Source organism: uncultured Campylobacter sp. (assembly GCF_938030785.1).
Lineage (GTDB): Bacteria > Campylobacterota > Campylobacteria > Campylobacterales > Campylobacteraceae > Campylobacter_B.
Genome location: NZ_CALHIK010000148.1, coordinates 1 through 41,674, shown reverse-complemented (window position 1 = coordinate 41,674; position 41,674 = coordinate 1). Strand labels below are relative to the sequence as shown.

The following is a 41,674-nucleotide window of genomic DNA, read 5'->3' as shown; positions in this document are numbered from 1 at the left end:
AGCGGTGAAAAAGAAATGTGATTTTACAAAAATAATCTTAAAACGGCGTTAAAATTCTAACCGCAGAATTTTATGTAACTTAGACCCGCTCAAATCGTGGCTAAATTTCACACCAAAACGCGCAACTTTATCTGATTTCCGATCAGATCACTTTCGTGCGCACAAGGCGACGTAAATTTAAGACGAAATTTTATATAAAATTTCAGAGCTCTTAAATCCGCCGCGATAATCTAATCCACTCTTAAATCGTGCGGATCAATAGGTTTTCACTGGGATAGGCGCCGATAGCATCTTGGCGATACTTGAGTATTCGTATGCTCTTCGGCAGATATTATTTTCGGCATCGGGACCCTTTTCTACAGTGAAGGTTTTCTTTTTGGCATCTACGCTAATTACGAAGCATCTATCCCCTTTGTCGCTTTTAAGATACGCTGAATTTGCTCCGTTAGGCTCTAAGGGAACGTATGTCATAATTGAAAAATCTCCAAATTTACCACTGGTTGTATAGTAAGCGTTTATATCGGTTTCAATAGTACTTAAATTTGTCATCAACTTAGAGATCTCCGCATCATCTCTAGTAGCCGATAATCTCGGTAGCCCAATCAATACTACGAGCAAAATAACTACTACGATGCCTATGATAGGCACTACGGATAGCTTCTGAGGCGTTACGTCGTATTCGCAGTTTTGTAGCGACTCTGCGGCTGCACTTTGCTGCACTCCGCTTATCTCGTCCGCTTTAGCTGCAGCCACTCTACGTCTTAGTTCCTCGGCTAAATCGTGGCTGATGCAGACCTTATCTACGGGATTAAAGATAGTGCCTAATGACTTGGCAAGCACGATAGCGCACGGAATTCCGATGATGGTAATGAACTGACCTATAACCGTAAAAATTCCACCAATAAAAAGCCAAATACCAAAAACTATGATGTAAATGACTTTAACGATATTCGCGTAAGTTTGGTATGTCATATGTACCGCGTCGATTACCGATCCTTTCTTTTTACGCACCATATCGTGCGTAAAGGGTAAAAATAAGAATTTACCGTATTCCATAAGACCTAACCCCACGGGAGCGGTCACGACTAAAATGGTAAGGATCAAACCCGACAAATAGGTCAAGATAGCCAAGATCCAACCAGCCATAAAAAACCAAATAATGTTACCTAAGATACGCATATTTTACCTCTTTATAAATTATGCAAATCAAGCGAGCCGCCTACCTCGGACAGCTCGCACAGCCTCTCTCACCCGTTTTGTAGAGTATTTTCGTAACTCGTGCGGAAGGATGCGCCGAAATACTATGGCGCAGCAAAGCGCCAAGAGATGCTAAGGTGCACACTGCACGCGGCGCAACTGCACCTGCGGCTACGGCGTACAAAACGAGCCTTGTGCGTGCAAACCCCCGTATGCAAAACAACTGCGGAATGATAGGGGGGGGGGTTAACGATTGGTAACGAACGCTTTTCATCGATAAAATTTTAGTACGCAAATGACTGCGGCAAGGGTGTTTGCGAAATTTAAAATTTATTTTGAAAAAGTTAGGAATTTCAAAATTTTAACGCTAGGATTTTGAAAAATTTTATAAATTTTTATGAAATTTACAGATCAAAATTTTAAAATTTTTACGGTACGGCGAAGCGAATTCTTAAAATTTTGCTATGGCTTTTAGCGCAAAATCTTCCCGATAAGGACACAAAACAGAAATTCCAAATCAAATTTTCGCGACGTGAAGCGCTTCCTTAATTATGAATTTAAAATTTTACACGTGAAATTCCCACGCTACACAGTGCGGCGTATTTCTGCCAGTATAAAATTCGCAAGCAAAATTCCAACCTCGCAAACTCAAAAGCATACGGCAATTACTTCTTGAAATTCTAGCACACTTGCCTGCGGACAAATATCGCGTTACTTCACAAAATTTCAGCCTCACAACGCAAGCTCGCCTTGCGTTTTCGTTCAGACGGCGATCTGTCCGCGCGCCGCTACGTCGTCTCGTCGCCGTCTTGGTTTTGAAGCGCGTCCGCTTCGCTCTCCGCCGCTATCGCCTCGAGGCTTAAAATTTCATCGACATCCTCCAGCTGCGCTACGCCGCTTCCCGCAATGCTTCTAATGCTTGCGTGCATCGCGATCGCTCCGTCTCGCGCACGTGCGATCTGTTTTTCACGCTGTTTCCAGATGCGCTCCATCGCGTTGCGCTCCTTATTTAGGCTTTCTTGCATGCCGACGAATGCCGATACGATCGTCTTTATCTGGTTTGCGAACTCGGGCGAGGTCAGATAGTCGTAGAGCATTGCCGTTTTGCTATCTTGATTTTGCCCCGATCTTTTGGCAAACGCAAGCGCCACGACATGTTCGCGCAAGACGGCGCAAAGCCCCTTAAATTCCTCAAACGAACAGATCCAGATGCTAGCATCGCTCGGCGCTTGATGCAGCCTAGGGCTGTGAGGCGGCATCTGCTCGGTGACGATAACGCCGATCTGCGCGCCCTCGCCTATCATATCATCTTTGAGTTTGTCGATCCATTTGGGCTCGAAGCTTTTCGTGCGCTTGCTCTCGTATAAAATTTTACCGCAGCCCGCAAACTCCCTCGTATGCACCATTTGCACGCAGTCCGCGCCGCGCGCGCCCTTTTTGACCTCATCTATCTCGTCCAAAGGAAAGCTTAGCCGCAGATACTCCTGCAGCGCGAGCTCCTGTACCTCGCCCTGAAGCTGCTGCGAGCCCACCTCCGAGCGGCGCTTGAGCTCGTTTATTTGGCCGATTAGGCTTTGGATCTGCTCATCTTTTTGGCGGAATTTCAGCTCGTTTTCCTGCGAAATTTGTTTCGAAAGCCGCTCGCGCTCTTGGTTTACGCGATTAGTTAGCTCGATCTCGGATTTGGCTTTATTCTCGGCCTCAAGCTCGCTAAATTTACGCTTTTGCGCCTCCATTTCGGCCTTTATTAAATTTAGCTCAGAAATTCTTTGCGATTTTTCTTGCAGCTCCTTTTGTAAAATTTCAAATTTCGCCGCGGTTTCGCTCTCGATCTGCTGTTTCTCTTCCAATAATTTTTGAGAAGATTGTTCTATAATCATCTTGATCTGCTCATCTTTATCGCGAATCTTAAGTTGATTTTCTTCTAAAATTTCCTTTATTCTATTTGAAATTTCAAGCTCTGTCTTTGCTTTATACTCAGTCTCAAGCTCTAATTTCGCACGCTTTTCCTTATCTAACTCTGCCTTAATTAAATTTAACTCACTTACCTGTTTAGATTTTTTATCAAGTTCTTCGTTTAAAGCTTTTATCGTCGCTTGATTTTCTCTCGCAGCCCACTCTTTGCTCTCTTTAACTAATTTTTCGCGCTCTGCGCTAATACCCAAATTTATACCCGCTTGTATTTTCTCATTAACGGCATTTTCGCGTGCTTTCAAGGCATTGTCCGCCTTAATATATGCTAAGCGCTTTTCGTTTAACTCGGTTTCAAATGCTTGCCGATCGACTAACTTTTGTTTCTCGAATTCTTCTTTTTTGCGCTTATAATCCATCTCTAAACGGGCGCGTATTTCATGCTCCATAATATTGTCTATATCGATCTGAGAGCCGCAGTGCGGGCACTTTACGTTAGCCATTTTTGCTTCCCAAACTCTGCTCTTTCATCTTTTCAAATTCCTGCGAAATTTGCGCTGCATTGGGCTCATCCGCCATCTTATCGAGCACGGAGTTATAGCGATTTACGAGCAGTATCGCAAGCGCCGAAAAGCAAAAACCAGGCAGCAGCTCGTAAACGACCGCCGAAAGCCCCGATAAGATCCAGCAAATGACCGTGATACCGCCTACGAGCATGCCCACCAAAGCCGAGAGCGCGCTCATTTTTTTAGAATACAGGCTGAAAAGTAGCACCGCGCCAAAGCTCGCGCCAAATCCTGCCCAAGCGTTGCCCACGACGTTTAGCACCGTATCGTTTGAGCCAAACGCCAAGATCGCGGCGACTGCGGCGATGATCACGACGGCGATGCGGCTGCTTAGCGTCTGCGTACGCTCGCTCACCTCTTTTTTATAAAACGCGAAGATAAAATCCTTCGTAACCGCGCTCGCGCTTACCAAAAGCTGGCTTGAGATGGTGCTCATAATCGCCGCCAGCACCGCAGAGATTATAACGCCTAAGATAAATGGGTGAAAGAAAATTTTACCGAGCTCTAGAAAAATTTTTTCCGGATCGTCTATGCTAAGACCTTTTTGCGAAAAATACACAAAGCCTATCAGGCCGCTAAGCATCGCGCCTACTAACCCTAGTACCATCCACGAAATTCCGATGCGGCGCGCGCTATCAAGCTCGCGCGAGCTTCTAATCGCCATAAAGCGCACGATGATGTGCGGCTGCCCGAAGTATCCAAGCCCCCAGGCAAGCAGACCTAAAACACCCAATAAGCTTTGATTGTAAAATAGATCGAGATGGCTCGCGCCGTAGAGCCGCACCTGTGCGAAAAAGGAACTGTCTGCAGGGATCTGCAACGCGCGGTAAGAAAACAGAGGGATCAAAATAAGCACCGCAAACATCAGCGCGCCCTGAAACGCGTCGGTAATCGCGACGGCCTTAAATCCGCCGAAAAAGGTATAAAACACGACGATTAAGATCGTAGCGATCGCGCCGTAGGTGAAATTTAGCCCGAAAAAGCTCTCAAAGGTCTTGCCGCCGGCGATGATGCCGCTGCTAACATAGAGCGTAAAAAATATGATGATCAAAAGCCCCGAGATAATGCGAAGCGTCTTGGTATGGTCTTTGAAGCGGTTTTCTAAAAAATCGGGGATCGTGACGCTGTCGCTTGCTACCTCGGTGTAAATTCTAAGCCTTTTGGCAAGAAATTTATAGTTGCACCACGCGCCCACGCAAAGCCCTAGAGCTATCCAGATATTGCAAATCCCCGTCGCAAACATCGCCCCGGGCACTCCCAAAAGCATCCAGCCGCTCATATCGCTAGCGCCCGCGCTAAGTGCCGTCACGAATGGCCCTAGGCGGCGATTATCGAGCAGATACTCGCTTAAGCTCGCATTCTTGTCATAATAATACCTACCTATAAAAATAAGCGCGCCGAAATATATCGCGATTGCGCAATAGGTCCAAAAGCTCATCCTGTCATCCTTTTAAAAAAGGCTAATTCTACCCTACTTCAAATAAAATTTCGCTTTTGAAATTTAGCCAGATTTTAACGAAATTTTAGTATTCTTCTCTTTTAAATTTAACCAAAAGGCGTCTGTGTTGAACGAGAAAATTTTTAAAATCGCGTTTTTTTTGGTAGTAGTTTGCGCAGGGCTCTATTTCACCTACCCTGTCGAACTAACTCAGGCGCAAAAAATTTCATATCTCAGAAGCTACGGTATCACGCTCATCTTAACCTCCGGCGGTATCGCCATCGGTATAGTTTTGGGCTTTATTTTGGCGTTTTTGAGATTTTTGGATATTAAACCGATAAGGCTCATCATCGACGAGTACGTGGACATCATCCGCGGCACGCCGATCGTAATCCAGCTGATGGTGTTCGTATTTATAATATTTGCTACCTGGTCGAACAACATCCTCTCGGCGATCTTCGCGCTGGGGCTTAACAGCTCCGCCTACGTCGCAGAGATCGTGCGCAGCGGCATAAACAGCGTAGATCGCGGCCAGATGGAAGCCGCGCGCGCGATGGGGCTAGGCTACGGCACGGCGATGAAAGAGATCGTCTTTCCGCAGGCGATAAAAAACATCCTGCCCGCGCTTGCAAATGAGTTTATAAGCCTTTTTAAAGAAACCTCGGTCGTGGGCTTGGTGGCAATCACCGATCTTACGTTCTTTTCAAAAAGTATGCAGGCGGCGCTTTATACCGTCCAGCCGATACTTTTTGCGGCGGTGATCTACTATGCGAGCGTGAAATTTTTCTCGCTTCTGGCAAAAATGCTGGAGAGAAGGTTAAATAGAAATGATTGAGATCTCAAATTTAACGAAATACTACGGCGAGCTGCTCGTTTTAGACGGCATCAGCAAGACGATAAATAAAGGCGATATCGTAGCGATCATCGGCCCTAGCGGCGGAGGGAAATCGACATTTTTGCGCTGCTTAAATTTGCTCGAAACCCCGACTAGCGGCACGATCAAAATAGACGGCAAGGATATTACCGACAAAGGCACGAATATCAATGAGATTCGCCGCAAGGTAAGTATGGTGTTTCAGCATTTCAATCTTTTTGCGAATAAAAACGTATTGCAGAATTTAACCCTAGCGCCGATAAAGGCGGGGATCTATACCGAAAGCGAAGCGGTACAAAAAGCCGAGGAGCTGCTAGCTAAAGTAGGCCTTAGTGACAAAGCTTACGCCTATCCGCACAAGCTTAGCGGCGGGCAGAAACAGCGCATCGCGATCGCTAGAAGCCTGGCGATGAGCCCAGATGTTATTTTATTTGACGAGCCTACATCGGCGCTAGATCCCGAGATGATCGGCGAGGTTTTGAGCCTTATGAAAGAGGTCGCCAAAGAGGGGATCACGATGCTTGTGGTAACGCACGAAATGGGCTTTGCGCGCAACGTTGCAAATAGGATTTTTTTTATGGAGGGCGGCAAGATCGCCGTGGACGATACGCCTAAAAACGTATTTGAAAATCCGCAAAATCCGAGATTACAAGAGTTTTTGAATAAAATTTTAAACCATTAAGAGGGGGAAGAGATGAAAAAATTCATTAAATTTTTAGTTGCGGGCGCTTTGCTTTGCGGCTCGCTGGTCGCTAAGGACATCGCCAAAGATACGCTTATCGTAGGCACGAACGCCGAGTATCCGCCGTTTGAGTTCGTGGATGAAAACTCCAAGGTAACCGGCTTTGATATGGATCTGGTAGCCGAGCTTACAAAGCGCGCGGGCGTGAAATATGAAATTTTAAATATGAGCTTTGATGGGCTGATACCTGCGATTAAAAGCGGAAAGATCGATATGATCGCCTCGGGAATGAGCGCGACGCCTGCTCGCAAAAAGGCGATCGATTTCACAAATCCTTACTACAAGGTCGAAAATTTATACGTCAAACGCAAGGACGACAGCTCGTTAAATTCCAAAGCGGATCTAGAGGGTAAGCGTCTTGCCGCTCAGCTAGGCACCATTCAAGAGCTTGCGATCAGAGACATCAAAGGTGCCGAGGTTAGCGCTACGGAGAATGTCTTTGTAGCCGTTATGTCGCTTAAGAACAAAAAGATCGACGCGCTTTGCGTGGATTCGTCCGTGGGCTACGAGTATCTTAAGAAAAATGACGATCTCGTAGCGTTTTTTAAAGAATCTGACGGTAGCGAGGGCTTTTCGATCGCATTCGATAAGGGCAAGTATCCGGAGCTACTCGCTAAATTTAACGCGGCGCTTGAAGAGATGAAAAAGGACGGAAGCTACGAAAAGCTTTTGGAGAAGTATAATTTAAAATAGCTATTGGCAGAGGAGTGAAGCAAATTTAGATACCCAATTTATAAATTTGCTTCACGTAATTTTAATTTATAACGAGGTAGCTTATGAAAAAAATATGTTTTATCGTGCTAGCGTTAGTCTATTTTTGTGCTGCAAAATCTCAGGAACCCGTAACCAAGGTGGTTAAATTTACCCGCTTTATAGACGATAAGTTATTTGCGTTTCGCTGGAATGCGCTGAACGAATTTTCTTGCGAATTAAAAAATTTGAAAATTATCTCGCTTAGAGATGCGCCCGACTGCCTAAAAAAAAGCAAAGAGATTAAAAAATTTGAAAGCGCTCATAAAAAAGAGATTGAAAAAATTATCAAACCGGGCTTTAACTATTACGTTACAAACTATGGCCAATATAGAAATGGCTTTATATGCGATGTAAGCGACGACAAAGATAATTTTAGGCTTTTACTTGTAAAAAACGGTTATGCCATTCCATATGGGGATAGCGAGGTTCTTATCAAGGCTCATGAGGAGGCTAAAAAAGCTAAACGCGGAATGTATAGCGCAAAATTTTGGGACGTTACCAACTGCATCCTAAACGGCGTACCTATACCTAAAAAAGACGAGGATAGATGAGCGAAATTTATGCGCTTAGCGACGATGCCTTAACGCCGCCGCAAACTATCTTTTCGCAGATAGATGAAATTTTGCGCTGCGGCGTGAAGCTCGTGCAGTATCGCAGCAAGCTCGTCGTGAGAGATGAAGCTTTAATCCGCTCTCTCATCGGCCTTTGCGAAGATTACGGCGCCGAACTCATTATCAACGACGATGCGGCGCTTGCCAAAAGGCTCGGTGCGCACGGCGTGCATATCGGCAAGGGCGACGGCGAGACGGCGCAGGTGCGTGAGTTTTTAGGCGCGGATAAGATCGTCGGCGTTAGCTGCTACGCTGGTCTTGCTCGCGCGCAAAAGGCCGAGGCACAGGGCGCTAGCTACGTAGCCTTCGGCTCTCTAAGGCGCGGCAAAACAAAGCCTGATGCGCCGCTTTGCCCAGATCAGATCGTGCAAGAGGCTCGAAAATCTTTAAACCTCCCAATCGCCGTAATCGGCGGGATAAGCCTAGAAAATTTAGATGAAATTTTAGCCCTCAAGCCCGATTATATCGCGATGGTAGAGGCGATCTACAAACCTGCTTCAATTACGCAGAATTTAGCAAATTTAAAGGAAAAAATGGATGAATATATTTGACGCCGTGATTTTAGGTATCGTCGAGGGGCTGACTGAGTTTCTGCCCGTAAGCTCGACCGGGCATATGATCCTAGCCGCAAAACTAATGGGCTTGCAGCAGACCGACACGCTTAAATGCTTTGAGGTCGTTATTCAGCTAGGCTCGATCCTAGCGGTCGTCGCGATGTTTTACAAGCGGCTTTTGGTCGATTTTAAGCTCTGGTGCAAACTTATCGTGGGTTTCATCCCCACTGCAGCGATCGGCTTTTTGCTCTATAAAAGCATCAAATCGCTCTTCGCGCCGCAGACCGTCGCCTACGCGCTGATCGGCTGGGGCGTTATTTTTATCGCAGTCGAGCTCTTTCGCAAGGCGCGTCCTAGCGGCGGCGAGCTAGAACATCTGGAACAAATTTCATACGTTCAGGCCTTTATCATCGGGCTTTCGCAATGTTTTGCGATGGTGCCGGGTACTTCGCGCAGCGGCGCCACCATCATCGCAGGGCTTTTGTGCGGGCTAAGCAGAAACCTAGCCGCGCGCTTTAGCTTCCTGCTCGCGATCCCTACGATGTTTGCGGCGACTTTTTACGACACCTATAAGAATTTAGACACCTTCGCGCAAAACTCCGACAATATCACGACCTTTCTCGTAGGCGGCGTAGTGGCGTTCGTCGTGGCGCTTGCGGCGATCAAGCTATTTCTAAGCTTCGTCTCGAAGTTCGATTTCATCCCGTTTGGAATTTATAGAATTCTAATCGGCGCGCTATTTTTCGTCTTTGTTTTCTAAGATGCGCTCGCAAATAAAAATTTAAAATTTGGAGATTTTATGGACTCAAAACATGGCGCTCTTCGCGCCTTTTTAGCGGAAAAACTCAGCTTTTACGCCGTATTTGGGGGCAGAGCGCTAAACGCATTCCTGCTCATTTTGGCGCTAAATTTCGCCGTTTGGCTTCTAAAAAGTACTCATATCTCGGCCCGCCCGTTTTTTACGACGGATACACTGTTTTTCGCAGCCGCGCTGATCTGCAGCATAGGGATTTTATTTCTGATCCTTTACGCGCTGTCTTTCTACTGCCGCAAGCTCTATAAATTCCTCATCTTCGCGCTATTTGCTCTAAATTTAGCCCTGGCGCTCATGCAGATTTTTTTGATACTCGGCCTGGAGCTTACCTACTCGCACGGCGTGCTGGATGCGATGGTGCAAACGACGCCCAAGGAGGCCTTTGAGTTTGCGCACGCGTTTTTAAATTTAAAATTTATCCTCATCGCGGCGGCGGTTTGCGTGGTTTCGCTGATATTTTTAAAATTTCGCCTAGCGATCTGCGCCGAAATAAAGCTCATCCGCGCGGTAAAATACCTTTTTTGGCTCAGCCTATGTGTCTTCGCGGCGCACGCCGCATACGGCACATACGTCGCTAAAACCTCCAAAATGCGCGCCACGCTCATCATAGCGCTGAATGAAATTCCGCTTTATAATTTCGCTTTCGTCAGCAAAGATTATTTTCAAAAGGATTTCAAAAACGAACGCGAACTGGATGAAATTTACGAGCGCGCCTACGCCTCGCACTCGCACAAAACGGCGCCGAACCGCGTCTCAAACGTCGTTTTCATCATCGGAGAGAGCCTGCAGCGAAATTTTATGAGCCTATACGGCTACTATCTGCCCACTACACCGAACTTTCAAGCGCTTGAGCGAAGCGGAAATCTAATCGCCTTTAGCGACGTCGTCTCGCCGGGCGCCAAGACCAACGATGTGTTAAAATACTTGCTAAATTTCGGAAATTACGAAAGTGAAAAGCAGCGCCCGTGGAGCGCAAATCTCGATATAGTCGATTTTGCACGGCTCGCAAACTACGAGACCTTTTGGATTAGCAACCAGGAGCGCTACGGAAAATGGGCGGTCGCAAGCGGAGCGGCTGCAAATAGAGCTGATTTTACCGACTTTACAAACCAGATCCCGGTTTACAAATACGCCTATTCGCTCGACGAGGTCCTGCTTCCGAGTATAAAAAATTTCAAATCGGGCGCGAAAAGATCGCCTCTTGCGCGCAAGGACAAAAGCTCTGCCGCAGAGGTGGGCAGCGCGCAGATGAAGGATAAATTTTTCATCATTCATCTGATGGGTTCGCACCCGAGCTACGAGTTTCGCTATCCAAAAAGCTTTGCTAAATTTAGCGCCGCGGATATTTCGCGCGAGCCGCTTGATGAGGGGCAGAAAAAAGAGCTCGCACACTACCTAAACACCGTGGCTTACAACGATTTTATCGTGAGCGAAATTTATAAAATTTTTGCGAGCGACAACACGCTGATAGTCTATTTTAGCGACCACGCCCAGAGCCTCTATCAATACCGCGGCAAGCTGATCCACGGCGGCATCAACCGCTTCACGCTCGAAATCCCGCTGATTTTCATGGCGTCGGATAAATTTAAAGAGCAAAACGCTGATCTTTGGGCGCGCATCGCGGCAGCCAAAGACAGGCCGTTTTTAAACGACGATCTCATCCACGCGATTGCAGAAATTTTAGAGATGACCGACCTACCGGAGTACGATCCCGCTCGCTCGGTGATAAACGCGGATTTCAACGCCTCGCGTCCGCGCATCATCGAGGGGGTCGATTACGATAAGGTTTACAAGCTGCAGAAGGAATTCGGCGAGTAAATTTAATGAAATTTTACGCCTTTTAGCGGTGCAGATTTCGCTTCTTAAAATTTGCGCTCTTATTTACAAGCGCTCGCGCCCTAATTTAGCTTTCGCACGGGCGCGTCTGCATATTTTCGCAGCCGCAGGCTCTACGACAAATTTCTCGCCGCGGAAATTTGCCAGCAAAACTCGGCTTTGTAAAATTTCAAAATTTGCGGCTAAAATTTCACGGCGCAAAATTCCATAAAACAGAATTCTGCCGATAAATTCGGCTCGTAAATTTAAAATTTCAAAATTACGAGCCGCAAAATTTAAAAGCGGCTCTTGCTATAAAATTTCGCTAGCTCAATTTATGCTGCCGCAGCGGTATTTGCCCGCTACGAAGGTGATTTTATCGCGAATTTGAGCGATCTGTCTTAGCGCCTCCGCCAAGAAATCCACGTCGCTTTCGTCGTGGATGAACGAGAAGCTAGCCCGCACCCAAGCGGGTTTGCGCGACATTTCGGTATCGGGCTGTAAGCCGAGCAGCTCAAAGCCGTATGGCGCTGCGCAGTCGCATCCTGCGCGGGTCTGGATCTCAAATTTCTGCCCGAGCACCCCGGCTAGCGCGTCCGCGCCGAGTCCTTGCATATTAAAAGCAAAGATCGGCACGCGCGGCGCGGTGAGATTGCCGTAAATTTCAATCTCGGGGATTTTTGAAATTTCACTTATGAAGCGCCTGCAAATAGCCTCTTCGCGCGACTTGATCGCCTCTAGCCCCGCGCTTTTGCGAAGCTTTAGAGCGAGGTATGCCCGCACCAGCGCGATGATGCCCGGCGTGCCCGCTTCCTCCAAGCGCTCCTTGTCGATTATAAAGCGCTGCGTCAGGGCGTCCGCGTATTTGATCGTGCCGCCTCCCGCGAATGTCGGCTCCTCGCCGCGCAAAAACTCCTTTCGCACTGCTAAAATTCCGCTAGCGCCCACGCCGCCCAAAAGCTTGTGCGCGCCGAAAAACACGCCGTCGCAAAAGCCGAGATCTACGTTTTCGTGCGCGATGAGCGCGCTAGCGTCCACAAACAGCCGCCCGCCGTGCGCCTTAAGCATCAAATAAGCGCGTTTGTAATCTAGCTTAAGCCCCGTCACGTTCGATGCCGCGGTAAGCACGCCGTAAATTTCGCGCCCTTTGTTTGCGGATAAAATTTCGCCCAAGCGCGCAAAATCCATCAGCCCGCTTGGATCCAGCGGCACGCGCACGATCTCGCAAAGCCCCTGCCGTAGGCTGATCTCCACGGAATGATGCTCAAAAGGCGAGATGATGAAAAGCGGCAGCTCTTTTATGCTCTCGCGCCGCAAGCCGAACCTGTCTCGCGTAGCAGGCGGCAGGTAGATGCCTAGAATTTCCCAGAGCTTCTTTATCGCCGCAGTCGCGCCGAAACCGCAGGAGATCAGGTAGTAGCGCTCCTCGCAGCCCAGAAGCTCTTTGATTTTGGCTCTTGCATTTTCGTAGTAATCGCTTGTAATCTCGGCGTTGGCTCCGCCTGCGGAGTGGACGTTGGCATATGTTGCAAGCACGCGCTCGATCTCCGCTTCTATAGGACGATACGCAAGGCCCGAGGCGGCGCAATCGAAGTATTTGACCCCCTCTTTTAAGATAATATTTTCTTTGATCATTTCAAAATCCAAAGCGCGGCTCCAAAATTTTTGCAAATTATATCCAAACTCGCTAAAATTACGCCCGCAAGGAGGGTGAAATTTACGAGTTAAAAGACACGGCGCGAAATTTAGGCGATGTTGGTATCGACGCGATTTTGCAGTTTCATTTCGTATTTGACGAGATAGGTTGCATAAGCGGCTACGCGGACGTTTTCGAAGCGATCGAAAATGAAATTTTGCTCTGCTTCGAGCAACTCGGCGAGCGTTTTAAATTCGGCGGCGAGTGCGAAGAGCAGATCAAAAAAGCGCTGATGAAATTCGCTAGAAGCGACCGCAAAAAAATAGGAATTTCAAAAATCTTGCCGCGATTTACGGCGCAAAAAATCACTGCAGACCTCATAAACGCGAAGTTTTTAATCACCGAAAAATCAAGCGAGCAAAGGGCGCAAAAAGAGCGCAAAAACGACCGCCTCCCGCGCGCGCTGCGCCGCTACTATATCACGGACAAGGTCCATTTCAGCAGCAACTTTGCAAGGTTTTGGTTTAGATTTATCGAGCCAAACCTGCCCGCGCTACGCCGCGGCGAGATAGGGCGCGTGCTAAGCCTAATCAAAGCGGATTTCAACGCCTACGCGGGGCTCGGGTTTGAAATTTTAAGCAAGGAGCTACTCGCGAAGTATTTAAATTTAGAGATTTCGCAAATTTCAAGCTTCTGGAACAAAGAGGTCGAGATCGATATCTACGCGAAATTTGAGAGCTTTTGCGTCGCGGGCGAGTGCAAATACAAGGAGCGAAAAATTTCAAAAAACGTGCTAAACGAGCTCATACTCAAATGCGAAAAAGCGTGCCTCACGCCCGATCTGCTCGCGCTGTTTTCCAAAAGCGGCTTTAGCGGCGAGCTGCGAAGCCTAAAAAGCGATAAAATTTTACTCTTTTCGCTCGAGGATTTTAAAATTTTACTTTGAATGCGGACGTAAAATCAATGATCATAAGGGAATTACCATGAAAAATAGGATCTTGGCGATATCGCTAGGCGTACTTTTGAGCTTAAGCTTAGCAGGATGCGATAGGAGAGAAATAGAAGATATCCAAACGGAGGATTTTTATGCCGTCAATCCGGATAAAGCAAAAAGCGTCTCCGAGGCGTGCGCTCTAGCCGATCTATCCAAAGAATCGGCAGAGATTTACGACAACTGCGAACGAGCCGCCATGGCGTATTTTAAAATCTTCTATAAAAGTATGATGCAATCGGTATCAAGGCAAGAGGCAAAGGCGCAAGATGAAAAACAAAAAGCTATGTGCGAGCGCAAAGAGGTGCGAAATACGGAATTCGACGTGGAATGCTTTCTGTTTCTAGCCGCCACGGGTTTGCCGATAAACTCTACAGCGCCTAAAAATAGGCTGGCTTATCTACTGGAGGAATGTAGAGGCGATGCAGTTAGCCCAAAATGTAGGCTTTTAAGAAAGGAGATAAAGTTTCTCAAGGAAGACCTTAGAATGAGTAAAGAAGAGGTCTACGAGGCATTATCGAAAAAATTGCAAATCGTGATAAAAGACTATATTGATTTTTACGTCTCGCAAGGTAGATTCGACGAAAATCCAGACAAGATAACAAGCATGACGGTCAAGCAGATAGCTCCGAACTCGATTAGCTTAGGCACGACGAGCTATGTCAGCTGCTTTACTATAACCACAATCGATACGGGTAAAAACGCTAGTTTGGAGATACGAAAAGGCGCAAGCCAAAATGATGAATTATGCATGGAAACATATAAATTACCCGAAGTTGCAAAAATTCTAAATGAAAACGACGGCGTTATTAGGCTTAGATAGCAAAGTTTTATATTTTCAAATTCCATTACAAAGCCTTAAGGGCTTAATTTTAAAAATTGAAATTCCGCCGCTTTAAAATTTCAAGCGGCGGAATTTTGTGAAATTTCGGCTTGCGCGGGCGGCTGTGCTGCGTGCGACTTGCACTACCGCGAGCGAACTCGCGCTGTCCGCGCATAAACCTCGCGCCCTAAATTCCTCAAATTTAGACTATTTTTTCACCTTGATCACGTATGGCACCGATTTGATCACACCTTTGGAAAAGAGCGTCTTGGTGTCCGCATACACGGCGTCAAGCTCGGCTTTTGAGACGTCCGCATCGCTTACCTGCGCGTCTTTGTTATAGTATTTCTCGATCACGTCGATCGCGCCCTTTTGATCGCTCGGAGAGAGGGCTTTTAGATGCTTTAAAATCAGCGCCGATTTGATAAACGCGCTCTTACCGTGCACCGGCGCAAAGATCAATTTTACGTTGCTGTTGCGAAGATGCTTCGTAATCCTTTTCATCTCCTCGGCGCAATACGGGCACTCCGGATCGCCCACGATGTAGGTCATATAAGGGTTATTTTTATCAAACGACTCTATATAGGCAAATCTCGCAGGATCTATACTCTTTAGCAGCTCAAGCGCGGCGGCGTCCCTGGCGTCCTTTAAAATTTGAGTTCTCATTTTAAATAGCGCCGCATCGGCTCCGTCCGCAAGCTTAGGCTCCTCCGTTACTGCCACTAGGCTTTTGCCGTCGTCGCTAGCCAAAAACGCCTCTTTTTTGTCGCCCGAGCGAACGATCAGCAAATTTAGCCCGTTTAGCGAGTTTAGCTTATCGATCGAGATGAGCTGAGCGTTTTTATCATTTAGACTTTGCTTTAGGTTTTTTACGAACTCCGCTTCGTTCGCATTCGCGCCAAGCACAAAAGCCGCACACGCAGCCAAAACGTAGATGATTTTTTTCATAGCTTCCCTCCCCTTAAAATTTCGCCAATTATATCAATTTAAAATAAAATTTGTTATAATCGCGCCCTATCAATTTAAGGAGAAATTTATGGCTTATTCAATGGGTGATTTAAAAAAGGGTTTGAAGATCGAAATCGACGGCATCCCGTATAAAATCGTAGAGTATCAGCACGTAAAACCGGGCAAGGGCGCGGCATTCGTGCGCGCTAAGATCAAATCTTTCATCGACGGCAAAGTGCTTGAAAAGACCTTCCACGCCGGCGATAAATGCGAGGCGCCAAACCTCGAGGACAAGCAGATGCAGTATCTCTACGACGACGGCGAGGCGTGTCAGTTTATGGATACCGATAGTTACGAACAGATCGCGATCAGCGACGAGGACGTGGGCGAGGCGAAAAAATGGATGCTTGACGGCATGATGGTGGACATTATGTTTTACAACGGCAAAGCGATCGGCGTCGAGGTTCCGCAGGTGGTGGAGCTTAAGATCGTAGAAACCGCGCCGAATTTCCGCGGCGATACACAGGGCAGCAATAAAAAGCCCGCCACGCTTGAGACGGGCGCCGTGGTACAGATCCCATTTCACGTGCTCGAAGGCGAGGTCATCCGCGTAGATACCGTCCGCGGCGAGTATATCGAAAAAGCAAACAAATAACTTCTCTATTTTTGCGAAATTAAAATTTCGCAAAAATTCCTCTTTCTTTTAAAATTTATAAATTCCAGACGATAAATTTAAACCGCATCGGTTGCGTAAATTTGATTAAAATAGCTTTTCGAATTCGCCGAAATGCGAGATCATTTAATCTAAATTTTGCGTAGCGCCGATCTGGCAAATTTAGGATGGTTTTACGATTAAATTTACGGATTTGAAATTTGAGTATAAAAACGCCCAAAAGCAAATCTTGCGACCCGCTTTCGGGCTTTGAGCTAGGCTGCAACTTTAATTAGATTTAAAATTTCACCTTCACTTGGGAAACGAGGCTTAGCAAAATCTTTATTGAAGAAAAGCTTTCTGCCGTCAACTTCTACTAGAAAGTCTCCGCTGCCACCAGGGGCCAACTCGACAACCGCATCCTTATAGACGCTTGTTATTTCATCTCTCACACGGAGAGCTTGCGGTCTATAAGATCAAGAATTACAATAAGTAATTACAACCTTCATCTTTATTCCTTTCTAAAAAAGTGCCACATTCTAGCAGAACTAGCTTAAATTTTAATATAAAAGCTCAATTTCGCGCGCCTCAGCATTTAAAATTTATGGGCAAAATTTCGCCATTTGCAAGCTTTAAATTTTGCTGCCGCGGGCTCAAGGCTAGCCCTCAAATTTTAAAATTTCATCGTAGCAGAGATAAAAATCGCAGCCGTGCGCGTGGAATTTCTTATCGCCGTGAAAGTGCCCGAAATACCACCGCTCAGGCCTTACGAGCTCAAAGATTCTCTCTAAATACTCAGACGTTTTATCGAAAGTACTTTTGCCGCACCAGAGGTATTCTTTTAAAAATTTCATCGCAAACCTCGGCGCCGTGTGGCTCAGTACCGCATCGATCCGTCCGCCCGCGGCGATGAAATCGCGCGCATTTCGCATCGCGCAAGCAAACTCCTCCTCGCTTGGAATCTCGCGCGCCCACCAGCTAAGCCCCGGTATCCGATGCGCCTTATCGACGCTAAGCGCGCCGCCGAAGCACAAAAAGTGACGCCCCGCGATCTCGTAAATTTCACCGCGTCGCAGCCAAAATATGTTTTCACCGCCCACGCTCACGGTACCGCCGAATTTTCGCTCGCGCGGCAATTCATCCAACATATCGAAATTTTCGTGGTTGCCGTCGATAAAAAGAAGCGTGGCGGGGAAATATCTTTCTATGTTTTTACGCGCCATAAACTCGTCTATCCGCTCGCTCCAAAATAGCCCGAAATCCCCGAGCACGATGACGAAATCATCGGCACTAAGCCCGCTAGTAAAGGCTTTGTTCGTGATTTTGCCGATCTCGTTTATGCCGTGCGTATCGCCGCAAAGATATATCATCTGCTTCCTTTAAATTTAGCTCGCCGCGCTTTGTCGCAGCCCGTGCGAATGGAATTTAAGCGCTAAATTTATGCAGCACGCACCGCACAGATCCTTCGCTCCGAGTCGTAGCTTCGCAAATTTAACCTGGATTAAGAGCGTAAATTTAGGCGACGAAATTTTAAAAACGCAAGCACCAAGCCTGTAACCGCGCAAATTTAAAGCCGAGGCTTCCGGTTTTAACTTTCGCGGCGCGAATTTTAGCTGCGAAATCCAAGCAAGCGCAACCCCGCTTGCTGCCGCCAAATTTTAAATTTAGCGGCGGACTTTGTAAATTTCACAGCGGATTGCGGAAATTTCACAGCGGACTGCGCAACCTCCATAACGGGCTTCGTAAATTTCACGGCGAGCCGCGTAAATTTAAAGATTAAATTTAGAGCTTGCTGCGCAGCTGTCCCGCCAAAGCCGCGCCGATCCGCTCGTAGCCCGCTTTTTGCAAATGGATCTCGTCGGGGCGCACGAGCCCCATGCTGCGCCAGCCGCTCCAGCCGCCGTCCTCGTTCATCAGCCCCGCGACGTCGTAAAACATCGTCCCCTCATCGCGCGCGAGCTTGGCTAGCACGGCGCTAGCCCTGGCAGCGCTCGGCACCTTCGGGCTGCGCGGCGGCGCTACGAGCAGGATTTTCGCGCCCGGGCTAGCGGAATGGACGCTACGGATAAGCCCGCGGATGCTTTGATAAAATTTTTGCTCGTCAAAGCGCGGATCCATCGCGTCGTTGGTGCCGTAGGCGATGATTACGAGATTGTATTTTAGCTTCGCAAAATCCCTGTTGAAAGCGCCCGTGCCCCACTTTTCGTAGATGTTGCTAAACGCTCCGTTGCTCGCGCACGAATCGGCAAAGCGCGCGTTTTTGCGGTAAATTTTATACCCGCCCAGCTTCGCGCCGTCTCTAAGCGCCGTGATCGTGATCGGAAAGCTCAGCCTAAATCTCGAATACTCCCACGCGCCCTGCTCTTTTTGCGAGATATATAGGCTCTTGCCGCTTGCGTCGCGCACTTTAAAGATTTCGCCGCCGCCCTCGTCTTTGTGCAGAATTTCAACTTCAAAATCACCGCTAAGCTGCTTTAGCTCGATCTGAACGCTCGCGCCGTTTTTCGCCGTCGCGATTACGCCGCAAAGCGGGAAGTCCGGATCCTGTTCGGTGCGAGATGAGATCACCTCAAAGCCCTTTTGTTTAAAGCTCACGTTTTCGTTCGCGTGGTACCTCGGCATCATCGCAGGCACGAAACCGACGCTGTTTTGCACAAAGAAATTCCGCCTAAAAGCATCTATCAGCGCGTCGCTGCCCAGATGCGAATCGCCGAAAAATTTCACCCCATACCCCGCGTACGGCGCACCGCCTGCGGCATCGCCGCGCGCTGCACATCCGCATAGCAAGGCGGCCATTAAAATCGTAATAAATTTACTCAACTTCTATCCTTGATAAAATTTCTTTCGCGACGCTCTCGCAGCCCTCTTTGCTCATGTGGATGCCGTCGTCTTGGCGCACGCGCACGAGAGAGGAGCCTCTTTTTAGGTAGGTTTTGAACTTGCCGTTTTCGCACACGAAAGGGCTCGTCTGCATGAAATACCCGCCGAATTCCTCGCTGGCGCCCGCGTAAATTTTATTTAAAATTTCTATTTTCTCCTCAAAATCGGCCTTTTGCATGCACGGCATCGCGATCCAAAACACCCCAGCGCCGTGCGAGTGCGCCGTATCGTAGATCTCGCGCACCCTTGAGGCGTAAAACTCCCGCCAGCGCGGCGTTTTGATACCGTAGGTCTTGCCGCCTGCGCGGTACTCCCAGACGTCGTTGGCGCCCAGCAGCACGACTACGAGCTTAACGCCGCCGTTCTCGCTAAGCGCGGTATCTAGCGTCTTTTGCCAATCGAAAGATTTTTTACTCGCAAGCCCCGTCGATTGCTTGCTAAGATCGATCACCTTTAGGCTTCGCTTCGGGAAAAATTTCTTAGCGTTCATCCCCACGTATTGCATCAGGCTGTCGCCGATAAAAAGCACGCCGTCGCCCTGATTTAGGCGGATCTTGCCGTCTGCGGTGAGTAAAATTTTAGCGCCCTGCGGCACATTCGTCCCCGCCTGCGAAGCAAAATTTTGCGCCGTAGAGTTTAGCTCGCAAACTGCGCCGCTGCCGCAAGACTCCGCTGCTTGCGCAAGACTCGGTGCAGAGGAGTTTTGATCCGCAGGGCCCTCGCCGCTTAAATTTAGATCATCAGACGACGAAGCGCGCGCGAAGAGGTCACTGGCTGCAGAGCCCTCGCCGCTTAAATTTAGATCCGCGCCCGTTTGCGTCTGCACTGCCAGCGTCTGAAACTCTCGCAACTGCGGCTCTAGCGAGGCGATCTTATCGGACGCAGAATTTTTTGGTTCCGCATTTTGCGGCTCGGAATTTTTAGAAGCTAAATTTTCCGCCTCCGAATTTTTCGGATCGGAACTTTGAGGGTTTAAATTTTGCAGCTCCGCGACTTGTGATTTCGCAATTTTAGACTCAGAATTTGAAGCCTGATCTGTAGCGGAATTTTGCAGCGCCTGCTCCGCGCGCGCAGAATTTTGAATAGCGGCCTCGCGCCCCTGGCTTTGCGCGGAAACCGTTGCCGCAGAGCTAGAAACAGAGCTTTGCGACGCGGAATTTTGCGATTTAAAATTTTTCTCCTCTTGCAGATCTTGCGCGCCGTAAATTTCAGGCTGAGCTTTACGCGAAATTTCGGCGTCGCGTTCGCTTTCTTCTAAGTCCTGCCGCGAGGCGAGCTTTTGCGCGCGATCCATAAAACCCTGCGCTCGCTCGCTAAGAGCTTCGTAAATTTCGCCGCCTTTGGCAAACGAGCTGCCGCGCAGCGCCTCTTCCAAGCCGAAATCGTTGTGAAATCTCTGCTCCAAATAGTAGATCAAGGAATTTTGCATAAAAAACGCCGCAAAAATCAGTGCAAAAAATATCGTCGAAATAAATTTAACCATCTAAAATCCCGCGTAGATAAAATTTGGAATCCCGCTCGGCATCAGCGCGAAAATGAGCGTGAAAATCGCGCCCAGCAGCACCGCTTTCGGTAGGAAGGAGACGCCAGAGAAAAATTTTACCAGCCAGCCCTGCAACCCCGCCGTTTTAGGATAGACGAAAATGCCCGCGATAACCGCTGCGAGCACCGCCGGCTCGCCTATGTCGTGAAATGCCTGCGCGCGCGCAAAACCGCTGAAAATCGCCATAGCGTCGCTAAAAGAGGAGTTGGCAAAAAATATCCACGCGAAGCTAACGTAGGCGTAGGTGCAAAACAGCGCCAGATGAGGGTTCAGTGCTCTTGCGCCGAGCTCCGCTCGCCACTTTAAAAACACGATCCCCGCGCCGTGCAGAAGACCCCAGATCAAAAAATTTAACCCCACGCCATGCCAGATGCCCGAAAGCGCAAACGCGATGATTAAATTGAAGCAGGTGTGCGCAAAACCCCTGCGCGAGCCGCCGAGCGGGATATAGATGTAGTCGCGTATGAAAGTAGATAAGCTGATGTGCCAGCGGTCCCAAAACTCGCCCAAGCTCCTGGCGACGTAGGGCATATTGAAATTTTGCGGCAAATTAAAGCCCATCGCAAGCCCCAGCGCCCGAGCCATATCGATAAAGCCGCTAAAATTCGTATAGAGCACCGCGCCGTAGAGCAAAACGGCGATTAAAATTTGCACCGCGGAGGACTCCGGCGCGTCGCCGTAAACGCCCGAAAACAAGCCGCTTACGTAGGAGCCGAGATAGGAGCTTACGATCAGCAGCTTAATGAGCGAAAAGATGACGAGCACGTAAATTTCATCCGCGTTGCCGAAACGTTTGGGCGCGTCAAACTGCGGAAGCACGGGCTCGATCCTCTTCGCCGCGCTTGCGCGCCCGATGGGGCCCATCACAACGCTAGGAAAAAACGCCAAAAAGCACGCCAGGCTCAAAAAGCCCCGCTCGCCGCACTCGCGCCTATAAACCGACACGAGATAGGTGATCGACATAAAAACGTAGTATGAAATCCCGAGCGGAAACGCCACGCTATCGACGGCGGCGATACCCAGCGCACCCAAAAAGGCATTGAAGGCTTCCCTTATAAACTCGTAATATTTAAAAAATGCGAGGAAAAATAGGCTTGCCGCGACCGCCGCGAGCATAACTACGAGCGCCTTTGCGGTTGGTGCGGCGATCTGCTGCGCTTGCTTGGCTTTGCGCGCCTGCTTCGCCGCAGCTTTGCGCGAAAGCTTCTTGCGCGAGGAGTGCTTTGCGGGCAGGCTGATCCTTACGGATACGCGGTTTGCGTAGCCGATGCACACTCCCGCAAAATAGATAAACATGCTGTAAGCTGCGAGCAGTAGCGCAAAGTGCGGATTTATGGAGCACATAAAGCCGTAGCTTGCTAGAAGGATTAAAATTTTTTGTATTAAAACAGAGCTCCGAAACGCCCAGTAGATCATTAAAAACAATAGAAAAGCAAGGACGAACTCGGGTGAAAAAAATGTCATTCAATCTTTCCAATTTAAATTTTAAGGCGCTTACGGCATGAAATTTATGTGCGCCTACAACGCCCAGCCAAAATCTTTGCGGCATTTAGCACGGAATTTCAAAAATAAAAACCGCCGCAGATTTCCGCCGCCATATAAAATTCCGCAGCATCGTTAAAATTCTACTTACAAAAACGGCTGCGAAAATTTACAGAGCTTTCATCGCATCAAATCCGCTCGCAACGGAGCTTATCAAAATTCTACGCCTTATGAAGTAAAAATCTCAACTCTTAATTTTAAGTACAAATTCGCAAAATTTCATACCGCCCAAAGCTCTGGCTCGCAATTTAGCCATTCTAACGCGATAATGTAAATTTTAATTTAGCGATTTAAAATTTCTAGCATAACGACGCAAATTTAACTCGCGTTTAAATTCCAATTTTCGTGGCGCGAGCTATCCGCAAAACGCGCCGCATAAATTTAAAATTTGAGCGCTCGCGGCGCAGCGCAATCGAAACGCTATCTTTTGTAAAATTTTCTTATAATTCCGCTTCCGATCTCTTTGCTATTGCCGTCTTCGATCATCATCGCAGCTCGGTCCACATCGACGCTCTTATCGGTATTTACGATGAATTTTATCTCTATCTGGCGCGACGTGATACGTACGGGCTTGTCGATAAATAGCACATTCACCGGTCTTTGAGAGCTTGCTGCGACATCTTTTACTAAATTTAAAAAATTAGCATAACTCCAATTATTTGCGTTAAGCTTATAAACCTCTGCGATCTCCTTTTGCAGGGCATCGTCGTCGCATTTGACCTGAGAGCCGAATGAAAGACTCTTCCTCTTTTCTTCGTCAAATTTGTAAAACTTATTTGCGGTTTGTAGAATTTTATCTTTATCAAACTGCGGCGAGCTTTGCGTTTTTAACCTTTCATAACTATCAGACGCGTATTTTAAGCTATTTTGTAAACGCTTTTCTTTGCTTTCCGCCTCCGAAGCGTATGCCTTTTCATAGGCTGCGTTAGCCTTGTCAAATTCCGCTTTTAACACCTCGGGGCTTACTTCGCAAGTCATCTTCACCACCTGGATACTATTTTTGACGCCGATATCCTGCCAAGATACCTTATTGCACTCGCTAGAGCCGTCGATTGCATTGCGATAGTCATGGACTTCTGTTGCGGCAGCGTGTATTCTTTGACGATCTTTACGTTATCCTCGCCGCAGCCGCACAGTACAAACGCCGCAATAGCCGCGCCAGCAAATACTTTTACCTTCATTTTTGCTCCTAAAAATTTTGATTATAAAAACAACGAATGCTAAATTTAAAAGCCCGAATTTTAAAATTCCGCGCCGATCGGGCCTTGAAATTTGAAATAGAATTTAGCGCGGAATTTTATCGCGAAACGGCTGCCGGGTGGAAATTTGCCCGACAGCAAAGTCTTTTCTGCGAGAAATTTATGCCTCTGCGCGGATGATCCTTACCGCTTCGACCATATTTTTTAAGCTCGGCTCCACCTCTTCCCATTTGCGAGTTTTTAAGCCGCAGTCCGGGTTGATCCACAGCTGCTCTTTCGGAAGCACTTCAAGTAGCGCGCGGATCTGGCTTACGAGCTCATGCACGCTAGGAATTCGCGGGCTGTGGATGTCGTAAACGCCAGGACCGACCTCCTGCTTGTATCCGACCGATCTAAAAATTTTAAGCAGTTCGTTGCCGCTGCGAGCGGTCTCGATGCTAATGACGTCGGCGTCCATCGCCTCGATCGTTTTGATGATGTCGTTGAACTCCGAATAGCACATATGCGTGTGAATCTGCGTCTGCGCCTTGGCTGCGCTAACGGCGAGCTTAAAGGCGCTGACGGCAAATTTTTCATACGCAGGGATATTTTCCGCGCGTAACGGATAGCCCTCTTTAAACGCCGCCTCATCCACCTGAATGATCTTGATACCCGCATCTTGCAGATCCGAAATTTCATCAAAAATCGCGAGCGCAAGCTGTTTTACGATCTGCTCTCTAGGCTTATCGTCGCGCACGAAGCTCCAGTTCATGATCGTAACCGGCCCCGTTAGCATGCCTTTCATAATCTTTTTGGTGCGGCTTTGAGCGTATTTGATCCACTCTACCGTCATCGGATTCGGGCGGCTCACATCGCCGAAAAGTAGCGGCGGCTTCACGCAACGGCTACCGTAGCTCTGCACCCAGCCGTTGGCGCTGAACGCGTATCCGCTCATCTGCTCGCCGAAATACTCGACCATATCGTTGCGCTCGGGCTCGCCGTGAACCAGCACGTCCAGGCCGATCTCGTCTTGAAATTTGACGCAGTCGTCGATATAGGCTTTGATCTGCTTCTCGTAATCCTCGCGCGCTAAAAGTCCCTTTTTGTAGGCGTTGCGAACCTGGCGAAGCTCGGCAGTCTGCGGGAATGAGCCGATCGTAGTGGTAGGTAAAATTCCATATCCAAGCTCTTTTTTCTGCACCTTGATGCGATCCTCGTAGCGATCGGTGCGCTCAAGCTTGCTTAGCGAGTTCACGCGCGCAGAGACCTTCTCGTCGTGGATGAGCGGCGAGCTAGCGCGAGTTTTGGCGGATTTTTGATTCTGCTCGTAAGCTTTCATGCCGTGCTCGCACATCGGAATTTCAAAGAAAAGATGGGTCAAAATCGAAATTTCGCTTAGTTTTTCGACCGCAAAACTTAGCCAAGATTTGATCTCAGCGCTTAGCTTGTCCTCGTACTTTAGCGTAAAAGGCACGTGCAAAAGCGAGCAGGAGGTGCCCACGTAGATGCGCTCCTTAGGCACGTAGGCTTCGATAGCTTTGAGCTGAGCTAGCTTTTTATCGATATCGCTCTTCCAGATATTGCGCCCGTCGATCACGCCCGCAAAAAGCACGGTCTTGGCGTCTTTTAAAATTTGAAGCTCTTTTTTGATATTCTCTTCGCTTGCGTAAACGAAATCAAGCCCGATCGCCCAAACATCGGTCTTTACTATCTCGCGCACGGCCTCGGTCGCATGCTCGAAATAGGTCATAAAGATGATTTTTACGTTGCTTGCGACCTTGCTTAGGCGCTGATAAATCGGTGCGATCTTTGGCGCCAACTCAGCCGCACGATCCGTTACGAAGATCGGCTCATCGATCTGAACTACGACCTCGTTATCAAGCTCGCTAAGAAGCTTTAGCAGTTCCTCGTATTTCGCGACAAGGGCATCTAAATGCGCGAGTGGATCGCTTTTGTCGCTTGATTTACTAAGCGCAAGATAGATAATAGGTCCGATTAAATTTATCTTTAGCGCGCAGGAATCCTTAAAATCGTTATTCTTCGCAGCCTTGTACTCGCTTAAAATTTTACTAGGATTTAGGCTAAATTCTGTATATGCAGAGATCTCAGGCACAATATAATGGTAGTTTGTGTTAAACCACTTCGTCATCTCCATCGCGACTGCGTCTTTGCTGCCGCGCGCCATCGCAAAATACTGCTCGTGCGCCGAAAGAGTCGCAAAGCGCTGCGGGATCACGCCGAAAAGCACGCTGGTATCGAGCATCAGATCATAGTATGAAAAGTCGTTTACGCTAATTAGACCACTCCAGGCGTCCAACTGATATTTGATGTGACGATCTTTTAGCTCTGCGGCGACCCGCTCCAGCGCGTCATAATCGCACTTGCCCGCCCAATAGCTCTCCAAAGCCTTCTTTAACTCGCGCTGCTCTCCGATACGCGGAAAGCCCGTGACGTAACTTTTCATTTTAATCCTTTACGTAAAATTTGGTATTAAAGGTTGGATTTTATCTTAAAATTTCTTTTGCCGCTATTAAAATTTTAATCTAATCTCACAAAGCAGATAAATTTTATAGTAGTGCATAAGCGGCGTAAATTTAAACTGGATTCGCTTTTATGGATTTTTAGTAAAAGCTCCCGATTTCAGATAATCGGGAGCGGATGAACCGTAAGAATAAATTCCAAGAATTTAGAATTTATAGTTGTATCCAGCGTAAACTCCGTATTTTTTGCCGTCGTTATCTTCGATATAATCGCCGTCCTTGTACCAAGCCTTGCTTGCTTTAAATCCCATTTCGATCTCGCTATTAGAGGCGAACTCATACAAGGCGCCCACCTTGCCGCCCAAGATAAAGCCGCTTAGCGTATCGTCTGCTCTGGCCCAGCTGCCGTCTCTATAGTCTATCTTAACCTCGGTATCTAGCACCGAAATTCCGGTGTAAGCGCCTAAAACAAGCTTAAATCTGCCGAAAAGCTCCGGCGTAAAATCTGCGCCGCCTACGAAATCGTGTGTTCTCCATTTAACCTTTTTTTTGGCATGGGCGTTTGAGCTGGAATCCTCGCCCTTAAATCCATAAAAATACCCGCCGTAAGCCCTAAACGTACCGAAGTCGTATCCGGCCTTAACTCCGATTTGCGGTTGTCCGTCATCAAAACCCGCAGCTTCGTTTTTGAAATTGTAGCCGGCCTCGCCTCCCACGAAAAGCCCCTCCGCCATCGCGCTCGCCGCAACCAAAGAACTAAGCAACAATGCTTTTGCAACAAAATTTCTCATATTTACTCCTTTCGGTGAAATTTCAACCGCTATGTTAGCGTTAGCTTATAAAACGCGGTCTAAATTTAAAGTAAATAAGGCGCTCCGTAGATAGGTTATATTAGACATGGCAGGAATGTGTGCAGATTGTTTTAAAATATAAAAAGGAGGGCAATTGCTTATTTGCGGACTAAAGGAGATAAATTTATCTCCAACGCGCGAGGAAATCAAAATTTAATCCATCTCACTCGCGCTATGAAGTATGAAATTTACGCGATTTAATACGCGTCGCACATAAATTTACAGACGGTTTTCGTGCGCAGATTGAGCATGATCGAGCTTAGGCACCTACCGTCCTTGTTGCCGCTTAGCAGGCGCACGGCATCGCCCTCTTTCCACTGCGTGCTGTCGCCCTCGATCGTTCTGTAATGCGCGCCGTTAATGACAAGCGACTCGCCGCCCTTTAGCGTTTTATCGATCTTCAGGTCGCTTGCGATCTGGCTTAGATCGCCTTTTAGGGCATTTGCGATTAGTTTTTCCTCGGCCTGCTCATGCGTCTTCATCGAGCTTTTAGCAAAGTCCGGCACCTGCACAGTTTCGGTCTGAGCCGAAGCAAACACGGCGAGCACGCAAGTAGCGTAAATTAGTTTCATATTTTCTCCTCGGTTTTTTCAAAATTTCGGCGATTATAGCAAAGTTTACTTAAAAATTTCGGTCTAAATTTAGCTAGAGTTTAAATTTAAGAAACCGCTCGTCTGTTTAAAACAGAACCAAACGCGACGACAAATTATAAAATTTCGCCGCAATTTAAAATTTACTTATTAAAATACGCCACAAGCGCGCTTAACCAAACAAACAGGGCTATTATCCAAGGCATCGACCACGGCGTACCCGCCCAAAACGCCGCAAGCATCGCCGAGGATAGGATGTCGCTGCCGTATTGCAGCGAGCCGATGAGAGCAGCGGCCGAGCCCTTCATCTCCTGCGGCACGCTATCAAGAGTGCGGCATTGGAGCAAGAGGCGACGATATAATAATACTAAAGACGATTATGTTTCTATAGAGTAAGTATTTAATAATATTTTTCTAAAATATGTTTAATTAACCATAAATTTGCCTGTATATAAATATTACAAAATATATGTGACAAAAAAAGGATATTTAAGATATAATAACCATACAAACATCAATATTCTAGAAATTTAAAGTAAAAATGAGATAGAGGACGACATGCAAATAAAAAGTAAAATAGAAGACAAATTTATTGATCTTTTAAGGAAAGAAAGCGCTATTTGCATGGTATTAAACGGCAAATGGGGAGTTGGAAAAACATATTTTTGGCAAAAATTTGCGGAAAGAAATTCAAAAAAGTTAAATAAAAAATTTGCATACATTTCTCTATTCGGTAAGGATGATATTAAACAAATAAAACAAGAAATTATATTGCAGGCCTATCGAATAAGTCGGACGATATCTGAAATTTCAAAGAATGCTAAAAAATTAAGATTTGATAAAATTTTAGATGAAGTTACGCCAAAATTGGGTTCGGCCATTATTGAATGCATATCGTTTTTTGAAAAGAAAGATTTCGAAAATATCGTAATTTGTTTTGATGATTTTGAAAGATTATCAAATAAATTAAGTTTAAAAGACATATTCGGATTAATATCAGAAATTAAAGAACAGAAAAACTGCCATATTGTTATGATTTTTAATGCTGGTGAATTAATTTTAGACAACGATACAAAAAAGCAAAAAGATAAAATCATAGATTACGAATTTGAATATAATCCCTCTATAGAAGATTCATATAAAATTTTGTATGAAGAGCTTAAATTTTTTAAAAGCTATCCGCTCGAATATTTTAAACACCATAACATAAATAATATAAGAATTATGAGACGAGTAGTGGCTGCGCTAAATGATTTTGGTTTTTTAGAAAAAGATTTAAAGGATTTTAAATACACCGAGCAAATTTTAGTAAAAGGCATTATGGAAATAGCTACTATAAATGCTTTGAAATTAAATATGGATTTTAAGGAGCTTGATAAATATTCTTTTAAGTACTTTACTACTAATCTTAAAGATAACGAGAAAAATAAAGAGTTTGACGAGGTTATAGAATATGCTCAAATAAATTACCTTGAGCCAAGTGACATAAGAGAGGAAATCATAAGCTATATAACAAAATCCATAACAGATGACGAAAAGATTAGAGATGTTGTTAATATCATAAAATTTAAAGAAGATAAGCTTAAGAAATTGGATGGATATATGCATAGATTGCAATACGACTTTAAATTGGATGATGGAGAATATTGCAATAAAATAAGAGATTTTCTTGCTGACAATATTGATATGGTGTATGTTTTAGGGGTAAGTAATTTTATTTTCTATATAGAGTTTATCAAAGAACGAAATCCGACACAAGCTGATGAATACCATAATTTTGCCATTAATATATTGAAGGGCATATTGGAAAATAATAGTTACAATACCATTTTGCCGTATAATCCTGATATAGATAAAATTTTAGAATTTGACCCCGTATTAATAGAGTATGATGATAACTTGAAGGATATGTCTGATCGTTCAAAAATTAGCACAAAAGAGGGAATTTTAGATCTTTTAAAGAATGGAAACGAATTGGAGCTTGAAGTATTTGAAAAAGTAGACGATGAAAAATTAAAACAATTAATACTAAATGGCTGGGAATTTTGCTTTGGCGTTGTAAGTTGTTTAAATAGTAACTTTTTGATATGTTCCAGTTGTGAAAATTTGATAAATAAGTTTATCAGAATTTTTGAGAGTATAAATTCCGATAAAAATACTGTCAAATCCATCAAGCTTTTAAATGCAATAAAAGAAATTACGATAAAAACTAAAATTTTAGGCGAAAATCGCCTAAAATTTTAGTTTACTTCATACCTCTCGCCGGGTTTCATCTCTATCATCTCCCACGGCAAGCCCTGTTTATTTAGCTCGTCCATGAAAGGTTTTGCGTCGAAATTCTCCATATTAAAGACGCCTTTGCCGCTCCAGATACCTTTTGCGACCATCATCGAGCCGATCATCGCAGGTACGCCAGTCGTGTAGCTCACGGCCTGCGCGCCCGTCTCGGCGTAGCAAGCCTCGTGATCGCAGACGTTGTAGATATAGACCTGGCGCTCTTTGCCGTCTTTTAGACCGCGAATTACGCAGCCGATGTTGGTTTTGCCCTTCGTGCGAGGGCCTAGCGACGCAGGATCAGGCAAAAGCGTCTTTAGAAATTGAATCGGCACGATCTTTACACCATTGTGCTCGACCTCGTCGATACGCAGCATGCCAACGTTTTCTAGGCATTTCATGTGAGTTAGGTAGCTCTGTCCGAAGGTCATAAAAAAGCGGATTCGCTTTAGCCCTTTGATGTTTTTCACAAGGCTTTCCAGCTCCTCGTGATAGAGCAGGTAGCTGTTTTTGACGCCTACTTTCGGATAGTCCCATTTGAACATTATTTCCATCGGCTCGGTCTCTTTCCACTCGCCGCGCTCCCAGTAGCGACCCTTTGCGCTTACTTCGCGCAGGTTGATTTCTGGGTTAAAATTCGTCGCAAACGGATATCCGTGATCGCCCGCGTTGCAGTCTAGGATGTCGATCTCGTGGATCTCGTCAAAGAGATTTTGCTGTGCGTAGGCGCAAAATACGTTCGTCACGCCCGGATCAAAGCCGCTTCCTAGCAGCGCCATCGTGTTTGCGGCTTTAAACTCGCCGTCCTTCGCCCATTGCAGCTTGTATTCAAATTTGGCGGTGTCGGGGTGCTCGTAGTTTGCGGTGTCGATGTATGGGATACCGACGCGAGAGCAAGCGTCCATGAGGGTTAGGTCTTGATACGGCAGCGCGACGTTTAGCAGTAGCTCGGCGCCCGTTTTTTTGATTAAATTTACGACCGCATCGGTGTCGTCCGCGTCGATCTGGGCGGTGCCAATTTGCACACCTAGGCGGTCTTTGATAAATTTAGCGATCGCGTCGCACTTGCTTTTGGTGCGGCTTGCAAGGGTGATCTTGCTGAAAACGTCTGCGTTCATCGCGCATTTTACGGTCGCGACTTGGCTCACGCCGCCCGCGCCTATGATTAAGATATTTGACATTTTGGCTCCTTTAAATTTTAAATTTAGCTGCAATTTTAGCAAATTTAAGATGAATTTTAAGAGGTGAGTGCGATTAATCATAGAGTTTGGTTGTGGCGGACGCGGAGCGCAAGCTCGCTCTAGCAATAGCGCCGAAAGCGGCACGGCGTTAAAATTTACGCGGATAGCGGCATGCCGATTGACTGCGGCACGAGATTAAATTTCCGCCCTGCATCGCGCGATAAAATTTAAGCCTTAAGCGCTTGTTTAAATTTAACATTCCGCGGCAAGACATGGAAAATTTAAAATTTAAAGCTCGCCCGCTTCGCCATAAATTTTATCGTGTCTCTTGCCTCGGCGCGCAGCAAACCGCATACCGCGGCTAAATTTAACGCTTGAGCGAGCAGCGGTTTAAAAAGTAGCAAGCTGGACAAAATCCCGTGACGCCCACGATAAACGGCACGAGCCCGACCAGCCCCCACCAGCTGCTAAACACGACTCCGGCGATCATTATCGCCAGTCCGATCAGCGCTCTTATTATCCTAGTTTTTTTACTTAGCATTGCGTTTTCCTTTCTTTGCTTTTACATTTTTTACACGTATTTATACCAAAAAATTTATAAAGAGGACAATAACCGTAAACAGCCGTCAGTAGCGGCACGAGTCCGACCAGCCACAGCCAGCACTCGCAGACGAACCCAAATGCGTATATCCAAACCGCAGCGATTACTAGGCGGATAGTTTTATCTAAAATCCCGACGTTTTGCATTTTCTCTCCTTTACGCTAGGCCTCTTATCATGCCTTGCATGACCATCGGCTTCATCATATATAGCTTCATCGCCCAGTTTAGGTAGCTCTCGCGAGTCGCGCCCATGCATGCTATCGTAGGCTCGGGCTTGCCCGTCCAGTTAAACTCCACCATCACCGCCTTGCCGAATTTCGTTAGTAGCGGGCAGGCGGTGTAGCCGCCGTATCTAGCACTCGGTTCGCGTCCTTTTATAGCGTCGGCTAGATTTTGCGCCAGCACTGGATACATCTTGCGTATACTAGCTCCGGTTTTGCCGGCGGAAAATCCGCAAACGTCGCCGATAGCAAATATATTTTTAAATTTCGAGTGTTGCAGCGTCTCGCGCGTGAGGCTAATCCAGTTGCCTGCCACATCGCCCTTTTCTACGCTTAGCCCTGCATCGGCGTAGATTTTAGAAGCCTTCATGCGAGGCACTAGGTGTAGGTAGTCAAATTTTACTTCGACTAGCTCTTTAGCGAGTTTATTTTCGCCGTTTTCGCGGTACGGCATAGCGTGCTCAAATACCGCTATATTTGCACTTTTATCCACCTCAACCAGCTGATGCGAGGTAAAATACTTCACGTCTCGCTCCTCCAGCATCCCTTCTATCATTTTAGCATAAACAGGAGCGGAAAATATCGTCCGAGCACCCGAGTATATCGAGATATCAAGCTTGTCTCTGTTGCCTAAATTTCGCGCCATATCTTCGGTTAGCAGCGTTACTTTTTTATTTGCGCCCGAACACTTCATCGGTGTTTTGTTGTCGCTAAAGACTATCTTGCCGCCTTCTTTGCCGACTTTTTTCATTATGCTAGACATAGCAACGGCGCCAGGGATCGTGTAGATAGAAGTCACGTTGTCGCTACCGATATCGTCGGCGCTAAGTCCTTTTACGCTCTCAAACTCATACTCCGCTCCGCTAGCTATCACGAGGTAGTCGTAGTTCAAATTTGACCCGTCCTCTAGCTTGACGGAATTTGCCGCCGGATCGATGGATGCGGCATTTTGCTTTATCCATTTTACGCCGTCCGGGATCAAATTTGATTTTTCGTAGGTTATGTCTTCGGGCAGATAGTGACCGGCTGCGATGAGCGTAAAGCCGGGCTGATAGTAGAAGTACTCGTCCTTATCAAGGACAGTTAGTTCGGCGTTTGGCATATCTCGTCGTAATTTCGCCGCTAGGCTGATGCCGCCTAGACCGCCGCCGATTATTAGGATATTTGCACGGATGTCCGCATTTTCTCCCGCATTTAGCTTGCTAGCTCCCGTGACTCCCGCCGCCGCCAGCCCCGCCGCGCCTAAAATTTTCAAGACGCCTCTTCTGTCGATGCTTTGCATAAAAGCTCCTTTTAGAAGTTATTGTCAAATCATAGCGCATTTTAAAATTTAAATATGTAACAAAGTCACCTTAACGTCACGACCCCTCGTTTTAGCTCGACGAGCCCTTTTTTCTGCATCTCTTTTAGCGCTCTTGATACCGCTTCTCGCGCGCTAGCGATGTCGTTTGCGATCTGTTCGTGCGTGATCTTTAGCCCGTTTTTCGCGCCATTTTGCTCGAGGAAATTTATTATTCTCCGAGCTAGAGGCAAAAACAGCGTCTGATCCATCGCCGTTATCGCCGAGCTAAACCTCGTAGCCATGAGTTCTAGCGCGTGATTTGCCACCTGCGGATAGTTTTCGCGTAGTCTCTTAAATATCTCCCTCGGGATCAAAATCATCCACACGTCATCTTCGATTTGCAAATTTATCTCCGCTTGCAGCGCTCCTAGCGAACAAAAGCCGCACAGCATACAGCTATCGCCGTCTTGCAGGTTAAAGACGGTGATCTCTTTAAAATTACTCGTGCTAACCAGCCCGCGCGCACGTCCGCTTATGATGATCGCGTAGCCAAGGCAGCCATCTTTTGGGTATATCCTTTCACCCTTTTTAAAGCTTCTTAGCGTCGCACTTTTTAACACCGCCTCTTCATCCTGCGCACTAAGCGTAAATTTAGAGGTAAACCGTTGCTTTAGCGTATCTTTTAGCTCGTCTCCCGACATACGCGCTCCTTGGTTAAATTTGGCTTTGTTTAATTATATTTTCTTTTACGTAAAAGTGCGGTGATAAAATTTAGCTACAAAATATTTTAAGCATTGATTTATTTCGTGACTAACTCACCGAAATTGCGCTAAAATTGGGGTAAAATTTAGAAAAAACGAGGAAAAATATGAAAACGCAGGACGAAAAACCAAGCTGGCTACAGCACTTTCCGATCATGTTTTACACCGTAGTTATGGGGCTTGGCGGGCTAGCTCTCGCGTACGAGCGGCTAAATTTGATCTTTGATATCTCGGACACGGTTTTTGAGATTTTACGCGGCGCGGCTAGCCTAGCGTACGCGCTCATCTGCGCTTGTTACGCGGCAAAACTCATCAGATACCCGCAAGCTTGCAAGGCGGAGTTTTTCCACCCGGTGCGCGTAAATTTTTTCGCCGCATTTTCGATCGGCACGCTGTTAGTCGCCTCGCTTTGGCGGGACTTCGCGCCCGTTTATGACGCGCTTTTTTGCGCGGGCGTAGCGTTTCAGACCTTTATCACGCTGCATGTCGTCTCCTTTTGGATCAAAAATAACGTCCAGATCGCGCACTCAAACCCCGCGTGGTTCATCCCGATCGTGGGCAATCTCTTTGTCCCGCTTGCAGCGCCCGCCGCGAGCGAGCTTGCGTGGTATTACTTTGCGATCGGGATATTTTTTTGGCCCGTGCTTTTTGCGGTTTTGTTTTACCGCATCATCTTTCACGATCAGATGCCGCAGAAATTTATCCCGACGCTTTTTATCGTGATCGCGCCGCCTGCGATGGCGTTTTTAGACTACGTCAAGCTCACCGGCGGCTTTGACGTCACGGCGAAGATCATGCTCTACGTCACGCTATTTTTCGCGCTTCTCATCCTTTTTATGTTTAAAAGCTTTTTGCGGCTTAAATTTTTCCTCTCGTGGTGGGCGTTTACCTTCCCGACGGCTGCGGCTAGCATCGCGTTTTTGCGAGCGTTTGAGTTTAACGGGATCAAATTTTTCTTGTTTGCGGGAGCGGCCGGTTTTGCTATCTTATGCGTTTTTATAGGTATCGTGGGCTTTTGCACGGTAAAAGCGATGTGGCGCGGCGAAATTTGCGTGCCTGAGGAGTAAAATTTAATGCGAGCTCGGTTAAAAATTTTGACGGACGCAGGGCAAAGCGGGCTAGAACGCTGGCGGGCAGTAGGGTAAATTTGCGTATCGAAGGATAAAATTTACACGCAGCTTTAAATTTGGAATCGCAATAAATTTTAACCGAGCGGAATTCTATCGTCGCAGAAAGTTTGTCTAAATTTAGCTCGCCGCGTATTTTTAGCGTCTAAATTTACGCGCTGCAGCAAAAAGATATAATGCGGAGACGCAATATTTACGATCGAAGCGACACCCGATCTCGCGCCGCACCGCTAAAATCAAATTTCGTAGCGATAAATTTTGCCGAAATTTTCATCCAGAGTGTAGCTAAACTCGCCGCCTGCGTAGTAGATCATCACGCCATCGTCAAGCTCGAAGCGCTGATATACGCGCAGCACGACCTCATTTTCGCTGATGCCCTGGACATGGATAAAGATATCGCTCTTCCTGCCCGCGGTCATCGCCATCTGGTAGAGCTGATTAAATAGCGCGTATTCGGCGCCTTTCTCGGGGTCTTCTTGGGATAAAAAACCCTCCAGTACACCCAGCATCTCCGCGCGAAATTCCGTCCTGGCGCGCGCATAGGCGTTTTGGATATTTTCGATCTGGTTGGTATCGAGTAAATTTAAAAGCGAATGTTTGCCCACGTAAAGCGTCGCGCTAGATGTGATTTTGCCGTCCTTGTCGGTCACTAGTCGCAGAGCTTTCTCTACGCGCCACAAGGCCTCTTTTAGTTCGAGCCCGCTTTCAATTTCAATTTTCATCATAGATCCTTTATCAATAATGCGGAATTTTAGCGTTAAATTTTAAATTTTAAAGACAAACTTCGCGATCAGATACGCCATATACAGCATCAAAACTCCCACGAGCGCGTCGATTATGCGCCATGCCTTACTGCTTGCAAAAAGCTTCGAAAGCGCCCGCGAGCCGTAGCCCAAGCCGAAAAACCACGCAAACGATACGAACATGACCCCCGCGTAAAACCACGGCTTCTGGGCATCTTCGATCGTAGCGCCGAGCGAGCCCACGACCACAACGGTGTCTAAATACACGTGCGGGTTTAGAAGCGTCACCGCAAGGGCTTTGGCTACGACGGGCGCTAGTGGGCTATTTGCCGAGTTTTGGATCTTGGCAAAATGCAAGCCTCTGTAGGCGCTAAAAAACGAGCTTAGCGCGTAGCAGAGCAGAAACATGATCCCGCCTATGCTTAAAATTTGGGTAAGAAGCGAGCCTTGCTTAAGGGCGCCGCCGATTAAAAATATACCTATACCCGTAAATACGGCATCGCTTAGCGCGCAGACCGTGCAAACCGCCGCGACGTGATTTTTCGCAAGACCTTGGGAGATGACGAAGATGTTTTGCGCGCCGATCGCGACGATCAGTGAGAGCATCAGCGCGGCTCCTTGCAAGAAAATTCCGATCGGCAAGGAGTTCAAGACCGCGCCTCTATTTGTTTTTACTTTCGCAGGCGGAGCTTTGCATCGCGGTATCGGCGGCATCAGAGTCAGCCGCTGCCGCACTTTTGGACGCAGTGGCAGATCCATTATCGCCCGCAGAAAATTTAGGCGCGGAATTCTCGGCACCTGCGAAATTTTCGCCCGCGGCGGAGTCATTTGAGGAAGTGGCATTGTTCGGCGCAGCGGAGTTTTGTTCGTTTAAATTTGAAGCGCCCTTCAAATTCTGCACACTGTTTGAATCGGCGGCGCCATTAGAATTTTGTGCGGCGAAATCCTGCGCCATACCGAAATTCTGCGCGCCTAAATTTTCATCTAAATTTTGTGCGCCGTAGGAATTTTCGCTGGAGTTTTGCGAAGCGGAATTTTGTGAAGCGGAATTTTCATCGCGAAGGTTTTTAGTTTTAAAATTTCTACCGCTACCCGCGCTTTTTTTAGAACCCTTAGCGCCCTTGCGAGCTTTTGAGGCGGTTTGCTCTTCCTCAGGGCTTTGCGAAAGACCCGCTTTTTCGCGCAAAATTTTACTCAGCTCATAGATCGAAATTTCAAACGAGCCCGGCAGCGTGGCCTCCGTGTCGCTGTAAAATCGCAAAAAATTAAAGCGATCCTGCGCCTGCGGCATTTTTTTGAATACAAAATTTAAAAGCTCCGTTTTGTTTCTGCCTGCGACGAAGGTTTTTATACCTAAATTTGCGATATCTTTGTATTCGAAGCTTTCGGAATTTGCCCCGCGCACGATCTTAAGGGCGTCCTCGCCGATCTGTAAATAATTTTTCGCGCCGAGTCTAAGCGCGCAAAAAAACGCGCAAAATGCCGCCACTACGGAAGCAAAAAGCGCCGCGCCGCCAAAGCCCGCGTGGTAGCAATACCCGCTAGCGAGCGCCAAAATCGCCGATCCCGCCAGCGTCATCGCTACGGGCTTTTTATTCTCTTTTACTATCATCTTCCCTGCTTAATCAGTTGTCTTATATACTCGTAAATTTTAAAATTTAGCGCATCCATTACCGAGTCTTTAGAGCCCGGATTTTTGATGCTTTGGTAGTTGAGATTAGTTACGTAATCCTTCCACGCGCCTTTATTTTTAACGCTTATATAGAGGCTAATCTGCGAGTCGTAGAAGTAGTCTCTGTAATAATCGTCGTCATACCAAGGATCATAACCGAACGGCATCCCCCAGCCCACGCCCACGCCCGTATATCTGTAATATCTGCCAAATCCCATACCGAAGCTAAATCTCGGATTATCCCACGATCTGCGCGAAAAATCCGCCTTGCGGAAGTAGTTGAGATTGCCGCCGATTTGGACGTTCGCCGTGCTTTTATTTACGACCTTAAATCCATCCGCGCGCAGATGCTGGATCACTACTTGGGTTAAATTTGAATCCGTCGTAGAGGTATTGGTGAAATTTACGCTTATGAGCTTATCTTGCGGAAATTCCATAATGTGAAGCGGCTCGGAAGTGCGCACGATGCCGCTATTTACAGGCACGTTTTTAGAGCAACCTGTAAAAATCAAAAACGCCGAAATGACCAAAAAAAGTGAAATTTTATTTTTCAAGACGGATCCTTTCGCTTAAGATTTCAAATCCTAAATTTGAGTGATTGTAGCATAAATTTAAAATTTTAATGTCGGCAAGGGGCGATTTTTTGAAATAATCTAACGATCGATACGCGAAAGGGAGATTTTCAAATAAAATTTCGCGCCGAGCGACCGCTAAATTTAAAGCCGTCGCTCGGTTGAAATTTCTACGAAAAGAAGCGGGATTTTAAACTGGAGGAGTTTAAAATTCCATACTCTTATAGGTTCACGCCGCGCGTAAGCACGCGCTTGCGATAAACCTCCGAAACCCTAGACGCGTCGCCCACGATTAGAGCGTTCGTGCAACAGATCGCCGCGCACATCGGAACCTTTCCCTCCGCGATGCGGTTTTGACCGTATTTATGCAGCTCCTCGTGAGAAAACGTAGGCTCCGGCCCGCCCGCGCACATAGTGCACTTATCCATCGCGCCTTTGATACCGAAAGCTCCGTCTCTAGGGAATTGCGGAGCGCCGAACGGACACGCGTAGAGGCAGTATCCGCAGCCGATACATTTATCTTTGTCGTGTAAAACGACGCCGTCGGTTCTGATATAGAAGCATTGAACCGGGCAAACCTGCGCACAAGGCGCGTCGGTGCAGTGCTGGCAAGCGATAGAGCTTGAAACCTCCTGCCCTTCGATGCCCTCGTTTAAAGTGATAACCTTGCGCCTATTGATCTCTACCGGGACTTCGTGCGCCGAGCTGCAGGCTACTTGACAACCGTAGCAGGCGATGCAGCGCTCGACGTCGACGTAAAATTTTAATCTAGCTGGCATTATCTATCCTTATACTCTTTCTAATCGGCAAAGTCCGGCGTTAAATTCCGAAATTTGCGTATTTATGTCGAAGCCGTAGTTTGTAATCGTATTTGAACTCTCGCCTATGATATACGGCTTAGTGCCTTCAGGATAGCGGTCGCTTAGATCCTCGCCCTGGAAAATTCCCGCGAAGTTATACGGCATAACGATACGATCCGGCGTGACGGACTCCGAATAGATGCACTTAACCTTGATCTTAGTACCTTGCGGTGCATGAATCCACATCATCTCGCCGTCTTTGATGCCGTAATCGGCAGCAAGCTTTGGATTTACGTGCGCAAACATCTCCGGAGTAATCGCCGAAAGATACTTGCTCGTTCGCTCGATCATGCCCGCACCGCTTAAATTTACGAGCCTTAGTGAGCTTACGATAGTAGGGAAATCCTTGCTCCAATCCTGCTTTTTCTGCTCGGAGATAAATCTCGTAAATACGCGGAAGTTGCTCTTTTGATCCGCGAAGGTCGGATATTTATCCACCAAATCCCATCTAGGCGAGTGGATCGGCTCGCGGTGCTTTGGAATTTGATCCGCAAACTGCCAAACCTTGGCTCTAGCTCTCGCGTTTCCGCATGGGCAAATTCCGAACTCGCGGCATTTTTTAGCGATGATACCGCTATAATCGGTACTCCACGTAGGCCCCATCTTGGCTTTTTCTTCCTCGCTTAGCGTGATGCCTAAAACCTGTTCGATATTTGCCTTGGTAATCTCCGCGTGTCCGCCTTGAATTTTAGAACCAGGAAGGGTAATGCTCTCGTCGGCTAGCTGCGAAACGCCGTCGTGCTCTAAGCCGAAGCGGTTTCTAAATCCCATACCTCCGTCGGCATAAGGCTTAGTTACGTCGTAAAGAATCGGAGTACCCGGGTGCTTCTCATCCCAGCAAGGCCACGGAAGACCGTAGTATTCGCCCTCGACTTCGCCGCCCATACCGCGCAAAGTATCGGGATCGAATAGATGCCAGTTTTTCTGCTGTCTGCGGAATCTAGCCGCGGTGCGTCCGTTGTTCCCGATGCTTTGGGTATTGCGTGCGATCTCGTCGGTAGCGTCGTCAGGCCAAACGAAATCGTCCTTGACCTGCTTAAGCTCGCCGTCGACGACGCCCATCTTCATTCCGCGGACGTATTCGTCGTAAAAGCCGAATTTTTTCGCAAATAGAAACATTATGTCTTGATCCTCTTTGCTTTCAAATAGCGGCTTTATGATCCTGGTTCGCCACTGGCTGCTACGATTTGTAGAGCTTAGATATCCTTCGCTCTCAAATTGCGTAGCCGCCGGTAGGACGTAAATTCCATCCGGTCTGTCGCTAAGAATCGCTACTTCGTTTAAGAAAGGCTCGGCGACGACTAGCATATCGATCTTATCAAGCGCCTCTTTAGTCTCTCTTATGTGAGCCATAGAGGTGATTCCGGTGCCCTGCACCCAAAGAACGCGAACGTTTCCGCTGCTTAAAACAGGTTCATTTTTCAAAACGCCCTGCCACCATTTGGATAGCGAAAAGCCCTTCTCGTTGCGCCAGTTAATCTGATCTTTTTCGATGCTAGGATCGCTATGAAAATACTCCGTAAAATTTGTACCAGGCACCTTCTCGCCGTCTTTATCGCGAGGAGCTTTGGTAGAAACGGCGAAGCGTTTAATGAATTGATCGAAATCGACGCCCCAGCCCTTGGTAAAGTGCTTCCAGGCATTATCGGCAAGCCCGTAATACGCAGGCAAACTATCTGCAAGATCGCACATATCGGTCGAGCCTTGAACGTTGTCGTGACCGCGGATGATGTTGCAGCCGCCGCCAGGCTTGCCCATATTTCCCAGTACTAATTGCAAAATAGATAAAATTCTAGTATTCGAGCTACCGATCGAGTGCTGCGTGATACCGAGCGCCCAGCATAAAGTAGCGGGTTTTGTAGTAGCGAACATTCTGGTAAATTCTATCAGCTGCTCCTCTTTGCAGCCTGTGACGTTGGCTACCTCTTTCGGATCCCATTTCTCCGCTTCGGCTCTGATCTCCTCTACCGCGTAGGTTCTGGTTTTTATTACTTCCTTATCCTCCCAGCCGTTTTTGAAGATCAAATGTAGCATTCCGTAAATAAAAGCGATGTCGGTTCCAGGGCGGATTCTGATAAACATATCGGCTTTGGCTGCCGTTCTTGTAAAATTCGGATCGATAACGACGATCTTTGCGCCGTTTCTATCGCGTGCCTGAAGGGCGTGTTTCATACCGCCTACCGGATTTGCCACGGCGGAATTTGCGCCTATAAAAAGAATGATTTTAGAATTTTTCGCCATATCGCCGAAGTGATTCGTCATAGCTCCATAACCCCAAGTATTCGCCACACCGGCGACTGTTGCGCTATGTCAAATTCGTGCTACGTGATCGATACTGTTCGTACCCCAAAAGGCTGCAAATTTTCTAAAGTAGTATGCTTGTTCGTTGCAAAATTTAGCCGAGCCCAGATACACTACGCTGTCCGGACCGTCCTCTTTGCGGATCTGAAGCATCTTATCGCCGATCTCGTCTACGGCCTGCTCCCAGCTGATGCGCTCCCATTTTCCGCCTACTTTTTTAAGAGGATATTTAAGACGCATTTTGGATTTAGTAAGATCGATCTGATCGATTCCTTTACAGCAGTGGCTGCCTTGCGAGATAGGATGATCGACCGCCATATCTTGGCGTATCCAAGTATTTGTGCTCTCGTCCACTTGGGCCTCGATGCCGCAACCTGCGGAACAGATCGAACAGATCGTTCGCTTCATAACCGATCCTGGGAACGGATCTTTTATCTCCTGCTCGGTAGCGGCTCTTAGCGTATTATTATCGCCGAATGCGGCTACGCTACTCGCACCTAAAGCGGCAAGTTTTAAAAATGACCTTCTTCCGATTGCATTTTCGCTCATGAAAGTCCTCCTAATAAGCTACTTTGTAGTATTTTTTCCACGCTTCACTCTCCCAGTAAAGCACCTCTTTTTTCGGTGACTTTCCGCGAACGGTATCGCCGTAATCTTTCTCATCCTTGGCAAGCATTTGCGAAGCGGCAA

The 41,674-nt window shown here is 47.1% G+C and carries 39 protein-coding genes and 1 pseudogene; 12 read left to right on the top strand and 28 right to left on the bottom strand.

Going from position 1 to position 41,674, the window contains the following annotated elements:
* Positions 1-255: 255 nt before the first annotated feature.
* The 3 genes from Q0438_RS08680 to putP all read right to left on the bottom strand — a co-directional run bounded on the left by Q0438_RS08680 (position 256) and on the right by putP (position 5,112).
* Positions 256-1,179, bottom strand: a complete 924-nt coding sequence (locus Q0438_RS08680; RefSeq protein WP_299190185.1) for a YccF domain-containing protein — start codon at positions 1,177-1,179, stop codon at positions 256-258.
* Positions 1,180-1,985: 806 nt separating this feature from the next.
* Positions 1,986-3,611 carry a DUF2130 domain-containing protein gene (locus Q0438_RS08675; protein WP_299190184.1) on the bottom strand — a complete coding sequence of 542 codons (1,626 nt, stop codon included), beginning with the start codon at positions 3,609-3,611 and terminating at the stop codon, positions 1,986-1,988.
* Positions 3,604-5,112 carry a sodium/proline symporter PutP gene (gene putP / locus Q0438_RS08670; protein ID WP_299190182.1) on the bottom strand — a complete coding sequence of 503 codons (1,509 nt, stop codon included), beginning with the start codon at positions 5,110-5,112 and terminating at the stop codon, positions 3,604-3,606. The genes Q0438_RS08675 and putP overlap by 8 nt, the downstream gene beginning before the upstream one ends.
* 127 nt (positions 5,113-5,239) lie before the next feature.
* On the opposite strand from putP, the gene Q0438_RS08665 reads away from it, so the two are divergent.
* From Q0438_RS08665 to Q0438_RS08635, 7 genes are all read left to right on the top strand, one after another.
* Entirely contained in the window at positions 5,240-5,947 is a 708-nt protein-coding gene (locus Q0438_RS08665; protein WP_297988792.1) for an amino acid ABC transporter permease, read from the top strand.
* Positions 5,940-6,668, top strand: a complete 729-nt coding sequence (locus tag Q0438_RS08660; RefSeq protein WP_299190179.1) for an amino acid ABC transporter ATP-binding protein — start codon at positions 5,940-5,942, stop codon at positions 6,666-6,668. The genes Q0438_RS08665 and Q0438_RS08660 overlap by 8 nt, the downstream gene beginning before the upstream one ends.
* A gap of 12 nt (positions 6,669-6,680) precedes the next feature.
* Positions 6,681-7,421, top strand: coding sequence for a basic amino acid ABC transporter substrate-binding protein (locus tag Q0438_RS08655; RefSeq protein ID WP_299190177.1), 741 nt, complete (start codon positions 6,681-6,683; stop codon positions 7,419-7,421).
* Positions 7,422-7,504: 83 nt separating this feature from the next.
* Positions 7,505-8,032, top strand: a complete 528-nt coding sequence (locus tag Q0438_RS08650) for a thermonuclease family protein (RefSeq protein WP_299190175.1) — start codon at positions 7,505-7,507, stop codon at positions 8,030-8,032.
* The gene (thiE, locus tag Q0438_RS08645) at positions 8,029-8,643 is read left to right on the top strand and encodes a thiamine phosphate synthase (protein WP_299190173.1); all 615 of its coding nucleotides are present in this window, start codon (positions 8,029-8,031) and stop codon (positions 8,641-8,643) included. Before Q0438_RS08650 ends, thiE begins: the two co-directional genes overlap by 4 nt.
* Positions 8,630-9,406: an undecaprenyl-diphosphate phosphatase gene (locus Q0438_RS08640; RefSeq protein WP_299190172.1), complete on the top strand. Its 777-nt coding sequence runs from the start codon at positions 8,630-8,632 to the stop codon at positions 9,404-9,406. Before thiE ends, Q0438_RS08640 begins: the two co-directional genes overlap by 14 nt.
* Positions 9,407-9,445: 39 nt before the next feature.
* Positions 9,446-11,278 carry a phosphoethanolamine transferase gene (locus Q0438_RS08635; RefSeq protein WP_299190171.1) on the top strand — a complete coding sequence of 611 codons (1,833 nt, stop codon included), beginning with the start codon at positions 9,446-9,448 and terminating at the stop codon, positions 11,276-11,278.
* Between the two features lie 327 nt (positions 11,279-11,605).
* Here Q0438_RS08635 and Q0438_RS08630 read toward each other — a convergent pair whose 3' ends face one another.
* Complete coding sequence (locus Q0438_RS08630; RefSeq protein WP_299190169.1) at positions 11,606-12,922, bottom strand: aminotransferase class V-fold PLP-dependent enzyme; 1,317 nt, start codon at positions 12,920-12,922, stop codon at positions 11,606-11,608.
* A 125-nt stretch (positions 12,923-13,047) separates the two neighbouring features.
* Here Q0438_RS08630 and Q0438_RS08625 point away from each other — a divergent pair, with 125 nt between their 5' ends.
* Together Q0438_RS08625 and Q0438_RS08620 are read left to right on the top strand one after the other, a co-directional pair.
* Positions 13,048-13,857, top strand: coding sequence for a DUF234 domain-containing protein (locus Q0438_RS08625; protein WP_299190167.1), 810 nt, complete (start codon positions 13,048-13,050; stop codon positions 13,855-13,857).
* 37 nt (positions 13,858-13,894) lie between these two features.
* Positions 13,895-14,725, top strand: coding sequence for a hypothetical protein (locus tag Q0438_RS08620; protein ID WP_299190166.1), 831 nt, complete (start codon positions 13,895-13,897; stop codon positions 14,723-14,725).
* Between the two features lie 207 nt (positions 14,726-14,932).
* Here the strand turns inward: Q0438_RS08620 and Q0438_RS08615 are convergent, their stop codons facing one another.
* A complete protein-coding gene (locus Q0438_RS08615) occupies positions 14,933-15,673 on the bottom strand; it encodes a hypothetical protein (protein WP_299190162.1) in 741 nt (246 codons plus the stop codon).
* An 88-nt stretch (positions 15,674-15,761) separates the two neighbouring features.
* Here Q0438_RS08615 and efp point away from each other — a divergent pair, with 88 nt between their 5' ends.
* Positions 15,762-16,328 (top strand): elongation factor P, encoded by a 567-nt coding sequence (efp, locus tag Q0438_RS08610; protein WP_299190160.1) that lies wholly within the window; start codon positions 15,762-15,764, stop codon positions 16,326-16,328.
* 272 nt (positions 16,329-16,600) lie between these two features.
* Here the strand turns inward: efp and Q0438_RS08605 are convergent, their stop codons facing one another.
* The 11 genes from Q0438_RS08605 to Q0438_RS08555 all read right to left on the bottom strand — a co-directional run bounded on the left by Q0438_RS08605 (position 16,601) and on the right by Q0438_RS08555 (position 27,697).
* Positions 16,601-16,834 carry a SelT/SelW/SelH family (seleno)protein gene (locus Q0438_RS08605; RefSeq protein WP_295098848.1) on the bottom strand — a complete coding sequence of 78 codons (234 nt, stop codon included), beginning with the start codon at positions 16,832-16,834 and terminating at the stop codon, positions 16,601-16,603.
* Between the two features lie 150 nt (positions 16,835-16,984).
* Positions 16,985-17,695: a metallophosphoesterase gene (locus Q0438_RS08600; protein ID WP_299190159.1), complete on the bottom strand. Its 711-nt coding sequence runs from the start codon at positions 17,693-17,695 to the stop codon at positions 16,985-16,987.
* A 412-nt stretch (positions 17,696-18,107) separates the two neighbouring features.
* Complete coding sequence (locus Q0438_RS08595) at positions 18,108-19,145, bottom strand: GDSL-type esterase/lipase family protein (RefSeq protein WP_299190157.1); 1,038 nt, start codon at positions 19,143-19,145, stop codon at positions 18,108-18,110.
* Entirely contained in the window at positions 19,138-20,688 is a 1,551-nt protein-coding gene (locus tag Q0438_RS08590; RefSeq protein WP_299190155.1) for a DUF459 domain-containing protein, read from the bottom strand. The genes Q0438_RS08595 and Q0438_RS08590 overlap by 8 nt, the downstream gene beginning before the upstream one ends.
* Complete coding sequence (locus tag Q0438_RS08585; protein WP_299190154.1) at positions 20,689-22,212, bottom strand: MBOAT family O-acyltransferase; 1,524 nt, start codon at positions 22,210-22,212, stop codon at positions 20,689-20,691.
* Positions 22,213-22,710: 498 nt separating this feature from the next.
* Complete coding sequence (locus tag Q0438_RS08580; RefSeq protein ID WP_299190152.1) at positions 22,711-23,268, bottom strand: hypothetical protein; 558 nt, start codon at positions 23,266-23,268, stop codon at positions 22,711-22,713.
* A 2-nt stretch (positions 23,269-23,270) separates the two neighbouring features.
* Entirely contained in the window at positions 23,271-23,471 is a 201-nt protein-coding gene (locus tag Q0438_RS08575; protein WP_299190150.1) for a hypothetical protein, read from the bottom strand.
* A 178-nt stretch (positions 23,472-23,649) separates the two neighbouring features.
* Complete coding sequence (gene metE, locus Q0438_RS08570) at positions 23,650-25,932, bottom strand: 5-methyltetrahydropteroyltriglutamate--homocysteine S-methyltransferase (protein WP_299190148.1); 2,283 nt, start codon at positions 25,930-25,932, stop codon at positions 23,650-23,652.
* A gap of 222 nt (positions 25,933-26,154) precedes the next feature.
* Positions 26,155-26,739 carry an outer membrane beta-barrel protein gene (locus Q0438_RS08565; RefSeq protein WP_299190146.1) on the bottom strand — a complete coding sequence of 195 codons (585 nt, stop codon included), beginning with the start codon at positions 26,737-26,739 and terminating at the stop codon, positions 26,155-26,157.
* Positions 26,740-26,996: 257 nt separating this feature from the next.
* Positions 26,997-27,371 carry a hypothetical protein gene (locus tag Q0438_RS08560; protein WP_299190144.1) on the bottom strand — a complete coding sequence of 125 codons (375 nt, stop codon included), beginning with the start codon at positions 27,369-27,371 and terminating at the stop codon, positions 26,997-26,999.
* Positions 27,372-27,532: 161 nt separating this feature from the next.
* Positions 27,533-27,697: a hypothetical protein gene (locus Q0438_RS08555; protein WP_299190142.1), complete on the bottom strand. Its 165-nt coding sequence runs from the start codon at positions 27,695-27,697 to the stop codon at positions 27,533-27,535.
* Between the two features lie 250 nt (positions 27,698-27,947).
* Here Q0438_RS08555 and Q0438_RS08550 point away from each other — a divergent pair, with 250 nt between their 5' ends.
* Positions 27,948-29,633 (top strand): P-loop NTPase fold protein, encoded by a 1,686-nt coding sequence (locus tag Q0438_RS08550; RefSeq protein ID WP_299190140.1) that lies wholly within the window; start codon positions 27,948-27,950, stop codon positions 29,631-29,633.
* On the opposite strand, the gene Q0438_RS08545 is transcribed toward Q0438_RS08550, so the two are convergent.
* From Q0438_RS08545 to Q0438_RS08525, 5 genes are all read right to left on the bottom strand, one after another.
* Positions 29,630-30,844 (bottom strand): saccharopine dehydrogenase family protein, encoded by a 1,215-nt coding sequence (locus tag Q0438_RS08545; protein WP_299190139.1) that lies wholly within the window; start codon positions 30,842-30,844, stop codon positions 29,630-29,632. The two genes, Q0438_RS08550 and Q0438_RS08545, sit on opposite strands and share 4 nt — an antisense overlap.
* 367 nt (positions 30,845-31,211) lie before the next feature.
* On the bottom strand, positions 31,212-31,385 hold the full coding sequence (locus Q0438_RS08540; RefSeq protein WP_297946038.1) for a DUF2892 domain-containing protein: 174 nt from the start codon (positions 31,383-31,385) through the stop codon (positions 31,212-31,214).
* Positions 31,379-31,591 (bottom strand): DUF2892 domain-containing protein, encoded by a 213-nt coding sequence (locus tag Q0438_RS08535; protein WP_299190138.1) that lies wholly within the window; start codon positions 31,589-31,591, stop codon positions 31,379-31,381. The genes Q0438_RS08540 and Q0438_RS08535 overlap by 7 nt, the downstream gene beginning before the upstream one ends.
* Positions 31,592-31,601: 10 nt before the next feature.
* Entirely contained in the window at positions 31,602-32,948 is a 1,347-nt protein-coding gene (locus Q0438_RS08530) for an FAD/NAD(P)-binding oxidoreductase (protein WP_299190137.1), read from the bottom strand.
* Between the two features lie 65 nt (positions 32,949-33,013).
* Positions 33,014-33,649, bottom strand: coding sequence for a Crp/Fnr family transcriptional regulator (locus Q0438_RS08525; RefSeq protein ID WP_299190135.1), 636 nt, complete (start codon positions 33,647-33,649; stop codon positions 33,014-33,016).
* Positions 33,650-33,816: 167 nt separating this feature from the next.
* On the opposite strand from Q0438_RS08525, the gene Q0438_RS08520 reads away from it, so the two are divergent.
* The gene (locus Q0438_RS08520; RefSeq protein ID WP_299190133.1) at positions 33,817-34,776 is read left to right on the top strand and encodes an SLAC1 anion channel family protein; all 960 of its coding nucleotides are present in this window, start codon (positions 33,817-33,819) and stop codon (positions 34,774-34,776) included.
* Positions 34,777-35,072: 296 nt separating this feature from the next.
* On the opposite strand, the gene Q0438_RS08515 is transcribed toward Q0438_RS08520, so the two are convergent.
* The 7 genes and pseudogenes from Q0438_RS08515 to Q0438_RS11150 all read right to left on the bottom strand — a co-directional run.
* Entirely contained in the window at positions 35,073-35,558 is a 486-nt protein-coding gene (locus Q0438_RS08515; RefSeq protein ID WP_299190131.1) for a hypothetical protein, read from the bottom strand.
* A gap of 42 nt (positions 35,559-35,600) precedes the next feature.
* Positions 35,601-36,230 carry a LysE/ArgO family amino acid transporter gene (locus tag Q0438_RS08510; RefSeq protein ID WP_299190130.1) on the bottom strand — a complete coding sequence of 210 codons (630 nt, stop codon included), beginning with the start codon at positions 36,228-36,230 and terminating at the stop codon, positions 35,601-35,603.
* Between the two features lie 10 nt (positions 36,231-36,240).
* On the bottom strand, positions 36,241-37,191 hold the full coding sequence (locus tag Q0438_RS08505) for a hypothetical protein (protein WP_299190129.1): 951 nt from the start codon (positions 37,189-37,191) through the stop codon (positions 36,241-36,243).
* On the bottom strand, positions 37,188-37,805 hold the full coding sequence (locus Q0438_RS08500) for a hypothetical protein (RefSeq protein WP_299190127.1): 618 nt from the start codon (positions 37,803-37,805) through the stop codon (positions 37,188-37,190). The genes Q0438_RS08505 and Q0438_RS08500 overlap by 4 nt, the downstream gene beginning before the upstream one ends.
* Positions 37,806-38,044: 239 nt before the next feature.
* Positions 38,045-38,602, bottom strand: coding sequence for a formate dehydrogenase FDH3 subunit beta (fdh3B, locus tag Q0438_RS08495; protein ID WP_299190125.1), 558 nt, complete (start codon positions 38,600-38,602; stop codon positions 38,045-38,047).
* Between the two features lie 9 nt (positions 38,603-38,611).
* Positions 38,612-41,224: a formate dehydrogenase subunit alpha gene (locus Q0438_RS08490; RefSeq protein WP_367178508.1), complete on the bottom strand. Its 2,613-nt coding sequence runs from the start codon at positions 41,222-41,224 to the stop codon at positions 38,612-38,614.
* Between the two features lie 42 nt (positions 41,225-41,266).
* Positions 41,267-41,392, bottom strand: a pseudogene (locus Q0438_RS11150) (hypothetical protein); the annotation flags it as partial.
* Between the last annotated feature and the right edge of the window lie 282 nt (positions 41,393-41,674).

Coding starts and splice junctions, on each gene's coding strand:
- Q0438_RS08620 (WP_299190166.1), top strand. CDS start 13,895: ATGAAAAATAGGATCTTGGCGATATCGCTAGGCGTACTTTTGAGCTTA.
- Q0438_RS08580 (WP_299190152.1), bottom strand. CDS start 23,268: ATGACTTGCGAAGTAAGCCCCGAGGTGTTAAAAGCGGAATTTGACAAG.
- Q0438_RS08540 (WP_297946038.1), bottom strand. CDS start 31,385: ATGCTAAGTAAAAAAACTAGGATAATAAGAGCGCTGATCGGACTGGCG.
- Q0438_RS08530 (WP_299190137.1), bottom strand. CDS start 32,948: ATGCAAAGCATCGACAGAAGAGGCGTCTTGAAAATTTTAGGCGCGGCG.
- Q0438_RS08550 (WP_299190140.1), top strand. CDS start 27,948: ATGCAAATAAAAAGTAAAATAGAAGACAAATTTATTGATCTTTTAAGG.
- Q0438_RS08680 (WP_299190185.1), bottom strand. CDS start 1,179: ATGCGTATCTTAGGTAACATTATTTGGTTTTTTATGGCTGGTTGGATC.
- Q0438_RS08560 (WP_299190144.1), bottom strand. CDS start 27,371: ATGAAACTAATTTACGCTACTTGCGTGCTCGCCGTGTTTGCTTCGGCT.
- thiE (WP_299190173.1), top strand. CDS start 8,029: ATGAGCGAAATTTATGCGCTTAGCGACGATGCCTTAACGCCGCCGCAA.
- efp (WP_299190160.1), top strand. CDS start 15,762: ATGGCTTATTCAATGGGTGATTTAAAAAAGGGTTTGAAGATCGAAATC.
- Q0438_RS08525 (WP_299190135.1), bottom strand. CDS start 33,649: ATGTCGGGAGACGAGCTAAAAGATACGCTAAAGCAACGGTTTACCTCT.
- Q0438_RS08520 (WP_299190133.1), top strand. CDS start 33,817: ATGAAAACGCAGGACGAAAAACCAAGCTGGCTACAGCACTTTCCGATC.
- Q0438_RS08575 (WP_299190150.1), bottom strand. CDS start 23,471: ATGAAGGTAAAAGTATTTGCTGGCGCGGCTATTGCGGCGTTTGTACTG.
- Q0438_RS08600 (WP_299190159.1), bottom strand. CDS start 17,695: ATGATATATCTTTGCGGCGATACGCACGGCATAAACGAGATCGGCAAA.
- Q0438_RS08635 (WP_299190171.1), top strand. CDS start 9,446: ATGGACTCAAAACATGGCGCTCTTCGCGCCTTTTTAGCGGAAAAACTC.
- metE (WP_299190148.1), bottom strand. CDS start 25,932: ATGAAAAGTTACGTCACGGGCTTTCCGCGTATCGGAGAGCAGCGCGAG.
- Q0438_RS08555 (WP_299190142.1), bottom strand. CDS start 27,697: ATGAAGGGCTCGGCCGCTGCTCTCATCGGCTCGCTGCAATACGGCAGC.
- putP (WP_299190182.1), bottom strand. CDS start 5,112: ATGAGCTTTTGGACCTATTGCGCAATCGCGATATATTTCGGCGCGCTT.
- Q0438_RS08515 (WP_299190131.1), bottom strand. CDS start 35,558: ATGAAAATTGAAATTGAAAGCGGGCTCGAACTAAAAGAGGCCTTGTGG.
- Q0438_RS08640 (WP_299190172.1), top strand. CDS start 8,630: ATGAATATATTTGACGCCGTGATTTTAGGTATCGTCGAGGGGCTGACT.
- Q0438_RS08545 (WP_299190139.1), bottom strand. CDS start 30,844: ATGTCAAATATCTTAATCATAGGCGCGGGCGGCGTGAGCCAAGTCGCG.
- Q0438_RS08505 (WP_299190129.1), bottom strand. CDS start 37,191: ATGATAGTAAAAGAGAATAAAAAGCCCGTAGCGATGACGCTGGCGGGA.
- Q0438_RS08655 (WP_299190177.1), top strand. CDS start 6,681: ATGAAAAAATTCATTAAATTTTTAGTTGCGGGCGCTTTGCTTTGCGGC.
- Q0438_RS08590 (WP_299190155.1), bottom strand. CDS start 20,688: ATGGTTAAATTTATTTCGACGATATTTTTTGCACTGATTTTTGCGGCG.
- fdh3B (WP_299190125.1), bottom strand. CDS start 38,602: ATGCCAGCTAGATTAAAATTTTACGTCGACGTCGAGCGCTGCATCGCC.
- Q0438_RS08660 (WP_299190179.1), top strand. CDS start 5,940: ATGATTGAGATCTCAAATTTAACGAAATACTACGGCGAGCTGCTCGTT.
- Q0438_RS08535 (WP_299190138.1), bottom strand. CDS start 31,591: ATGCAAAACGTCGGGATTTTAGATAAAACTATCCGCCTAGTAATCGCT.
- Q0438_RS08565 (WP_299190146.1), bottom strand. CDS start 26,739: ATGAGAAATTTTGTTGCAAAAGCATTGTTGCTTAGTTCTTTGGTTGCG.
- Q0438_RS08615 (WP_299190162.1), bottom strand. CDS start 15,673: ATGAAAAAAATCATCTACGTTTTGGCTGCGTGTGCGGCTTTTGTGCTT.
- Q0438_RS08650 (WP_299190175.1), top strand. CDS start 7,505: ATGAAAAAAATATGTTTTATCGTGCTAGCGTTAGTCTATTTTTGTGCT.
- Q0438_RS08585 (WP_299190154.1), bottom strand. CDS start 22,212: ATGACATTTTTTTCACCCGAGTTCGTCCTTGCTTTTCTATTGTTTTTA.
- Q0438_RS08675 (WP_299190184.1), bottom strand. CDS start 3,611: ATGGCTAACGTAAAGTGCCCGCACTGCGGCTCTCAGATCGATATAGAC.